50 protein-coding genes (1 of these 50 cut by a window edge) are annotated in these 57,421 nt (G+C 61.9%); 25 read left to right on the forward strand and 25 right to left on the reverse strand.

Going from position 1 to position 57,421, the window contains the following annotated elements; all coding sequences use genetic code 11:
• The 7 genes from BCY88_RS23415 to garD form a co-directional block, all read right to left on the reverse strand.
• Window positions 1-1,154, reverse strand: a 1,154-nt coding sequence (locus BCY88_RS23415) for a porin (protein WP_147408549.1), incomplete at its 3' end; no start/stop codon positions are given.
• Window positions 1,155-1,226: 72 nt separating this feature from the next.
• Window positions 1,227-2,579 carry a TRAP transporter large permease gene (locus BCY88_RS23420; protein WP_120346553.1) on the reverse strand — a complete coding sequence of 451 codons (1,353 nt, stop codon included), beginning with the start codon at window positions 2,577-2,579 and terminating at the stop codon, window positions 1,227-1,229.
• 7 nt (window positions 2,580-2,586) lie between these two features.
• On the reverse strand, window positions 2,587-3,057 hold the full coding sequence (locus BCY88_RS23425) for a TRAP transporter small permease (protein ID WP_404935730.1): 471 nt from the start codon (window positions 3,055-3,057) through the stop codon (window positions 2,587-2,589).
• A 148-nt stretch (window positions 3,058-3,205) separates the two neighbouring features.
• Window positions 3,206-4,198 carry a TRAP transporter substrate-binding protein gene (locus BCY88_RS23430; RefSeq protein ID WP_120346626.1) on the reverse strand — a complete coding sequence of 331 codons (993 nt, stop codon included), beginning with the start codon at window positions 4,196-4,198 and terminating at the stop codon, window positions 3,206-3,208.
• A gap of 617 nt (window positions 4,199-4,815) precedes the next feature.
• Window positions 4,816-5,745: an SMP-30/gluconolactonase/LRE family protein gene (locus tag BCY88_RS23435; protein ID WP_120346555.1), complete on the reverse strand. Its 930-nt coding sequence runs from the start codon at window positions 5,743-5,745 to the stop codon at window positions 4,816-4,818.
• Window positions 5,742-6,584: an NAD-dependent epimerase/dehydratase family protein gene (locus BCY88_RS23440; protein ID WP_120346556.1), complete on the reverse strand. Its 843-nt coding sequence runs from the start codon at window positions 6,582-6,584 to the stop codon at window positions 5,742-5,744. The genes BCY88_RS23435 and BCY88_RS23440 overlap by 4 nt, the downstream gene beginning before the upstream one ends.
• Before the next feature lie 61 nt (window positions 6,585-6,645).
• On the reverse strand, window positions 6,646-8,235 hold the full coding sequence (gene garD / locus BCY88_RS23445) for a galactarate dehydratase (RefSeq protein ID WP_120346557.1): 1,590 nt from the start codon (window positions 8,233-8,235) through the stop codon (window positions 6,646-6,648).
• A gap of 274 nt (window positions 8,236-8,509) precedes the next feature.
• On the opposite strand from garD, the gene kdgD reads away from it, so the two are divergent.
• From kdgD to BCY88_RS23460, 3 genes are all read left to right on the forward strand, one after another.
• Entirely contained in the window at window positions 8,510-9,427 is a 918-nt protein-coding gene (gene kdgD, locus BCY88_RS23450; protein WP_120346558.1) for a 5-dehydro-4-deoxyglucarate dehydratase, read from the forward strand.
• 172 nt (window positions 9,428-9,599) lie between these two features.
• The gene (locus BCY88_RS23455) at window positions 9,600-10,952 is read left to right on the forward strand and encodes an MFS transporter (protein WP_120346559.1); all 1,353 of its coding nucleotides are present in this window, start codon (window positions 9,600-9,602) and stop codon (window positions 10,950-10,952) included.
• Window positions 10,953-11,150: 198 nt separating this feature from the next.
• The gene (locus BCY88_RS23460) at window positions 11,151-11,894 is read left to right on the forward strand and encodes a FadR/GntR family transcriptional regulator (RefSeq protein WP_115777681.1); all 744 of its coding nucleotides are present in this window, start codon (window positions 11,151-11,153) and stop codon (window positions 11,892-11,894) included.
• A 129-nt stretch (window positions 11,895-12,023) separates the two neighbouring features.
• Here the strand turns inward: BCY88_RS23460 and BCY88_RS23465 are convergent, their stop codons facing one another.
• The 5 genes from BCY88_RS23465 to BCY88_RS23485 all read right to left on the reverse strand — a co-directional run bounded on the left by BCY88_RS23465 (window position 12,024) and on the right by BCY88_RS23485 (window position 16,734).
• Complete coding sequence (locus BCY88_RS23465; RefSeq protein ID WP_259461494.1) at window positions 12,024-12,506, reverse strand: hypothetical protein; 483 nt, start codon at window positions 12,504-12,506, stop codon at window positions 12,024-12,026.
• Window positions 12,503-13,177, reverse strand: coding sequence for a M35 family metalloendopeptidase (locus BCY88_RS23470; protein ID WP_120346560.1), 675 nt, complete (start codon window positions 13,175-13,177; stop codon window positions 12,503-12,505). The genes BCY88_RS23465 and BCY88_RS23470 overlap by 4 nt, the downstream gene beginning before the upstream one ends.
• Before the next feature lie 349 nt (window positions 13,178-13,526).
• The gene (locus BCY88_RS23475; protein ID WP_120346561.1) at window positions 13,527-14,063 is read right to left on the reverse strand and encodes a PAAR domain-containing protein; all 537 of its coding nucleotides are present in this window, start codon (window positions 14,061-14,063) and stop codon (window positions 13,527-13,529) included.
• The gene (locus BCY88_RS39920; protein WP_183081435.1) at window positions 14,060-14,749 is read right to left on the reverse strand and encodes a PAAR domain-containing protein; all 690 of its coding nucleotides are present in this window, start codon (window positions 14,747-14,749) and stop codon (window positions 14,060-14,062) included. Before BCY88_RS39920 ends, BCY88_RS23475 begins: the two co-directional genes overlap by 4 nt.
• Window positions 14,750-15,150: 401 nt before the next feature.
• Window positions 15,151-16,734, reverse strand: coding sequence for an aldehyde dehydrogenase (NADP(+)) (locus tag BCY88_RS23485; protein ID WP_120346562.1), 1,584 nt, complete (start codon window positions 16,732-16,734; stop codon window positions 15,151-15,153).
• Between the two features lie 223 nt (window positions 16,735-16,957).
• Here BCY88_RS23485 and garL point away from each other — a divergent pair, with 223 nt between their 5' ends.
• The 3 genes from garL (at window position 16,958) to BCY88_RS23500 (ending at window position 21,166) form a co-directional block, all read left to right on the forward strand.
• On the forward strand, window positions 16,958-17,758 hold the full coding sequence (garL, locus tag BCY88_RS23490; protein WP_120346563.1) for a 2-dehydro-3-deoxyglucarate aldolase: 801 nt from the start codon (window positions 16,958-16,960) through the stop codon (window positions 17,756-17,758).
• Between the two features lie 11 nt (window positions 17,759-17,769).
• Window positions 17,770-18,684, forward strand: a complete 915-nt coding sequence (locus tag BCY88_RS23495; protein WP_120346564.1) for a 2-hydroxy-3-oxopropionate reductase — start codon at window positions 17,770-17,772, stop codon at window positions 18,682-18,684.
• Between the two features lie 370 nt (window positions 18,685-19,054).
• Window positions 19,055-21,166 (forward strand): glycoside hydrolase family 28 protein, encoded by a 2,112-nt coding sequence (locus BCY88_RS23500; protein ID WP_120346565.1) that lies wholly within the window; start codon window positions 19,055-19,057, stop codon window positions 21,164-21,166.
• A 137-nt stretch (window positions 21,167-21,303) separates the two neighbouring features.
• Here the strand turns inward: BCY88_RS23500 and BCY88_RS23505 are convergent, their stop codons facing one another.
• The 3 genes from BCY88_RS23505 to BCY88_RS23515 all read right to left on the reverse strand — a co-directional run bounded on the left by BCY88_RS23505 (window position 21,304) and on the right by BCY88_RS23515 (window position 24,673).
• Window positions 21,304-22,608, reverse strand: coding sequence for an MFS transporter (locus tag BCY88_RS23505; RefSeq protein ID WP_120346566.1), 1,305 nt, complete (start codon window positions 22,606-22,608; stop codon window positions 21,304-21,306).
• A gap of 25 nt (window positions 22,609-22,633) precedes the next feature.
• The gene (locus tag BCY88_RS23510) at window positions 22,634-23,446 is read right to left on the reverse strand and encodes an NAD-dependent epimerase/dehydratase family protein (RefSeq protein WP_120346567.1); all 813 of its coding nucleotides are present in this window, start codon (window positions 23,444-23,446) and stop codon (window positions 22,634-22,636) included.
• Window positions 23,447-23,851: 405 nt separating this feature from the next.
• On the reverse strand, window positions 23,852-24,673 hold the full coding sequence (locus BCY88_RS23515; protein WP_120346568.1) for an alpha/beta fold hydrolase: 822 nt from the start codon (window positions 24,671-24,673) through the stop codon (window positions 23,852-23,854).
• Between the two features lie 753 nt (window positions 24,674-25,426).
• On the opposite strand from BCY88_RS23515, the gene BCY88_RS23520 reads away from it, so the two are divergent.
• Entirely contained in the window at window positions 25,427-25,759 is a 333-nt protein-coding gene (locus BCY88_RS23520; protein WP_120346569.1) for a type II toxin-antitoxin system RelE/ParE family toxin, read from the forward strand.
• A complete protein-coding gene (locus BCY88_RS23525; protein WP_063498788.1) occupies window positions 25,746-26,033 on the forward strand; it encodes a helix-turn-helix domain-containing protein in 288 nt (95 codons plus the stop codon). The genes BCY88_RS23520 and BCY88_RS23525 overlap by 14 nt, the downstream gene beginning before the upstream one ends.
• A gap of 9 nt (window positions 26,034-26,042) precedes the next feature.
• On the opposite strand, the gene BCY88_RS23530 is transcribed toward BCY88_RS23525, so the two are convergent.
• The 4 genes from BCY88_RS23530 to BCY88_RS23545 form a co-directional block, all read right to left on the reverse strand.
• Complete coding sequence (locus BCY88_RS23530) at window positions 26,043-26,795, reverse strand: IclR family transcriptional regulator (protein WP_120346570.1); 753 nt, start codon at window positions 26,793-26,795, stop codon at window positions 26,043-26,045.
• Between the two features lie 18 nt (window positions 26,796-26,813).
• Complete coding sequence (locus tag BCY88_RS23535; RefSeq protein ID WP_120346571.1) at window positions 26,814-27,980, reverse strand: acyl-CoA dehydrogenase family protein; 1,167 nt, start codon at window positions 27,978-27,980, stop codon at window positions 26,814-26,816.
• 98 nt (window positions 27,981-28,078) lie between these two features.
• Window positions 28,079-29,380: a CitMHS family transporter gene (locus BCY88_RS23540; RefSeq protein ID WP_120346572.1), complete on the reverse strand. Its 1,302-nt coding sequence runs from the start codon at window positions 29,378-29,380 to the stop codon at window positions 28,079-28,081.
• A gap of 168 nt (window positions 29,381-29,548) precedes the next feature.
• Entirely contained in the window at window positions 29,549-30,682 is a 1,134-nt protein-coding gene (locus BCY88_RS23545; RefSeq protein WP_120346628.1) for a CaiB/BaiF CoA transferase family protein, read from the reverse strand.
• 430 nt (window positions 30,683-31,112) lie between these two features.
• Here BCY88_RS23545 and BCY88_RS23550 point away from each other — a divergent pair, with 430 nt between their 5' ends.
• The 4 genes from BCY88_RS23550 (at window position 31,113) to BCY88_RS23565 (ending at window position 34,837) form a co-directional block, all read left to right on the forward strand.
• Entirely contained in the window at window positions 31,113-32,525 is a 1,413-nt protein-coding gene (locus BCY88_RS23550; protein WP_120346573.1) for a cytochrome ubiquinol oxidase subunit I, read from the forward strand.
• A 29-nt stretch (window positions 32,526-32,554) separates the two neighbouring features.
• Window positions 32,555-33,559, forward strand: a complete 1,005-nt coding sequence (gene cydB / locus BCY88_RS23555; RefSeq protein WP_120346574.1) for a cytochrome d ubiquinol oxidase subunit II — start codon at window positions 32,555-32,557, stop codon at window positions 33,557-33,559.
• Complete coding sequence (locus BCY88_RS23560) at window positions 33,534-33,725, forward strand: hypothetical protein (RefSeq protein ID WP_120346575.1); 192 nt, start codon at window positions 33,534-33,536, stop codon at window positions 33,723-33,725. Before cydB ends, BCY88_RS23560 begins: the two co-directional genes overlap by 26 nt.
• Window positions 33,726-34,078: 353 nt before the next feature.
• A complete protein-coding gene (locus BCY88_RS23565) occupies window positions 34,079-34,837 on the forward strand; it encodes a response regulator transcription factor (protein WP_120346576.1) in 759 nt (252 codons plus the stop codon).
• Window positions 34,838-34,952: 115 nt separating this feature from the next.
• Here BCY88_RS23565 and BCY88_RS23570 read toward each other — a convergent pair whose 3' ends face one another.
• A complete protein-coding gene (locus tag BCY88_RS23570) occupies window positions 34,953-36,734 on the reverse strand; it encodes an ATP-binding response regulator (RefSeq protein ID WP_120346629.1) in 1,782 nt (593 codons plus the stop codon).
• Window positions 36,735-37,154: 420 nt separating this feature from the next.
• Between BCY88_RS23570 and BCY88_RS23575 the strand changes: the two genes are divergently transcribed.
• The 4 genes from BCY88_RS23575 (at window position 37,155) to BCY88_RS23590 (ending at window position 43,341) form a co-directional block, all read left to right on the forward strand.
• A complete protein-coding gene (locus BCY88_RS23575) occupies window positions 37,155-37,946 on the forward strand; it encodes a hypothetical protein (RefSeq protein ID WP_120346577.1) in 792 nt (263 codons plus the stop codon).
• 208 nt (window positions 37,947-38,154) lie between these two features.
• Window positions 38,155-41,565 carry an alpha/beta fold hydrolase gene (locus tag BCY88_RS23580; protein ID WP_120346578.1) on the forward strand — a complete coding sequence of 1,137 codons (3,411 nt, stop codon included), beginning with the start codon at window positions 38,155-38,157 and terminating at the stop codon, window positions 41,563-41,565.
• Between the two features lie 196 nt (window positions 41,566-41,761).
• Complete coding sequence (locus tag BCY88_RS23585) at window positions 41,762-42,544, forward strand: substrate-binding domain-containing protein (protein ID WP_120346579.1); 783 nt, start codon at window positions 41,762-41,764, stop codon at window positions 42,542-42,544.
• A gap of 20 nt (window positions 42,545-42,564) precedes the next feature.
• The gene (locus BCY88_RS23590; RefSeq protein WP_120346580.1) at window positions 42,565-43,341 is read left to right on the forward strand and encodes a hypothetical protein; all 777 of its coding nucleotides are present in this window, start codon (window positions 42,565-42,567) and stop codon (window positions 43,339-43,341) included.
• A 20-nt stretch (window positions 43,342-43,361) separates the two neighbouring features.
• Here the strand turns inward: BCY88_RS23590 and BCY88_RS23595 are convergent, their stop codons facing one another.
• Together BCY88_RS23595 and BCY88_RS23600 are read right to left on the reverse strand one after the other, a co-directional pair.
• The gene (locus BCY88_RS23595) at window positions 43,362-44,810 is read right to left on the reverse strand and encodes an FAD-binding oxidoreductase (protein ID WP_120346581.1); all 1,449 of its coding nucleotides are present in this window, start codon (window positions 44,808-44,810) and stop codon (window positions 43,362-43,364) included.
• Window positions 44,807-45,796, reverse strand: coding sequence for an isopenicillin N synthase family dioxygenase (locus tag BCY88_RS23600; protein WP_120346582.1), 990 nt, complete (start codon window positions 45,794-45,796; stop codon window positions 44,807-44,809). The genes BCY88_RS23595 and BCY88_RS23600 overlap by 4 nt, the downstream gene beginning before the upstream one ends.
• A 283-nt stretch (window positions 45,797-46,079) precedes the next feature.
• Here BCY88_RS23600 and BCY88_RS23605 point away from each other — a divergent pair, with 283 nt between their 5' ends.
• From BCY88_RS23605 to hutC (BCY88_RS23625), 5 genes are read left to right on the forward strand one after another with little or no spacing between them, the layout of a single operon-like run.
• Window positions 46,080-46,907: a transporter substrate-binding domain-containing protein gene (locus BCY88_RS23605; protein ID WP_120346583.1), complete on the forward strand. Its 828-nt coding sequence runs from the start codon at window positions 46,080-46,082 to the stop codon at window positions 46,905-46,907.
• A 23-nt stretch (window positions 46,908-46,930) separates the two neighbouring features.
• On the forward strand, window positions 46,931-47,581 hold the full coding sequence (locus tag BCY88_RS23610; protein WP_120346584.1) for an amino acid ABC transporter permease: 651 nt from the start codon (window positions 46,931-46,933) through the stop codon (window positions 47,579-47,581).
• 29 nt (window positions 47,582-47,610) lie between these two features.
• The gene (locus BCY88_RS23615; RefSeq protein WP_120346585.1) at window positions 47,611-48,273 is read left to right on the forward strand and encodes an amino acid ABC transporter permease; all 663 of its coding nucleotides are present in this window, start codon (window positions 47,611-47,613) and stop codon (window positions 48,271-48,273) included.
• A gap of 19 nt (window positions 48,274-48,292) precedes the next feature.
• On the forward strand, window positions 48,293-49,162 hold the full coding sequence (locus BCY88_RS23620) for an amino acid ABC transporter ATP-binding protein (RefSeq protein WP_120346586.1): 870 nt from the start codon (window positions 48,293-48,295) through the stop codon (window positions 49,160-49,162).
• Entirely contained in the window at window positions 49,159-49,908 is a 750-nt protein-coding gene (hutC, locus tag BCY88_RS23625; RefSeq protein WP_120346587.1) for a histidine utilization repressor, read from the forward strand. The genes BCY88_RS23620 and hutC (BCY88_RS23625) overlap by 4 nt, the downstream gene beginning before the upstream one ends.
• A 57-nt stretch (window positions 49,909-49,965) precedes the next feature.
• On the opposite strand, the gene hutC (BCY88_RS23630) is transcribed toward hutC (BCY88_RS23625), so the two are convergent.
• The 3 genes from hutC (BCY88_RS23630) to BCY88_RS23640 all read right to left on the reverse strand — a co-directional run bounded on the left by hutC (BCY88_RS23630) (window position 49,966) and on the right by BCY88_RS23640 (window position 52,616).
• The gene (gene hutC, locus BCY88_RS23630) at window positions 49,966-50,649 is read right to left on the reverse strand and encodes a histidine utilization repressor (protein ID WP_183081438.1); all 684 of its coding nucleotides are present in this window, start codon (window positions 50,647-50,649) and stop codon (window positions 49,966-49,968) included.
• A 348-nt stretch (window positions 50,650-50,997) separates the two neighbouring features.
• Window positions 50,998-51,678 carry a methyltransferase family protein gene (locus tag BCY88_RS23635; RefSeq protein ID WP_120346589.1) on the reverse strand — a complete coding sequence of 227 codons (681 nt, stop codon included), beginning with the start codon at window positions 51,676-51,678 and terminating at the stop codon, window positions 50,998-51,000.
• A 107-nt stretch (window positions 51,679-51,785) separates the two neighbouring features.
• A complete protein-coding gene (locus tag BCY88_RS23640) occupies window positions 51,786-52,616 on the reverse strand; it encodes an arylamine N-acetyltransferase family protein (RefSeq protein ID WP_120346590.1) in 831 nt (276 codons plus the stop codon).
• A gap of 463 nt (window positions 52,617-53,079) precedes the next feature.
• Between BCY88_RS23640 and BCY88_RS23645 the strand changes: the two genes are divergently transcribed.
• From BCY88_RS23645 to BCY88_RS23660, 4 genes are all read left to right on the forward strand, one after another.
• Window positions 53,080-54,591, forward strand: a complete 1,512-nt coding sequence (locus BCY88_RS23645; protein WP_120346591.1) for a carbohydrate porin — start codon at window positions 53,080-53,082, stop codon at window positions 54,589-54,591.
• 112 nt (window positions 54,592-54,703) lie between these two features.
• Entirely contained in the window at window positions 54,704-55,855 is a 1,152-nt protein-coding gene (locus tag BCY88_RS23650; RefSeq protein WP_120346592.1) for an NHL repeat-containing protein, read from the forward strand.
• An 88-nt stretch (window positions 55,856-55,943) separates the two neighbouring features.
• A complete protein-coding gene (locus BCY88_RS23655) occupies window positions 55,944-57,332 on the forward strand; it encodes a Dyp-type peroxidase (RefSeq protein WP_120346593.1) in 1,389 nt (462 codons plus the stop codon).
• 82 nt (window positions 57,333-57,414) lie between these two features.
• Window positions 57,415-57,421: the beginning of an iron ABC transporter substrate-binding protein gene (locus BCY88_RS23660; RefSeq protein ID WP_120346594.1), read on the forward strand. The gene runs 1,025 nt beyond the window's last position; only the first 7 of its 1,032 coding nucleotides appear in the window; its start codon is at window positions 57,415-57,417; its stop codon lies beyond the right edge, outside the window.

Raw genomic sequence — 57,421 nt, forward strand, 5'->3', positions numbered from 1 at the left:
GCGCCGTTCTGACCGTCGCCGATATCGGCCGTTGCATTGATGATGCTCGTGGCCGTGCCGGCCTTGTTCGGCGCGAGAGTCTGGCCACCCGCACGCTGGTAAGCCTCCAGCGCATACAGGCCGGTCCGCTTGGACAGACTGTAGTACTGCGAGAGATTGAACTGCTGATAGCTCGCCGCGCTCGTAATGCCGTTCGCCTGCGTCGCACGCGTGTAGCTGTAGCCGGCAGCCAGATCCAGTGCCGTCAGCGGCTTGTAGTGCAGCACTGCGCCAGCCGTGTTGAAGATCGCCTCGTTGTGGAACGCCGAGTTCACGCCCGGGATGTATTGCACGTTCGAATACGAGAACGAGATGTCCCATTGCGAGCTGAACGCATAGCCGCCCGTCACGGCAACGCGCTGCTGCGCCTGCGCCGTCTGATAGCCGTTGTTGATGCCCGACACCGCCGTCTGCGCACCGCCATTCGAGGTCGTGGAGTTAGGATCCCACGCACCGCCGCCCACCGCCGCGTTATTGATGCGCTGGTAGCCTGCCGCGATCCCGAACGGGCCGTTCAGGTACTGAACCGCCGCGCTGTACGTCGAACCGGCATTGGTGCTGCCCGCCACGCCGCCCAGCGAGTACGAACCGCTCACCGTCAGGCCATGCATGCTCGGCGACGTGTACACCAGCGAGTTATTCGCGCGGTACAGCGTATCCAGCGAATCGATATCGCCCGGGTGTGCGCCGTAAGCGCCCGTCAGCCACGTAGTCGGGCTATAGGGCGACAGCAGCGTGTAGTACGACGTGTACTGGCGCCCTGCGGTCAGCGAACCGTAGGTGGCATTGGTCACGCCGACGTACGCCTGACGGTTGAACGCCAGACCGGAAACGGATTGCGCGCCGGTTGCGCTGTTGAAGCCCTCTTCCAACTGGAAGATCGCCTTCGTGCCGCCGCCCAGATCTTCACCGCCCTTCAGGCCGAAGCGGCTGCCCGCCCAGATGCCGTTCACCATCTTGATCACCGAACGGCCCCCCGACGTCGAACCCAGCGACGTCTGGCTGCTCTGATAGCCGATCCCCGTATCGACGACGCCGTACAACGTCACGCTGCTCTGAGCGTGCGCGCCGAGGGCGACCAACCCAAGGGCCGAGGTTGCTAATGCCTTTTTCATTTCTGCTCCTCTGTAAAAAACTTATTCTTTATGTCTGGCAGTGCCTTACCGGCGCCGACTCCCGATCAAGCGTTAAAACACCGGGTGGCCATTGATCAGGCTAGGCAACCACGTTGAAAACATCGGCACGTACGTCACAATGTTGATCGCGCTGAAAATAGCCAGGTAGTAAGGCCACGCCACCTTGGTCGTTTCACCAATCGACACGTTGCCGATCGCACAGCCGATGAACTGCACCGAGCCGATCGGCGGATGCACGAGACCCAATGCGCAGTTCAGCAGGATCATGATCCCGAACTGCACCGGGCCCACGCCGGCATGCATCGCCATCGGCAGGAACAGGGGCGTGGTGATCAGGATGTGCGCCGCCATGTCGACGAACGTACCGAGGAAGATCTGGATGATGTTGATATAAAGCAGCATCAACCAGGGCAGGCTCGTTGCACCGTCGAGCATGTGCTCGATGGCGTCGGGAATCTCCAGATAGGCCATCTGGTAGCGCAGCATGTTCGACACACCGATCAGCAGCAGCACCACACCGGTGGTTTTGGCCGCTTTGGCGAGCGCATGAGCAAGCTTCTTCATCGTCATCGTGCGATACACGACGATGGTCAGCACCAGTGAGTAAGCCACCGCAATCGCTGCCGCTTCTGTCGCGGTGGCAATACCTCTCGCCACGCAGAACAGAATGATCGCGATCACCATCAAACCGGGCAACGCGCCGAGGAACGTGCGGGCCACCGCGAACCAGCCGGGAAAGCGCTGCAATTCGGTCGAACCGTCGGGACGGCGCGGATAGCCGAACTTGACCGCCTGCCAGTACGCGGCGATCAGCACGAAGCCCATCACCCACAGCACCGGCAACAGACCGGAGAACAACAGGTCGCCGATCGACACACCGCTCATCTGGTGACCGTTCAACGTGCCGGTGATGCCTTGAGCCGCGAACGCATAGATGATCATGTTCGTCGACGTGGGCATCAGCGCGCCCGCCAGTGACGAATGGGTCGTCACGTTGACCGCATAGGCCGCGCTGTAGCCTTCGCGCTTCATCAGCGGAATCACCACGCCGCCCATCGCGGACGTGTCCGCCGTCGGCGAACCGGACACGCCGCCGAACAACGTGCACGCGACCACGTTGGCCATGCCGAGGCCGCCGCGGAAATGACCCACTGTGGCCTGCGCGAAACGCAGGATGCGGTCGGCGATACCGCCGTGCAGCATCAATTCGCCGGAGAAAATGAAGAACGGCACCGCGAGGAACGAAAACGCGTTCATTCCCGAAATCATCGACTGCATGGCGGTGGCCGCCGGCAAGCCTTCATACAGGTAAGTCAGGACGCACGAAAGTCCAAGCGCAAACGAAACAGGAACCCCGAATACGAGGAAAACGAGGAAACTAACTGAGAGGATGGCAAGTTCCATGATTCTTCTATTTGTGTTTCTGTGCGAAAAGCCCCAGCAGGTTCTCAAGCGAGAACAGAGCGATGCAGGCGCTGGCAATAACCGGGATCACATAACGAAGCGCTTCCGGAAGACCCAGAATCGGAATCCTGTCGTCCATCGTGGTCTCCGCCATCTGCCAGCAGCCGAAGAAAATCGCCACGGCCAACACGATCAGGCAAAGATGCTGGAACGCATGGGCGATCATCTGGCCTTTCGGCGGCAATTTCTTGACTAGCGAATCAAGCCCGATATGGCCGCCTTCGCGAACCTTGAGCGCGGCGCCGAACATGGCGATCACGATCACCAGCAGGAGGGCAATGGGCTCGACGAAATCCGGCGCATCGCTGAAGACATAGCGCATCACAACGCTATAGATCACCAGCGCGCACAGCGTGGCGAGACTCGCGGACGCCACGACCACCAGCGCGCGGAAGAGAACATCATTTGGGCGTTTCATGAAACTCATTGACCCCATCCTTGCCTGCATTGGACCTGGTTTTAATCTTCAGGAATCCTGTCAGGCGTCGTGACCCCAGGAAACCGCACGGCGCGAAAAACCCGCAGCAGGTGCTGCAAGGCTTTTCGCTACCGCGTTACTTCCGGACTTATTTGACTGCCTGAATTTCGTCGACGAGCTGCTTCATCTGCGGGGTCTTTTCATACTTCGCCCAGACCGGCTGCATTGCCTTCACGAAAGCCGGACGGTCGATCTGCGCCGCGCTGACGATCGTCGCGCCGCCCTTGGTGACCGTTTTGGCCGCGTCAGCTTCGCGCGCGGTCCACAGCTTCTCGTAGTAAGGCACCGAGTCAGCCGCCGCCTTCTTGATGATGGTCTGCTCTTGCGGCGTCAGCGTGTCCCACACCTTTTTGGAGAACACCAGCACTTCCGGCGTCATGGAATGCTGGGTTTCGGAATAGACCTGCGCGACTTCGAAGTGCTTGGTTTCTTCATACGACGGCAGGTTGTTCTCCGCGCCGTCCACCAGACCCGTCTTGAGGCCGGTATAGACTTCGGCGAACGGCATCGGCGTCGGCGTGCCACCCATTGCCTTGATTTCGTCGACCATCAGATCCGAAGGCTGCACGCGCACCTTGAGGCCTTTCATATCGGCGGGCGAATGGATGGCTTTCTTCGCGTACATCGAACGCGCGCCGCTCTCATAGAACGTCAGCGCGATCATGCCCTTCGCCGAGAAAGCGTCGAGAATCTTCTGGCCTTCCGGGCCGTACATGACTTTGCGGAAATGGTCGATGTCGCGAAACAGGAACGGTAGCGACGGGATCATCGATTCAGGCACGATCTCGTTGAATGCGGCGCCGTTCGCGCGCGCCATGTCCAGCGCGCCGATACGGACCTGATCGATCGTGTCGTTTTCGGAACCTAGCGCGCTGTTACCGAAGACCTTCACGGAATCCTTGCCACCGGTTGCCTTGTTGATTTCTTCGCCCATGTACTTCACGGCCATATTGGTCGGATAGGTGTCGCCATGCACGTCCGACACGCGGAATACGCGAGCGTGTGCCGACACGGTGCTGAACGCCAGCACCGAGGCCGCGACAATCATCGAAACACGGGAAGAGGCAAACTTCTTATTCATCGTGACATTCCTTGAAAAATAGATCATCCAATCGATGCGGAGGGCCGCTTGCGGATGTTGCGACATGGTTTTAATGCGTCTCCCGGCTTCAAAAAATGCCGCGCCTTTTTTCTCTGCCGTACGATCACCACCGTTCTCAGGCGGCGAGAGTCTTAATATGCGAGCCTGCGCAATGTCCCCGGCGCAGATCCTCAGCACTCCTCTCGGACAACTCGACTTCTTTGCTTCGACTGCATCGGCGTGAACCTCGTGCTGCTCACACCGCGCTCTTTGTCCAGCGGCCAAAGCTATCCCGAAATGATTTTGCTTGGCCTCATATGTTGTACGACGACATATGAAGTCTATAAAACGTAATCTGAGTTGTACAGCCGGTATTTACCCGCACGAAAGCGAGTTGAACGTAAGAGTTTCCGAATTGAGATCAAGCCAAAGGCCAATACAGGCAAGGATACGAGCCAAACCCATGTCTCATGGGTTGATATTTTTCGTAGAGGGGGAGATGGCTCGAAAGTGGCATTTATGCCACTATGTTGTACGACGAGCGATGAATAAAAGATAACGACTGTTAGGCACCGGCATGCTAATACCCGGCGCCCCGGCTCATGCAGGCCGTTTTTTCAGAGTTCGCCCGCGTAGTCAGGCTCGGGCAGCCCCGTCACGCCAGGGCGAACGGCAAAGAGATGGCCGTCGTGTTCGCTCGCGCCAGTGGCGGGACGAATCGAGGTCACAAACAGCGTATCCAGATTGCTGCCGCCGAATGCGCACATCGACGGCTTCACGGCCGGCACGGCAATCTGCCGATCGAGCTTGCCTTGCGGGGTGAAGCGAAGCAGCAAGCCCGCGTCGTTCGCGCAGATCCAGTAGCAGCCGTCTGCGTCCACCGCGGCGCCGTCGGGACGCCCGGCGTAATCGTGCAGGTCGGCGAATACCCGGCGATTGCGCGGCTCGCCCGCTTCGATGTCGTAGTCGAATGCCCAGATCTGACGGCGCAGCGGATGCGAGTCCGACAGATACATCGTGGTCCCATCGGGCGACCACGCCAGACCGTTTTGCGTAATCAGTGCGTCGACAACCGGCTCTGACAACACCCCGCGCTCGTCGAAGCGATACAGCGCACCCGCGGGATTTGCCGCTGCCATGTCCTGCACCATCGTGCCGGACCAGAAACGGCCTTGCCGGTCGCAACGGCCGTCGTTGAAACGCATATCGGCGAACGGGAAAACCGGCGCGGCAAGTTTCCTTGCGGTCACGGCCAGCGGTTCGGCGTTGGAGGCGCCCTCGGTCAGCGCAACCGCGAAGAGTCCTGTCTCGCACCCAGCCAGCACCGTGCCGTGCCGGTCGAAGGCCAGGCACGCCACTTTCTCCGGCAATTGCCACTCGGTACGCTGCGCGGAATCGGGTCGCAACCGGACGATTTTTTGCGCGGGAATATCCACCCAATAGAGTGCCTGTTCCGCGGCACGCCACACCGGACTCTCGCCGACCGACGCGGGCACCTGCCCTGCCGCCTCGACACGCTCCACCCGCGGGTTCGCCACGGCGCTCATCGTTTCGGCTCCATCGGACCGGCCAGCACAAATGGACCGCCCTGGAAACGCTGCGTCGGATCGTCGAGCTCGGCGGTGGGCGCCGTGACCGGGAACAGATGCTCGAATTCGATCGAACTGTCCTGCGGACGAAACCCGAGGAACGCCGCCTTGGTGTTATCGACCCACTTGGTCCGGTTATCCGAGACGCCATAGACGATTGCATGCCCGACCCGGTTGGTGAACAGCGAGCAGCGCACCAGTTCGATAAGGTCGCGAAAGCTCAGATAGGTGACGAGCATACGCGGATTTTTTGGCTGCTCGAACGACGAGCCGATCCGCAGGCACACCGTTTCGAGACCAAAGCGGTCGAAGTAATAGCGCGACAGCGATTCGCCGAAACACTTCGTCACGCCATACAGGCTATCGGGACGCAGCGGCGCGTCGATATCGAGCACCGACGTGGTGGGATGAAAACCCACGGCATGATTCGAGCTCGCGTACACGATGCGCTTCACACCCTGCTTCTGCGCGGCCGAATAGAGGTTGTACAAGCCGCGGATATTCGCTTCGAGCAGATCTTCGAACGGCGCTTCGACGGAAATGCCGCCAAGATGAACGACCGCATCCACGCCGTCGAGCAGCGCGTGAACGGCCGCTTCATCGGCGAGGTCGACGATCGAGGCTTCCTCATGCGCCGCCACGTCGCCCAACGGCGCGATATCGGTGACGCGCACGACATCGGCCCACGCGGCGAGCGCGCCGCGCACCTGCTGGCCAAGGTTGCCGGCAGCGCCGGTGAGCAGAAGACGGCGGAAAGGTTTTTGCGCCGCCTGGCGCTCAAGGGTCGAGTCAGTCATATCTCAGTCTTTGTCGTGGTTGCTGGCAGTACGATCCGGTCTATCGGAGCGAACGGAGCGATCAGGTCACCGGCGCCGGATTGAACAGCGTCAATGCATTGTGGAGCTTGAGTTTTTCCGCGCACGTCTCCTTGCGTCCGCTGGCGACGTCGAGCATCAGGCGGAACAACTCCCAACCCACGTCCTCGATCGTCGCCGCGCCCGTTGCGATGGTACCGGCATTGATATCCATCAGATCGTGCCAGCGGCGCGCGAGATCGGAGCGAGTCGCGACCTTGATGACGGGCACTTCCGCGAGGCTGTACGGCGTGCCGCGGCCGGTCGTGAATACATGCAGGTTGATACCCGCCGCGACCTGCAGCGTGCCGCAGATGAAATCGCTGGCCGGCGTGGCGGCGTAGATCAGGCCCTTCTGCCTGACCTTTTCACCCGGCGACAACACGCCGGAGATGGCCGAGTTGCCCGACTTGATGATCGAACCCATCGCCTTTTCGACGATGTTCGACAAGCCACCCTTCTTGTTGCCCGGCGTGGTGTTGGCACTGCGGTCCGCGCCGCCGCGCTTCAGATAATCGTCGTACCACTGCATCTCGCGGATGATCGCGGCAGCCACGTCCGCATTGGCCGCGCGCGCCGTCAGCTGATCGACGCCGTCGCGCACTTCGGTCACTTCGGAAAACATCACCGTCGCCCCGGCGCGCACCAGCAGATCGGTGGCGAAGCCCACGGCGGGATTCGCGGTCAGCCCGGAAAACGCATCGCTGCCGCCGCATTGCACGCCGACCACCAGATCGGAGGCCGGACAGGTCTCGCGGCGGCGATTGTTCAGCCGCTTCAGATGAGCGTCGGCCATTCTCATGATCGACTCGATCATCGACTGGAAGCCGACATGTGCTTCGTCCTGAAGCACCACCACGCCGCCGTTCAGATCGGCCTCGACGTCGCCGATGTCGGCCACTTCGGCGACGTTCGCAGCAGCGGCAATCGGAATCGTGCCCGGCGGCATCAGGCGTTCAGGCTGCAGCTTCTCGCAACCGAGACTGACCATCATCACTTCGCCGCCGAAATTCGGATTCAGGCTGATGTTGCGCACGGTGCGGATCGGCACCATCGCGTCCGGCGCGTCGATCGCTACGCCGCAGCCATAGGTGTGCCCGAGGCTCACGACATCGTCGACGTTCGGGTAGTGCGGCAGCAGTTCAGCCTTGATGCGGGTGACCGCGTGCTGAACCACGTCGGCCACGCATTGCACCGTGGTCGTGATCGCCAGAATGTTGCGCGAGCCGACCGAGCCGTCGGCATTGCGATAGCCCTCGAACGTAAAGCCTTCCAGCGGCGGCATGTCCGGCGCCTTGATGGTGGCGATGGGCAGATCGTCCAGTCCGGGCGGACTCGGCATGCGGATCACGTGTTCGTTGATCCAGCTGCCCTTCGGCAAAGCCTTGAGCGCGTAGCCGATCACCACGTTATAGCGGACGACCTCGTCGCCTTCCGCGAGATCGGTCAGCGCAACTTTGTGCCCTTGCGGAACACGCTCGCGCAGCGCGAGGCCATCGGGAAATACGGCGCCCTCGCCCAGACCGCCGTCGTTGACGACGATCGCGACATTGTCATTGGGGTGAACGCGAATGTAGAGCGGGGTTTGTTCCATTACATCGATCCTTGTGGCGATTTCACGCCTGCAGCGCCCATTGTGGCATTGACTGCGGCGCCAACTGTGGTGCCAATCGGGCACTCACAATTCATACGTCATCCTACAACATGGGAGATTACCCAGACGTTCCGTATTTACCCTATGCCGTGCATTATGCCGCGAAAACACCGTTGAGTTAGTCGATTTGTTGTTGTACGATGACGTATAAGAAATCTCCATTTCCAAGTACAACGCCTTACGGCCCCTATTCGACACGCCCTGGATATTCATCATGACGACACCGCAAGAACTCAAGCAGATCGTTTCCGAAGGCCTGCTGTCCTTCCCCGTTACCGACTTCGACGCACAAGGCGATTTCCGCGCCGATACCTATGCCGAGCGCCTCGAATGGCTCGCGCCGTACGGTGCTTCGGCGCTGTTCGTCGCCGGCGGCACGGGCGAATTCTTCTCGCTCACGCGTAACGATTACTCGAACGTCGTGCGCACGGCAACCGAAGTCTGCAAGGGCAAGGTGCCGATTCTCGCCGGCGCGGGCGGCCCGACGCGCGTGGCGATCGAATACGCGCAAGAAGCCGAACGCCACGGCGCAAACGGCATTCTGCTGATGCCCCACTACCTGACCGAAGCCTGCCAGGAAGGCATCGCGGCGCACGCGGAAGAAGTCTGCAAGTCGGTGCCGAACATGGGCGTGATCATCTACAACCGCGCGAACTCCAAGCTTAACGCCGACATGCTCGAAGGGCTGGCCGAGCGTTGCCCCAACCTGATCGGCTTCAAGGACGGCGTGGGCGAAATCGAGAACATGGTGTCGATCCGCCGCCGCCTCGGCGAGCGCTTCTCGTATCTCGGCGGCCTGCCGACCGCCGAAGTCTACGCGGCGGCCTACAAGGCGCTGGGCGTGCCGGTGTACTCGTCGGCCGTCTTCAACTTCATCCCGAAGACCGCGATGGATTTCTACCGCGCGATCGCGGCGGACGACCATGCAACCGTCGGCAAGCTGATCGACGAATTCTTCCTGCCGTATCTGGCGATCCGCAACCGCCGCCAGGGCTACGCGGTCAGCATCGTGAAGGCCGGCGCCAAGCTGGTCGGCCACAGCGCGGGGCCGGTGCGCGCACCGCTGACCGATCTGACCGAAGAAGAAATGGCGCAACTCGACGTACTGATCAAGAAGCTCGGCGCGCAGTAAATCGTGAAAATGCGCATGAAGATGCGCACGAGGTCGCGCACGCGGCAATGCACGCGATAGCGCGGTAAGGCGCCCAGCCGTGCGAGCCCGCAGCACGCACAGCACGCAAAGAGCGCCCGGGACGGCAACGTCGCCGGGCGCTTTTTCACTGATAAGAATTCAGGAGATGACGATGGAAATGAGCCGCACCGCGAGCCCCGCCGACGTCGCAAAGCGCACCAAAGTCCGCTACGCGATTCTGTTGCTGATCTTTCTGATCACGACATTCAATTACGCGGACCGCGCCACGCTCTCGGTTACCGGATCCGCGATGCGCGCCGAGTTCGGCCTCGATGCGATCAAGATGGGCTACATCTTCTCCGCGTTCAGCTGGGCCTATGTGCTGTCGCAATTGCCGGCGGGCTGGCTGCTCGACCGTTTCGGCGCGCGGCGCGTGTACGCGGCGAGCATTTTCCTGTGGTCGCTGTTTACGCTGCTGCAAAGCTCGATCGGTCTGCTGGGCAGCGCGGCGGCCGCCGTCACCGCGCTATTCGTGCTGCGCTTTGCGATGGGCGCGGCCGAATCGCCGGCGTTTCCCGCCAATGCCAAGGTTGTGGCCAGCTGGTTTCCCACCAACGAACGTGGCACCGCCTCCGCCATTTTCAATTCAGCGCAATATTTCGCAGCGGTCATTTTCACGCCGCTGATGGCATGGCTGACGCATGCGTTCGGCTGGCACGCGGTCTACCTCGTGATGGGCGTGGCCGGCCTGTTGCTCGCCTTCACCTGGTTGAAGGTGATGAAGAACCCCGCCGATCACCCACGCGTCTCGCGCGCCGAGCTCGACTACATCGAACAGGGCGGCGGCGTGGTGAACGGGCACAAGAAAGCGGCCCGGGTCGAGGATATCGCCGGCGCCGGCGGCTGGTCGCTGGTGCGTCAACTGCTGGGCAACCGCATGCTGCTCGGCGTCTATCTCGCCCAGTACTGCATCAACGTGCTGACCTACTTCTTCCTGACGTGGTTTCCGATCTATCTCGTGCAGGCGCGTGGCATGACGATTCTGCAAGCGGGTCTGGTGGCGTCGCTGCCCGCGATCTGCGGATTCTCGGGCGGCGTGCTCGGCGGTATCCTGTCCGACGGGTTGATCCGGCGCGGGCATTCGCTCACTGTCGCGCGCAAGGTGCCGATTGTCGGCGGCATGCTGCTGTCGGTGTGCATCATCGGCTGCAACTACGTGTCGACCGACTGGATCGTCGTCGCCCTCATGTCGCTCGCGTTTTTCGGCAAGGGCATCGGCGCGCTCGGCTGGGCTGTCGTGGCGGATACGTCGCCGAAGGAAGCGCTCGGTCTGTCGGGCGCCATCTTCAATATGTTCGGCAACGTTGCCGGCATCGTGACGCCCATCGTGATCGGCTACCTGGTTGCAAAGACCGGGTCGTTCAACGGCGCGCTGGTTTTCGTCGGCCTGAATGCCTTGCTGACGGTGTTCAGCTACCTCGTGATCGTCAAGGACATCAAACGGGTCGAACTGCGTCACGGTTAAGCGCCGGGCCGTTATCGTACTTCCGACGGTGCTGGCAAAATAGCGCCGCCAGGCCGCGCGACGCCTGAACCCGGGCATCGGCATTGGGTCTACCGCCAATGCCGAAAATGATCCGGCGTTTATATAATCAGTCGTCAGACGACGGTATAATGAATCGCAGGAAGTACCTGCAACTATCTGATTCGAGGGGCGTTTTCGATGGCTACACCACTGGCATCCGCGGCACCGCCACGACGCGCGCGCAATCTTGCCGAGTTTGTCGTCAGCTACGTCACCGAGCAAATCGCGTCCAACGCCTTGAAGCCCGGCGACAAACTGCCGACCGAGTCGCAGCTGATGGTCACGCTGAGCGTGAGCCGCACCGTTATCCGCGAAGCGATTTCACGCCTGCAGGCCGGCAAGATCATTGAGACGCGTCACGGCATCGGCAGCTTCGTGCTGGAGCCGCAGCGCGAAAAGCTGGGCATCGACATGGTGCCTGCCACCACCTTGCGCGACGTGCTGTCGATCCTGGAACTGCGCATCAGCCTTGAAACGGAATGCGCCGGTCTCGCCGCCCAGCGGGCCAAGCCGGACGACCTCGCGCGCATGCGCGCCGCGCTCGACGCGATCGAGGCCACCCGCCACAACGGGCTGGATAGCGTCGACGCCGACCTGCAGTTCCACATCTCCGTGGCGCGTGCAACGGGCAACCGGTATTTCGTCGACATCCTCACGCAAATGGGCAGCGCGCTGATCCCGCGCAACCGGCTTGATTCGGCGGGGATCGCGCGGGCCGAGCCTGATGCGTATCTGTCGCTCGTCAATCTGGAGCACGAAAGTATTCTTGAGGCCATCACGCGCCACGACGCCGAAGGCGCGCGTGCGGCAATGCGCATGCATTTGTCCAATAGCCGCGAGCGGTTGCGGCGCGCCAACGAAAGCGCGGAAGCAAATAGCTGAGAGTTTGCGCGGGGTAGGCGCTGATTTGTTACGCTGGACGCGGGAAAATCCGGAACCCACTACCCTGTAGACCGCAACGCCGCCCCGCTTAGGGGAACGGCGTTGCCGTCGAAGCGGGCCGGCATGGGTCTACTTGATTACCCTGCTTGTCGGCGTTACGCGTGGATCGTTGCAAAGGCGCTCGCAACCACCATTGCATAGTGGGACTAGTTCGATTGCTATCTGATGCACGTTTAAAGTACCGTCGTCGCTCTTTACCATCTCGTCAGTCAGCGTCTTGCGTTCAATCAGGACATTCTCCGGTTTGATACCTAACTGGATAAGATATGCCTTGACGACCGCGCCGCGCTCATTCTTCAGTTTTCCGCCACTCTTTTCCCCGACGTATGCGCCCGCAATAACTACAGCCTGGATATCAACATCTGGCCATTTGCGGGCTTCGAGCACAATATTTGCGATCGACAATCGATCTGCATTCGATAGACCTATCGTGTTAAATGGCAATCGCGTTTCCATTGATTCATTGATAGTACACGCGCGCGCCGCCCCGGAAAGCCAAGGCGCAGCAGCTGCCGTCGCGAGAAACAGCAATGCAAAGAGTTGTTTTTTCATTTGGCGACGGTTCTATCGAAAGTTGCAATATACCCCGTAATGCTATCGGCGTTTCGTATGGCCTTTTCCGGGTTGCCTATTGCAAATGCATGCATCCCGTTTTCGGTATTGCCGTACATAATATCATTTGAGTTAAAAGTGTCGGTGTAATGTGTACATTCATGAATCAAGGTTTTCACTTTCGCACCGCGCCATAATTCGCCGTTCGAGTCAGTACAAAATGAACTGTAAATAGCGATTACTCGCTTTTCTGAATCCGGTTTACACACGCCGGCGCGATTCTGGCCGCTGTCGGGAACGACAGCACATGTAAGATTTTTGTTCAAGGCATCATCCCATCGAACAATTTTCTCAGGCACAAGTTCCTGAAGTGCCGATAGCAACCTGGGCAGACCAGCTGCGAGCGTGCTTCTGATTTCCTCGTCGGCCCGACCAAAATAATAGGCTGCTCGCGCCCTTTCCCGGGTGTCCCATTTCGAGAGTTCCGCAATGCGCTCTTTCACCAGCACAACTGCGGAATCCCTTACTTTCATAATAATTTTCCTGAATTCCTGATTGGTCATGTTCTGGCAAATCGGCGTCATATTCAGGGCAACATTGATGCATGAATCAGGCGTTGTATTCGTGCAAGCCGAATCGTGTACGGTTATCCATTCCGTGGCGTCAGTCATTCTTCTTACCTCCCAACCTGAAGCGGTAGTTTTGATAATTCTTGCATTGCGTTTCCCCTGCCGCGTTTGTCGTGCCGGTGAAGAACTCGCGCGCTGTGAACGATGGTGCGATAGCGCTTGTTCGAGATCGGTCCGCCCGAACCATCCCGCAACGTGAATTGTTCGTTGTATGGCACGGCTAATAGGGCTTCACCTGCCGGGGCACTTGCGTGGCCCGTGTCGATATACATGTCGCTCCACGCGCAGAGTGATGTAGCCTGGGATGTCGTTCGCATTTGCAAACCACGAAGCGAATCATCTTCCACGACCGCATCGTAGATGTCGGTCGTTTAAGGGTCCTCATACGTAGTTATGCCGCAATGTCGAGGCAAAGCCGCTCTACGTCATCCGTACAGACGCGTTGCGTGCGTCCGCGCGAATCGGTTACGCCGGTAGCGACGACGCTCGAACCAACTCGCACGCGATAACGCACGCCCACCAATGGTTGACCCGCATGGTCGGCAAGCGTGTATTGCTCGTCGTACCGCTTCGTTGCAACCTGCTGCGCCGAAGCGCTAACACTGTTACCCATCAGCGCCGCTGCCTGCTCGGACGTGAAGGACATCGACATGCCGCGCTCGGCATAAAAGATCGGCGACGGGTTGCAGCCGCAGATGTTGATATCGCCGCTCAGTGCCCATTGCTTGCCATTGTGTGCAGTCCCCGGCCAGCGCGGACCTTTCGGCGCTATGAACCCTTTCTGTTTGCAGGCTGTGCAATAAGTTTCCATGTACAGCGTGGCAATATGCGCGCGCGGCGGCGGATTGGAACAGGTGACATACTCCAGGCCCTCCGTGATCATGGCGCTCCCGCCCCGATCACCCTTGGCGAGAAAGTAGCGGATCATACACGCTCACTTCCGCGCCTGATCTGCGCGTCGGTTACAGGCTGGTAGGTGCCCGGTTGCCCACTGCCTTCGCGCTCCGGGCTATCCGTAATCGCGTCGCCATTATCGAGTGTGCTTCCTACATACGCGAACTGTGCGAGGCCGCGATTCGCAACGAGGGCAACGCCACTCGTGATCCGTGCGGTGGTGCCGTCCGCGTAATAAACCAGATCGCCGATTACGCCGACCCTCGCGTCTTCGCCGTTGATGCGCCAGTTGCCACCCGGTTCGCGCAGGACGCCGCCGCGCGCCGTGGTAGAACCAAAGAGCGCGAGGCGATAGCCCGGTTCGACGGGCGGTGGCATGTAGGACGGATCGAACAGGCCTTCGGGTTTCTCGTCTTCGGGGACAAACAGGCCTGACTTCCCATCGTCCCACGGAGTAAAGACGATTTTGTCGCCGTTGCTAAGGCCGCTCCCTACAAGAGCAAAACATTTATCGCGGCAGAAACTGAGCTTGCCCGAGCCATCAGTAACAACTGCTTCGCTACCGTCGCGATAGGTGACGACATCACCCACCAGCGCCACGCGAAGCCCACAAATAACCAGCCCCGACGATGCGTAAGTGACATAGCCGCCGCGCTCGGTGCGCGCGCCGATGGTTGCGAGTGCGTACGTCGTGCCTTTGTGTTCCTGCTTGCCTGACATTTCCATAGCTCCACGAAGCAGATGAAAACAACCGGCCCAATAAAGAGACCGGCGCCAGCCCAAAGGATCAATGGCAGTCCGTGCGCGCGAACATCAGATAATTCCGAAAAAAAAGGGGACGATACATGCGTATTACATCGTGGCGTGCATTCGATTTTAGAATCGACAACTTCCCGCCGATATGGACAAGTATTCCCTCGCATCGCACCTTGGATGTATGCGATCGTCGGCGAGGCTAATGCCGTCCGCTTGGGGATTTGTTGATCTGACCGCAATTGCAAAAGCAGGGCAAACAGAAGCATCCGGGGCCCGTACAGGCTCCGGATGCTTTTATGTCTTTGCGCATGACTCGAGCGCAATTCTCGATGCAGGCGCCCAATCAGGCGCCGCTCATTCTCCGCCTAGCTGCGCGTGATCTCACCATCGCGACGGCGCCACAAGTCCAGCGGATTGCCGTCGGCCAGCGACGCCGGCAGCAGATCTGCCGGGAAATCCTGATAGCACACCGGGCGCAGGAAGCGCTCGATCGACGTCGTCCCCACTGACGTTGCCCGGCTATCGGAGGTGGCCGGGAACGGGCCGCCGTGCACCATCGCGTGCGAGACCTCGACACCGGTCGGGAAGCCATTGACCAGAATCCGCCCAGCCTTGCGCTCGAGAATCGGCGCCAGCTTCTTCGCCGCTGCCAGATCGGCGCTATCCATTTGCACCGTGGCAGTCAACTGGCCGGCAAAGTGCTCGGCCACCGCGAGCAGTTCCTGCTCGTCCTTGCAACGCACGATGGTCGACGCCGGCCCGAAAACCTCGTCCTCCAGCGCCGGCGTGGACAGGAACGTCAACGCATCGGTCACGAACAAAGCCGCGCGCGCTTGCGTGGGACCCGTCGCGTCGACGCCTTGCGCAACCGTTTCGACACCCCGGGTTGCCGCCAGTTTGCCCTCGCCTTCTTCATAGGCCGTGTGGATGCCGGCCGTGAGCATGGTCTGCGCCGGCTTGCCGCTCAACGCCGCGGAGGCCGTCGCAATGAAGCCCTTGAGCGCGTCGCTGTCGACGGCGATCGCAAGCCCCGGGTTGGTACAGAACTGCCCCGCACCGAGCACCAGCGAATCGACAAAGCCACGCGCGATGGTTTCGCCGCGCAGCGACAGCGCATTCGACAGGAGGAACACCGGGTTGATGCTGCTCATTTCCGCGTAGACCGGAATCGGCTCGGCCCGGGCGGCCGCGACACGCATCAGCGACGTGCCGCCAGCGCGCGAACCCGTAAAGCCCACCGCCTTGATCGCCGGATGCGCGACCAGCGCTTCGCCGACGGAATTGCCGGCGCCCACTATCATCGAGAACACGCCATCAGGCAAATCCATGTCCCGCGCGACCTGCTGAATGACTCGGCCGACCATCTCCGAAGTCCCCAGGTGAGCGCGATGCGCCTTCACCACTACCGGGCAGCCCGCCGCGAGCGCCGCAGCGGTATCGCCGCCCGCCACCGAGAACGCGAGCGGGAAGTTGCTGGCGCCGAACACCGCAACCGGGCCCAGCGGAATCTTTTGCATCCGCAGATCGGAGCGCGGCAAAGGCTTGCGCTCGGGCAACGGCGAATCGAGCGTGGCGGCCAGCCATTGGCCGGCGCGCACGACTTGCGCGAACAATTTGAGCTGGCCCGTCGTGCGGCCACGCTCGCCTTCGAGACGCGCTTTCGGCAGACCCGACTCCTCGTGCGCGCGCTGGATCAGCGCGTCGCCGAGCGCCGTGATGCCGTCCGCGATACGCTCGAGGAACTCGGCGCGCACCGTGAGCGGCAAATGCCGGTACGGGTCGAACGCCTGCTGCGCAAGTTCGCACGCGAGCTCGACATTCGCGACCGAGCCGCTGCCGAACACCGGCTCGGCGATCTCGGCGCCCGTGGCGGGATTGAACGCGCGCAAGGGTTTTTCCTCGCCGCGCACTGCTTTGCGGCCAATCAGCATTTCGCCGGTAATAGACATTTCGCTTTCCTTGGATGGACGTCTTAGATATATGTCATCCTATAACATAGAGCGCCTTACACGCAACTTGAAACCCTTGTCACATGAGGAATTCGGGTTTACGTGGCAGTTACAAGCTGACGACCCGGTGCTAATCTTCATTAAGACATACGACAACTTATGACATTCGGTTCAGCCACAGTCGGAGCTTGCCCGGTCAATTGCAGTTCAAGGAGACATGCCCATGACAGCCGTCACACCTTATCAGCCCCTGCCCAATAGCTTTCGCCGCGCCGTGCGCGGCGGCGAAACCTTGATCGGTTGCTGGGCCTCCCTCGCCAGCCCGATTGTGACGGAACTGCTCGGCATCATCGGCTTCGACTGGATGCTGCTTGATGCGGAACACGCACCGAACGACGTTCTGACGCTGATCCCGCAGTTGATGGCGCTCAAGGACAGCCCGAGCGCGCCGGTAGTGCGCCCGCCCGCCAACGACAGCGTGTTCATCAAGCGGCTCCTGGATAGCGGCTTTTCGAATTTTCTGGTGCCGTTCGTCGACAGCGCCGAAGATGCCGCACGCGCCGTCGCCGCGACCCGCTACCCGCCGCAGGGCATCCGCGGCGTCTCGGTGAGTCACCGCGGCAATCGCTATGCAACGGTCGCCAACTACTTCGACATCGCCAACGACAACGTCTGCGTGATCGTGCAGATCGAGAGCCGCAAGGCCATCGAAAATATCGACGAAATTCTCGCCGTGGACGGCGTCGATGCCGTTTTCGTCGGGCCGTCCGATCTCGCGGTCGCCTACGGCCACATCGGCAATCCGAACCACCCTGACGTGCAACAGGCGATCGCGCACGTCTTCGAACGCGCAGAGGCTGCCGGCAAGCCGAGCGGCATCCTCGCCCCCGTGCAGGCCGATGCGGAGCGCTATCTCTCGATGGGCTGCCGCGTCGTCGCAGTCTGCGCGGATATGGGCTTGCTGAAAACCGCCGCACAGACGGTTCAACAACACTTCATGCAGAAACCGGCGGACCGGAAGTAGCCACGGCCGCGATGACATCCACGGAGCATTCCATGCAAAAAGCAGGCTTTATCGGACTCGGCATCATGGGTAAGCCCATGGCTGCCAACCTTCTCAAGAACGGCGTCGCCCTCGCGGCGTTCACGCGCAGCGGCGTGCCCGCCGAACTCACCCAGGCCGGCGCTATCGCATGCGACAGCCCGGCCGCCGTGGCCGCGCATGCCGACGTGATTTTTGTCATGGTGCCGGACACGCCGGACGTCGAACGCGTGCTGTTTGGCGAGCAGGGACTCGCCGACGCCTTGCGCCCGGGACAGATCGTGGTCGACATGAGCTCGATTTCGCCGATGGCCACGCGCGACTTCGCGGCACGCGTGCGCGAGCGCGGCGCGGACTATCTCGATGCACCGGTTTCCGGCGGCGAGGTCGGCGCCAAGGCCGGCTCGCTCACCATCATGGTCGGCGGCGAAACAGCGAGCTTCGAGCACGTCAAGCCGCTCTTCGACATGATGGGCAAGAACGTCACGCTGATCGGCGGCGTCGGCGCGGGCCAGGTGTGCAAGGTGGCGAATCAGGTGATCGTTGCCGCGACGATCGAAGCCGTCGGCGAGGCGTTGCTGCTCGCCTCCAAAGCCGGCGTCGATCCGGCGCGCGTGCGCGAAGCGTTGATGGGCGGCTTCGCATCCTCGCGCATTCTCGAAGTGCACGGTGAACGGATGACGAAGCGCAGCTTCGATCCGGGATTTCGCATCGAGCTTCACCAGAAGGATCTGAATCTCGCGCTGTCGACCGCTCAGGCACTTGGCGTCTCCCTGCCGAATACAGCCACCTGCCAGGCGCTCTTCAACGCCTGCGTGGCGCATGGCGGCAAGGCATGGGACCACTCGGCCATGGTGCGCGCGCTCGAAGTACTCGCCAATCACGAAATCGGCCAGCAAACCGCTTAAGCACGCAGCCCCGACCCTCGGCGCCGCCCTACTGTCTCCATGCAAATAGACAGGTAGGCGCGGCGCTTCCTCGCATTCGCGAGCCTGGCAAGCGAGTCTCACCCGCAACGGTTTCATCTGGTCACGCAGTTTTATTACAAATATTAAGGATGACTTACAGATAGAGAGACGACACTTCAATCCCTGCTTATTCAAGCCGAGATTGAAGAAACGCATCCCACCGAGCATCGGAAAGTTCTGACGATCATTCACAACACCCACAAAGGGAAAGGAGACATCCGTGGCAACCCACGATAAAAACAACGGCAAGCAGGTGGCATCGAGAGCACCCGATCGAAACGAACCCAATTCACCTAAACGCAGAGCATTCATGCTGCTCGCAGGCACCTCCGCAGGGGCCACCCTGTTAGGAACTCTGCCTGGATGCGGCGGCAACAGCGGCTCGTTAGGCTCCGCGACAACGGGATCGACGACACCGCCGCCCGTCGCGGCAGCAGACCCGATCTGGGGGCCCACCGGCCAGGCAACGGCAATCATCAACAGGCTTGCCAGCATCACCACGTCGACGTTCCCATCTGTCGATTTTCAGGTGACGGGCTATGGCGCGCGGACGCTGCCGGCATCCGCCCTGATTCAGGCGAGCGCGTGGCCTGGCGGCACGATTTCATGGGTAACGGGATCGCAAGCCGCGACGTCGCCGCAAAGCCCCGGCTCGAACGTCATGGTGCCGTGGGATATGACGGACACGGCCTATGATTCGTACTCCGCATTCAATGCCGCGATTCAGGCCGCGCACGCGGCGGGCGGCGGCCGCGTGGTGGTGCCGGCCGGCAACTGGTATTGCGGCGGCCCGATCGTACTCCTGAGCAATGTGAATTTCCATTTGAGCTCCGGCTGCACGATCTATTTCAGCCCTAACCCGGTTGACTACGCGAAGAATGGCCCATACGCGACGGCGAACGGCAATCTGTACTGGACGCGCTGGCAAGCGAACGACTGCCTGAACTTCGGTTCGCCGATCTATGCGTACCAGCAGACCAACATCGCGCTGACCGCCGACGACAATACCTGCGTGTTGAACGGCCAGGCGATGACGCCGATGCAGTTGAGCACCAAACCGCCGACCTCGTGCTGGTGGACATGGAAAGGTTCGAGCAACGAGTATGGCTACGTGAAACCGGCTTCGGGCGGTGCGCCGGTTTCGCAAGCCGATGCGAACACGGGCACCACCGCCTACCCGGCCAACTCCGCCACTTACCCGGCCAGCGTTGCCTTGACGAGTCTGCCCGCGGCCCAGGTCACGAATCCGCAGGCCAACGTGTCGTTCACGAATCAGGATGGCACGACCACGACGCTGATGAATCTGCTTACGGTCTCGGGCTGGAATCAGGACCAGAACTATCTGCCGGCGCTGTCAGAGCTCGGCGTGCCGGTCGTGGATCGCACCTTCGGTCTCGGTCACTTTCTGCGCCCCTGCATGGTCGAATTCATCGGCTGCACCAACGTGCTGCTGCAGAATTACCACACGCAGAACACGCCGTTCTGGCAGCATCACCCGACCGATTGCACGAACGTGGTGATCGACGGCGTGTTCGCGGATAGCATCGGCCCGAACAACGACGGCTTCGATCCGGATGCGTGCAATTACGTGCTGGTGCAGAACGTTCAGTTCAATACCGGCGACGATTGCATCGCGATCAAGTCCGGCAAGTGCCTCGACACTGAATACGGCCCGATGCAGAACATCGTGGTTCAGAACTGCACGATGCAAAGCGGCCACGGCGGGCTCACGATCGGCAGCGAAATGAGCGCGGGCGTTGAGAACGTCTACGCGCGCAATCTGACGATGCAGAACGAAAACTGGGCGACCAATCCGCTGAACATCGCGCTGCGCTTCAAGACCAACATGAACCGCGGCGGGTTCATCAACAACGTGTGGATCAACGGCGTGACGCTGCCCAACGGTGTGAACCTGGCGGGCAAATACGGCGGCGGCGCGCTGGGTTCGAGCGTTCCGGGCTCGGTTCCCGGCACGGGCACAGTCGGTCTCACGGCCAACCCATCCACGGGCCAGGGCGGCCTGATCACGTTCGACTGCGATTACAGCCCATCGGGCGATGCGGTGCGCTGGAACCCGGCGACGATCAACAACGTCAACATCACGAACGTGAACGCGACCAACACGTCGGGTACGGTGAGCTACGCGATGCCTGCGGGTTTCTCCGCGACCTCGGCTTCATGCTTCCAGGCTATCGTCGCACAGGGCCCGGTGGCGGCGGACTACAACGGTCCACTGCCGGTCCCGACCGTGCAGCCGATTACGGGTGTGACGATCTCGAACTGCAACCTGGGAACGCCGATTTGCACAGGCCCGGCAACCACCAGCACGCCGGGGCCGGTCTTCGTGAACAACGTGAAAGCCATCACGCTCAGCAACGTGGTGATCGGTGGGGTCACGTATAACAGCTCGCTGGTTGGCTGACGAACAGGCGAGAGTCTCAAAACAAATGGCGGCGCCCTGGGGCGCCGCCATTTTTGCATCTTCGTTTAGTTTCGCTTACCCGGCGTGCGTCGCGAGCCGATCCTAACCGCCATTCGCGCTATCGCTCACTTTGTCGCTCACTTACCCGCCACATTCGCTGCCACACTCGCCGCCACCCAGCGCGGCTCGGGGGTCTTGTCGCCACTTCGGGCCAGCAGGCACACCACGGCAGCCGCGACGATATCGAACACTGCCAGCACGACAAACAACGGGCTATAGCCGATCTGCGTGACCAGCACGCCGAACAGCGCCGTGAACGCGGCCGCGCCCAGGTAGCCGGCCATGCCGCCCATACCCGTGGCAGTGGCGACTTCGTTCTTGCCGAACATGTCGGAGGTAATCGCGTACAGTGCCCCGGACAGCGTCTGGTGAGCAAAACCGCCGACACACAGCAGCGCAACCGCCACATACGGACTCGCCACCAGCCCGACACAGGCCGGCCCGATCATGCAGAGCGCGCCCACCACGAACACCAGCTTGCGCGAGGTGAACAGCGAGACCTTTGCGTATCGATGAAACAGCGGGCTGAGATAGCCGCCGAGCACGCAACCGATATCCGCCGCCAGAAAAGGCATCCATGCGTACAGCGCGACTTCCTTCAGATTCATGTGGCGCTCGGTCATCATGTAGAGCGGAATCCATGCATTGAAGGTCTGCCAGGCCGGCTCGGAAAGAATCCGGGGAATACCGATTGCCCAGAAATCGCGGCTGCCCAGCATAGCCTTCCAGCTGCGCTTGACCGCGCCGAATTCGCTGTGCTTCGCCTCCTGCCCGCTGAGGATGTACTCGCGCTCGGCGTCGCTCAACAGCTTCTGTTTCTGCGGGTGCTTGTAAAGCAGCATCCACAGCACGCTCCACACAATCCCCGCCACACCGACGATCAGAAACGCCCATTGCCATTGACCGTGCAACAACGCCCAAACGACCAGCGGCGGCGCCAGCAGCGCGCCCACGGACGAGCCGATATTGAACCAGCCGATCGCAACGGAACGCTCCTTGGCCGGGAACCACTCGCTCGTCGCCTTGACGCCGGCCGGGATGCCCGCCGCTTCAGCGATACCGAGCACACCGCGGAAGAATGCGAGGCTGCGCCAGCCCGTGGCCCATGCCGCCGCGGCACACGCCAGCGACCAGGCGAGCGCGAACGCTGCAAAGCCGAGCTTGGTGCCGACTGTGTCGAGCACATAGCCCGCGACCGGCTGCATGAACGCATAGCAAAGTTGCCACGCCACCACCACGTGCGAATACTGCGCGGTCGTGATGTTGAGGTCCTTCATCAGCGTCGGCGCGGCGACCGACAGCGTATTGCGCGCAAGGTAGTTGATGATGAGGCCGGCCGCGACCAGGCTGACCATCCACCAGCGAATGCCCTTGATTTTCATGACTGCGTCTCCTCGTATTCCTTGATCAATCAGGACGGCCTGCGTCGGCATCGCGCGAGTAATCGATGCCGACGAAGCTGCCGCCCTGGTAACGCTGGCCCAACGCATCGAGCGGGTTCGGCTGCGCGAGGATTTCCCCGGCGTAGACCTCGGCGTCCTGCGTCGGCCGGTAGCCCAGACGGCTCGCGCCGCTGTTGTCCCACCAGCTGCGCTTGTTGGCTGACACACCCCACACGGTGATGAATCCGACGTCGTCCGCCTCGACACAGCGGTCGAGAAAATGCAGCAGGTCGCGATGACCGAACCAGGTGCTCAGGTGCCGCCGCTCGGTCGGCCGCTCAAGGCAACTGCCAATGCGCACGCAAATGCTCTCGATACCGTGCTTGTCCCAATACATCCGCGCGAGTGCTTCGCCCCACACCTTGCTCAGACCGTAGAAGCCGTCCGGGCGCACTGCGCAGTCGAGACTGAGATGTTCGGTGACCGGATACATGCCGATCGCGTGATTCGAGCTGGCGAACACCACGCGCCCAACGCCTTGCCGGCGCGCGCCTTCGTACACCTCGACCAGCGCGCGCAGGTTGTTGTCGATGATTTCCGGCAGCGGACGCTCCACGCTCGTGCCGGCGAAGTGAATCAGCACGTCGACGCCGGCCAGCAAACGATCGACGACGGCGGGGTCGCGCAGGTCGCCGTGCATCACGTCCTCGCCTTCCACCAGCGGAACCAGCGCCTTGGAGCCGGCGGCCGAACGCAAGGCGACGCCACGTGCAATCAACGCCGCGCGGACGACCGAGCCAAGCTGGCCACCAGCGCCACTCAGGGCAATTTTCTTCATAGGGGTTCCTTTACAGCGCTGCGCGCGATTGAGCCGGCGGACGGCAAGCAGTGAAGCCGAAGCGGCAAGGACCAAGAACGGCCTTTAGTTGTACGATAACGTACTATCTACGATGGCGAGATCGATTTCAACCAGGCACTTACCCGTACCCGTGCAGCGAACAACAGAAATTACCCTTTAAAAACAATCCCATCTGTCAATTTTATTTATGTGACGTCGTATAACAAAACAGCCAATTCAGTCGTTGGCAATGCGCTATCCAGCCACTTCGCTACTCCGCTTTGAACGCCAATGCACAGATGGGCACCTCGCTACCACCCGCGTAGAACGGGGCCAGATACGAAGGCGGCCGGCGCAGGCAAATCGCCTCCCGCCGGCCACACCCACTATGTCAGCGCCCGCGCATCAGGAACCGATAAATTCCAGCAGATCGGCGTTTACCTTGTCGGCTTCGACCGTGCACATGCCGTGCTGCCCGCCCGGGTAGACCTTGAGCGTGGCGTCCCTGACAATTTCTGCCGTCTTGCGGCCGGCCGCGTCGATCGGCACGATCTGGTCGTCGTCGCCATGCAGCACCAGCGTCGGCACATCGATCTTCTTCAGATCTTCCGTGTAGTCGACTTCGGAGAACTGCTTGATGCAGTCGTACAGCCCCTTGATCGAACCGACCATGCCTTGCGCCCAGAACGAATCGATCACGCCCTGCGACACCTTCGCGTTCGGACGGTTGTAACCATAAAACGGCAGCGCCAGATCCTTGAAAAACTGCGAACGGTCGTCTACCACGCCCTTGCGGATGCCGTCGAACACGTCGATCGGCGTGCCTTCGGGATTGCCTTCCGTCTTGAGCATCAGCGGCGGCACAGCACCGATCAGCACGGCCTTCGCCACGCGTTTCGTGCCGTGCCGGCCGATGTAGTGCGCGACCTCCCCACCCCCGGTCGAATGCCCGACCATCGTAGCGTCCTGCAGGTCGAGGTGCTCGATCAGCGCGGCGAGATCGTCGGCGTAGGTATCCATATCGTTGCCCTCCCACGTCTGCGCCGAGCGGCCATGACTGCGCCGGTCGTGCGCGATCACGCGAAAGCCTTTGCTGCCGAGGAACAGCATCTGCGCGTCCCAGGCATCCGCGGACAACGGCCAGCCGTGCGAGAAGACAATCGGGCGGCCTTTGCCCCAGTCCTTGTAGAAAATTTCCGTACCGTCTTTCGTGGTGATCGTGCTCATCTGCTGACTCCTTCGGGATGACGTCTGCCGTCGCCGGCAGGTGGATGAAGCATGCCTCTCAGATCATTCGCACAGCATGGGCCGTGCCGTCCGACGAAAACAAAACCGTTGCCGCTGCACTAACCGCCGCATTAACCCGATCAACCGCGAATGCAGGACGAACTCGAAGCGTGTGCAGGCGACTGGGTGGAACGTGGAAGAAAAACGACCGGCGGTACACGGCGGGATGCTTACTCAAGCATGACACGGCCTGCAACACACTTTGATGACTGAATTGATGACTGACTCACGAAGAACAGCGCCGGTTCACGTGGCATTCGAAATGACTGGCAGGCATGAACAACGGATAACGGCGCGGCATGAGGCGCCTGCCGGCAAGTTGCATGGTAGAAATAAACTAGCCCGATGGCTAGCTGACAGGCCAATAGAAAGTCGGCGCGAACGGAGGTATTGTCGGTTGATGACGAGTGGACCTTAGTCCCGAACCTCAATCCGGCATCCACATTCAGCCGGCCCATGTTAAAGGAGATTTTCACCGTGCCGCGCCCGCTATCGCGCCCCGCACGCCTCGAACCAACCGAACTGCCAGTTGCGCCAATGCCGTCGTAACCGCTCATCGCGGTCCTGCCTTCGCCCTCTTCCCTTCGTTCGATTCTCAGCCGGGCAATGCCCCCGCCTTTTGCTGCATGACACCAACAATCGGCGACGTCGTGTGCTTGTGCATTAATAACATATTTGTTATCATCAATTTCAATGGCATTTACGATTGGCTTTTACAACGAAAAGGTCAAAGTGAACGTTGCCTCCTTGCCGAAAACGCTGCTCGCGCGCTTTATCGCGCTGGCCGATCGCATGGAGGAACACGGCCCGAATCTCGGTGAGCCGCACACCGCGTCAATGGGTGGCGGTTTGTTCGAGATGCGCCTCAAAGGTGCGGAAGGCATCGCCAGAGTGTTCTACTGCGCGATCGTCGAACGGCAAATCGTCATGCTTCACAGCTTCGTGAAGAAGTCGCAACAAACGCCACGCAACGAACTGGACGTGGCGCGCAAAAGACTGCTGGAGATCAGAAATGGCAACTTATAAGGCAATGCGCGAACGGGCGCTCGCCGATCCCGAAGTACGTGCCGAATACGAACGGCTGAACCGCGAAGAATTCGCACTGCTCGATCAGATGCTCGCCGCACGGCGTGAAGCCGGTTTGACTCAAGCGCAGGTCGCCGAGCGTATGGGCACGAAAGCGCCGGCCATCACCCGGCTGGAACGGGCGCTTGCTTCAGGACAGCACTCGCCTTCTATCGACACGCTGCGCCGCTACGCGGCCGCGTGCGGCAAACAACTCTTTATCTCGATCGCCTAGCCGGCGTCGTTATTCCTGCGGTTCCTGCTGCTCCTGCGCCTCGATCGCCTGCTTCACGCGCATCAGTTCACGCGCATGGGCCTTCTGATCTTTCTGTATGCGCTCGGTCGGGCCCACCACCGAAAGACCATACAGGTCCCCGCCAATCGTCATGGCCACCGCGATCGCCGAGAGCTCCGGCGCGCTCTCGCCGAGATTGGCGCACCAGCCCTGAACCTTTGCATTCGCTGCTTGCGCGACAAGCGCGGGCAGATCGGCAACCGTTGCAGCGGTGAAGCGTTCGAACGACAGTTGTGCGCCGAGTGATTGCTGCGCCGTGGTATCGAGTTCACCGAAAATCGCCTTGCCGATCGAGTTCGCGTGCAACGGACGCAACTCGCCGGGCGCACGCGTATAACGAATCGCCTTGGTCGACTCGACCACGTCGAGATACACCACAGCGGTACCGTGAATCTTGCCGAGCACCGCCGTCTCGCCACTCGCGTCGCGCAATTCCACAAGGCGCGGATGAACCATCTCGACGATTGGGTCGACCGCATTGATCGCGTTTGCGAGCAATTGCAAACGACGCGTCGGATAGTAGCCGCCGCGTTTTCTGACCTCGTACAGGTAGCCGCGGCTCACCAGCGTGCGAGCAAGCGCGAGACAGCTCGACACCGGCACGTTCAGCAAACGCGCGAGTTCGGTGAGCGGCAGCGGCCGTTGTTCGGCGGCGAACAGTTCGAACAGGTCTAACGTGCGGGCAACGAGTTTGACATCCATGGCGGCGAGGTGAAACGCTCAGTACGACTTCGGCAGGCCCAGTACTTTCTCCGCGATGAAACACATGATCATCTGCGGGCTCACGGGCGCGAGCCTCGGAATCATACACTCCCGCAGATAGCGTTCGACATGATATTCCTTCGCGTAACCCATCCCGCCGAGCGTGGCGATCGCCGTCTGGCATGACTGGAATGCGGCTTCCGCGGCGAGATACTTGGCCGCGTTGGCTTCGGCGCCGCAGGGTTGACCGGCGTCGTAGAGCGAGGCGGCTTTGAACACCATCAGGTTGGCCGCTTCGAGCTGCATCCAGGCCTGGGCGAGCGGGTGCTGAATGGCCTGGTTCTGGCCAATCGGCCGGCCAAATACCACGCGTTCCTTCGCGTACTGCGTCGCGCGCTTCAACGCCGCCTGACCGAGACCGATGGCTTCGGCGGCAATCAGGATGCGCTCGGGGTTCAGGCCATGCAGCAAATAGCGAAAACCAGCGCCCTCCTCGCCGATGCGGTCCTCGACAGGCACACGCAGGTTGTCGATGAACAGCATGTTCGAATCAACCGCCTTGCGGCCCATCTTTTCGATCTCGCGCACCTCCACGCGCTCGCGGTCGAGGTCGGTATAGAACAGCGTGAGGCCGTCGGTCGGTTTGGCGGCCTGGTCGAGCGGCGTGGTCCGCGCAATGATCAGCATCTTGTTCGCGACCTGAGCCGTCGAGATCCAGATCTTGCGGCCAGTCAGCACGTAGTGTTCTCCCTCACGCACCGCCTGGGTTTTCAGATGCGTGGTATCGAGCCCGGCGTCCGGTTCGGTTACCGCGAAGCAGGCCTTGTCGCGGCCCTCGATCAGCGGCGGTAAAAAACGGCGCTTCTGTTCGTCGTTGCCGAACACCTGCACCGGGTTAAGTCCGAAGATGTTCATATGCACCGCCGAGGCGCCCGATAAGCCCGCGCCCGTGCCGCTGATCGTACGCATCATCAACGCGGCTTCGGTCATGCCGAGACCGGAGCCGCCATATTCCGGCGACATCGCGATACCGAGCCAGCCGGCATCGGCCAGCGTGCGATGAAAGTCATGCGGAAAACCGCCGTCGCGGTCGCGAGCGAGCCAGTACTCGTCGTCGTATTTTTCGCAGATCTTTTCGATCGCGGCCTGGATCGATTGCTGGTCTTCAGTGAGGTCGAAATTCATGTCTACATCCTGGGTCGTTGCTGGGTCGTTACTGCCGGGTCACTACTGCCTGGTACCTGCGCCTCGTCAAACATAGGCGAAGCGCGCTCAAAGCGGATTTACAGTGGAAACACCCCGATCAACACCGCGGTGAACACCATGAGGATCGTGGCGGCGAACAGAAAGGGAATCGTGAATTTCTGGTGCTCGGCCAGTTCGACACCGGTCAGGCCGACGATCAGAAACGTCGCGGGCGTCAGCGGACTCACCGGAAAACCGGTTGTCATCTGGCCGAGCAAGGCGGCCTGCGCCATCTGCACCGGCGGCACGCCGAGCATCTTCGCGCTCTCGGCCAGCACCGGCAGAATGCCGAAGTAAAACGAATCGGGATCGAACAGCAGGCTCAAAGGCATCGAGACGAGCCCCAGCACGAACGGCATATGGCGCGCATGATCGACCGGCACGTGCTGCACCACGACCTGCGCCATCGCCGCGAGCATGCCGGTGCCGGACATGATGCCGGTGAACGCGCCGGCCGCGAGAAGGACGCTCGCCATCATCAGCGCGGCTTTGGCGTGCGCGTCGATACGCTCGCGCTGCTGCCTGACGTCGGGATAGTTGATGATCAATGCGGCAACCGTGCCGAGCATGAACATCACCATCGGATCGACAATGCCCGATACCAGCGTGACCAGCACAATCAGCGTCAATGCAAGATTGATCCAGAAGCGGCCCGGGCGGCGCAGCGCCCGTTCCTCGGGCGTGAGTTCGCGAGGTGTCACCGCGACCGCCGCCGCACTCGCGCGATCGAGACCGAGGCGCTTTTCTTCACGCTTGCCGAGCACATACGCGGTGCCGAACACGAACACCAGACCGACGATCTGCACCGGAATCATCGGATAAAAAATCACCGTGCCGGGAATATGCAAGGCGGCCGAGGCGCGCAGCATCGGCCCGACCCACGGCAGAAAATTGACACCGGCCGCCATCGACGCCACGCATGCGAGAATCCGCTTGTCGATGCCAAGGCGCGTGTACAGCGGCAGCATCGCGGGCAAGGTGACGAGGAACGTCACCGCGCCGGAGCCGTCGAGGTGAATCAGCAATGCGAGCAAGGCCGAGCCCATCACAATACGCGTCGGATGGCAGCCGACCACGCGCAATACCCCGTTGATGATCGGATCGAGCATGCCCGCATCCGTCAGGATGCCGAAGAAAAGAATAGCAAACACAAACATACCGGCTACCGGCCCGATGTTCTGCACGCCGTGCACGATGTACTTGCCCGTCGACAGCCCAAAACCGGCAACGAGCGCCGCCCCGATCGGCACGACGATCAGCGCGACCAGCGGCGAAAGGCGCTTCGTGATGATCAACCCGAATAGCGCAACAATGGCGACCGTACCGATCAGCGCGAGCATCGTGCGGCTCCTCGCGTGCAGTGCGCCCACTCGAGGGGCGCGATGAACCAGAACGTGAAACCCGACGGCGAGCGTCGTCCTGCGCGATCAATGCACATGCTGTCTCCTTGGCGGCACGCGGCCGCTCCTTGTTGTATCGACGGGGTTGCCTGAAGCGATGCGAAAACGTCAGTCGTCAGCGGGCGGCTTGCCGAAGACCTGTTCGGCGTGCTCATTGAGTGCCGGAGGCGTACTACGGTAACTGGCCGGCGTGCGGCTCAGCTTGATCGGCGACGCAATGCCCTGGTACGTGCCCATTTCCACCCGCATGCCGCGATGTGCCGTATGCGGATGCTCCAGCGCCGCACCCAGCCCAAGCACCGGCGCACACGGCACGCCGCGCCGGATCAGCGTGTCGGCGAGCAACTCGCCTTCCCACGACGCAAAGCGTTTCTCGAGTTCGGCGCGCAATTCGCGGCGATGCGCGCTGCGCTCCTTATTGCTGGCAAAACGCGGATCCTCGACGAGCACCTGCGCATCGATCACGGCGCACAGTCCCGCGAACTGCGCGTTGTTGCCCACTGCCAGAAAAATATCGACGCTGCCCGTATGGAACATGTCGTACGGCGTGATGTTGGGATGCGCGTTGCCGCTGCGTTGCGGCTCTTTACCCGAGTAAAACCAGTTCGGCGTATGCGGATGCAGGAGCGACAGCGCGCAATCGAACAAGGTCGATTCGACGAACTGCCCCCGCCCGCTCGTCTCGCGTTCGCGCAGCGCCATCAGGACGCCGAGCGCGGCGTTCAACCCGGTGACCAGATCGACGATCGGCACGCCGATGCGCAACGGCGCGCCGCCCGCCTCGCCGTTCACGCTCATCAAACCGGTGAGTGCCTGGACCGCCGCGTCGTAACCGGGCAAAGCGCCGAGCGGGCCATCCGCACCGAAGCCGGACACCCGGCAATGCACGAGCCGCGGAAAACGCGCCTGCAAGGTGTCGTAGCCGAGGCCCCAACGTTCCAGCGTGCCGATCTTGAAGTTTTCGACGAGTACGTCGGCCGTCTCGAGCAGCGCCAGCAGTTTCTGACGCTCCGACTCCTGCCGCAGATCGAGCGTGACGCCGAGTTTGTTGCGATTCACGCCAATGAAATACGAGGCCGTGTCGCCATCGAACGGCGGCCCCCAGGTGCGGGTTTCGTCGCCGTCAGGCGGTTCGACCTTGATGACCTCGGCGCCGTGGTCAGCGAGGATTTGCGTGCAATACGGACCACCCAGCACGCGTGACAGATCGACGATGCGGAGTCCCGCGAGCGAACCGGGCATGAGATTGAGCAAGGCTTGTCTCCTGATGGGCCGGGAACACATCGCGGCCATTAATTCCTGCACATGAATAAAACTTTATGCTCAAGAAATATTGAAGTCAAGCGGCTTGCGGGGGACCCCAGGCCCACGCAACAGACGTAAAGGCGTCAAGGATCGTTGCTGCAGCGCGGTCTATTGCCGCAGTTTCGCACCAGCTACGTGCAATGCATGCAAGCGCGCAATTAGGAAAACTTGATACCTATCAACGATTTGCCGTCTCAAAATCGAAAATTCGCGCGAAACAAGGTGGTTTTTTGACGCACGTCGCGTTGCAGCAAAAAACAACGCGTTCCCCTACTCTTGCGCCATCTGCCCAGCGCAGTGCGCACCGACAACGGTCGACGCGCGTAGTCCGCCTCCGGGCACGACGCACCTAAGCCACTTCACGCTCATGAACTCCGCAATTTCGGCATTCGATCTCGCCCGCATTCAATTTGCGTTCACCGTTTCGTTTCACATTGTTTTTCCGGCGCTCAGCATCGGCCTCGCCAGCTTCATCGCCGTGCTCGAATGGCGCTGGCTGAAAACCGGCAAGGCGTACTACAAAGATCTTTGCCTGTTCTGGTCGAAGATCTTCGCAGTCGCCTTCGGTATGGGCGTCGTGTCCGGCGTCGTGATGAGCTACCAGTTCGGCACCAACTGGTCAGGCTTCTCCAGTTTCGCCGGACCGATCACCGGGCCGCTCCTGATGTACGAGGTGATGACCGCGTTCTTCCTCGAGGCGGGCTTCCTCGGCATCATGCTGTTCGGCTGGCAGCGTGTGAGTCCGCGCGCCCACTTCGGCGCCACGCTGATGGTGGCGATCGGCACGCTGATCTCGACCTTCTGGATTCTCGCGTCCAATAGCTGGATGCAAACGCCGCAAGGCTTTGAAGTCGTGAACGGCCACGTCGTGCCGCTCGACTGGTTCAAGATCATTTTCAACCCCTCGTTCCCGTACCGGCTCGCGCATATGGCGCTGGCGGCATTCATCGTCGCGGGGCTGGTGGTGGCGGCGGTGGGCGCATGGCATCTGCTGCGCGGCCGGCGCGATCCGGCGGTCAAAAAGATGTTCTCGATGGCGCTCTGGCTGCTTCTGATCCTCACGCCGATTCAGGCATTCGTCGGCGATCAGCATGGTTTGAACACGCGCAAGTATCAGCCGGCCAAAATCGCCGCGATCGAGGGTCTGTGGGAAACCGAGAAAGGCGGCACGCCGCTGAATCTGTTCGGCATTCCCGACATGCAGGCGGAGACCACGCGTTACGCGGTGTCGATTCCGCACCTCGGCAGCCTGATCCTCACGCATAGCTGGGACGGCGAGATTCGCGGCCTGAAGGAATTCCCACCCGAAGACCGCCCGAACTCGACGGTGGTGTTCTGGAGCTTTCGCATCATGGCCGGGCTCGGCGTGCTGATGATCCTGATGTCGCTCGCCGCGTGGGTACTGCGCCGCCGGCAACGCCTGTTCGAAGCGAAGTGGTTTCAGCGTGTCGTGGTGGCAATGGGCCCGACCGGCTTCATCACCTTGCTGGCGGGTTGGGTCACCACGGAAGCAGGCCGTCAGCCGTGGGTGGTGTACGGCGTGATGCGCACCTCGCAGGCGGTGTCGCCGCTCACCGCGCAGCAGGTCGGCATCTCGCTGATGGCGTTCGTGGTGGTCTATTTCCTCGTGTTCGGCACCGGCATCTACTACATGCTCAAGCTGATGCGCGCGGGCCCCGCACTGCCGGGACACACCCCGCACGGCGTGCCGGAACACACGCCGAATCAGACCGCGCGCCGCCCCCTGTCCGCCGCCGATCAGATGATCGACGCGGCCTGACCTGAACCTGCCAGACAAAGAGAAAGAAAATGGACGTAACCGTAGCGTGGGCCGCGATCATCGCACTGGGCCTATTCATGTACGTGGTGCTCGACGGCTTCGATCTGGGCATCGGCATCGTCTTCCCGTTCTTCCCCGATGAAAAAGAACGCGACCTGATGATGAATACCGTCGCGCCCGTGTGGGACGGCAACGAAACCTGGCTGGTGCTGGGCGGCGCCGCGCTGTTCGCGGTGTTTCCGGTGGTCTACTCGACCGTGCTGTCCGCGCTGTACCTGCCGCTGATCTTCATGCTCGTGTGTCTGATTTTCCGCGGCGTGTCGTTCGAGATTCGCACCAAGGCCAAGCGCACGAAACATTTGTGGGACCTGGCGTTCATCGGCGGATCGGCGGGCGCCACCTTCTTTCAGGGCATCGTGCTGGGCGCGTTCCTGCAAGGCATCCCGGTGATCGACGGCGGCTATGCGGGCGACGCCTTCGGCTGGCTCACGCCGTTCAGTCTGCTGACCGGCCTCGGTCTGGTGATCACCTACGCACTGCTCGGCTGTTGCTGGCTGGTTGCGAAAACCGAAGGCGATCTGCAGCGCCGCCTGCATCGCGTTGTGTGGCCGTTGACGCTCGTGCTGCTCGGGTTCATCGCAATGGTCAGTCTGTGGACGCCGCTGCAAGATCCGAATATCGCGCAACGCTGGTTCCACGACAACCTGTTCTACCGGCTGCTGCCTGTGCCGTTCCTTGTGGCGGTCTGCGCATTCTTCATGCATCGCGCGGTACGCGCGCGGCATCACAACACGCCGTTCGTGCTGGCGCTGCTGCTGGTGCTGCTAGGCTATGCCGGGTTGCTGGTGAGCTTGTGGCCGTATGCGATTCCTTCGAGCATGACCCTCTGGGAAGCCGCCGCGCCGCGCTCGAGCCAGATGTTCACGTTAGTTGGCGCGGCGGTGATTCTGCCGGTCATCATCGCGTATACGACGATGGGTTATTGGGTATTTCGAGGCAAGGTGCGTCATGGCGACCAACATCACTATCACTAAGGACACGGACCTCAAGGCCGCCCGCAACGGCTCTCACCTGCCCACGCGCAGGCTGCCTGGCTGGCTGTGGTTCGTCGCGCTGTGGTGTTTCGGCGTGGGCTCGGCAATGTCGCTCGGATTCGCGTTCAAGCTTCTGATGAATGCCACGTTATTCGCCGTCAAATGAGTCACGTATTCGAATCACGCATTCGTGTGATTTCATCTGGTGCGCATAACCTGCGGATTCATGCGTAGACTGCTTCAAAATAGTGTCATGCGGCTCGTCTTCCTACCAAGCCGGAACCTATGCGCGGGAGACCTGCCTTACACAATATGCTGGTGCATCGAACCAGCCGGCGAGCATATAACCAGACTGTCAAATTATGCGGCGGGCCGCAAAGCTCGCCGCGCCATCGATCGGCATATGATCGCGGGGTAGCCGGCCATGACGCCAAACGAAAATAGAAGTAAAACGGGAAGAGCAGCCAGCAGCACGGCGGTGGTAGTCCACAACGCGCAGGTCCGACTCGCGGAGACATTATGAAGTTTCTTGTGGCCGACGACCATGAACTGATCCGGCAAGGCGTCAAAGGGTTGTTGCGCGGCCTCGACCCCGACGCGCAATTCGACGAAGCCGATAGCTGGGAAACACTCGCTGCCGCCGCGCGGCCCGACGCCGACCACGACCTCGCCATCGTCGATCTGCATATGCCGGGCATGGGCGGCGCTTCGTCGCTTGAGGTGCTGCTGAAGGCGAACCCCGCGTTGCCGGTCGTCGTTCTCTCCGCCGAAGAATCGCCCGACGAAATGCGCGCGGTGCTGGCCGCCGGCGCGCTGGGTTTCGTCCCCAAACGGCAGCCTGCCAGCGTCATGCTCAAGGCGATCGAACTGGTTCTGTCAGGCGGCGCCTATGTGCCGATGGAAGCACTCAGCCTGCTGGGCTCGCGCGAAACGCAAGCCGTGCCTGCACATGCCGACACGGCGGCCGAGCTGGCCGTTCAGGGCGCCGCGCGTGCCTCGACTCAAGGCGGCGCCGCGCTCACTGAACCGATCGTCCAGATCCAGGCGCTTCAGCCGCACCAGCAGCATCTGCTGGAAAACCTGTCGCCCAGACAGCAAGACATCATGCGGCTCGTGCATCGCGGCTGGACCAACAAGATGATCGCCCGTGAACTGGGTGTCGCGGAGGGCACCGTCAAGGTTCATCTGTCGGTGATCTTCCGGGCGCTCGGCGTGCACAACCGCTCCACGGCGATTGCCGTGATCAACGGCTGGCTCGAAGCCGGGAAAACCCTGTAACGACGGATACCCGCGGGCGGCGCTCATGCCGCCTTTTGCGCTGGCTGCTTTTTACGCTGGCCGCCTTTTGCGCTGGCTGCCTTTTACGCTAGCCGCCTTTTACTTAGCCCACCCGTTACGCCGCCCGCCCCTTATCCAGTTCAGCCTGTTGCCACAACATTTCCAGGGTACGCCGCAAGCGCGCCGGTGTGACCGGTTTGTGCAGCACCGGAATCCCCTGCAAGGCCAGCGCCGCCAGTTCCGCCGACGCCATGTCGCCCGTGATCAGCAAGGTCACCACGCTTTCGTGTCCGGCCCGCGCGAGCACATTGCGCACGGCCGACAACGCCTGGGCGCCTGTCCGGTGATTGGCCAGCTGGTAGTCGCATAACACCGCATCCGGCACGAAGCCGTCTTCCAGCGCGACAAGTGCATCGACCTCGTCGTGCGCGCCACGCACGATGCAACCCCAGCGTCCCAGCAGACTGGCGAGCCCCTCGAGAATCGACGGTTCGTCGTCGATGCAGAGTACGCGCCGTCCCTGGGCCGACGGGCCACCCGCCACCGTCTCGTTCAGGCTGGCAACAATTCCACTGGCGTCGCCCGGCCGCACGGGAAAGCGGAACGTCGAACCGCGGCCCGGCGCCGAGCGGAATTGCAGCTCGCCGCCGAGCATCTCGACGAGGCGCTTCACCGTCGGCAAGCCTAGACCGTGGCCCTGGCGTGCATCGCGCTGCGGATTGGCAACCTGATAGAACTCTTCGAAAATTCGCTCGTGCTCTTCGGCCGGAATGCCGACGCCGGAATCGCGCACCTCGATATAGCCACCTGAAGCTCGACCCGCGCGGCGATAGCCCACCCAGATCGCGCCCTCCTCGGTATAGCGCACCGCGTTCGAGAGCAGATTGCTCAGCACACGTTCGACCAGCACCGGATCGTCATGCACGACCGCCGATGCCGGCGCGATCCGCAACGCCAGGCCCTTGGCCGCAGCTTGCGGCCGGTACTGGCTGCCGACCCGCTCGAACAGTTCCGACAGCCGGAAATGCAGTCGGATTACCTGAGTCACGCCACTTTCGAGTCTGGCGAGATCGAGCACCTGGTTGAACAGCTGGTTCAACGCTTCGACGTTATAGACGATGTGCTGAGCCGTCTTCGCGTGCTGCACGGGCGTCGCCGCCGTGTCGTTGAGCGAAGCCGCCAGCAGGCCGATCGCGTGCAGCGGCTGGCGCAAATCGTGACTCGCGGCGGCGAAAAAGCGCGTTTTGGCAAGACTCGCCTCTTCGGCGACACGCTTTTGCGCCGCCAGCGACTCGGCCAGATATTGCTGGTCGACACGAGCCTGCACGACCTGGTGGAACAGCTTGCGATAGCTGAGCGCGTAGACGTTGATCGCGCAGAAGAAGAACGCGAGGACGATCGCGAGAATCGTGCGATCGAACGTGTGCGTGCCGAAATGCAGCACGATCGAGGGCAGCAGCAGAAACGGAATCGAGGTCGAGAAGTTGAGCAGATCGAAGCCGTTCGACATGAATACGCCGGCGGCCAGCGTCACGAGCATCACCGTGTGCAGCAGCGGCAGGTCGGTCTGCGGACTCTGGAACGCGAACCACACCGCCAATCCCGGCCCGCTATACAGCAGCATGCCGCGCACCGCATGCAGATTGATCCAGCCGCGCGGCGTGACCAGATGCGGATAGCGGCGATTGCAGATCCACAACGCGAGGCCGGCGCAATTGGCCGCCGCGTAGAAGCCGAAGCACGCCATGAACAGCCGCGGCGACGGAATGTTCGGCCAGTAGATCGCCACCAGCACCGCGATCGAGAACCAGTGCGAAAAGAAGGCGATTGGGTCTTGCGCGTATAGCACGCGCACCAGGTCTTCGTCGATTGCACGCTGGATTGGGGCGGCCCGCATCATGCGGTCTCCTTTGTCGGCCGGAGTGGGTGCTTTAGCGCCTATTGCGGTCCCATGCAAGATGTTGGCGGTCCGGCACGGCGGATTCGAAGGCATGGGACGAAACTTAAACGGCACAGGCATCGTACAGGCCCGGCGCGCGAGCGTTGCTGCATCAGCTATTGCGGTACTCGACCGCGCCGCTGCGGTCATTCGGTGCAACTCACGGCTTTCAGAAGGCAAACAGACAAAAACAGGCGGGCGTACGGATGGTTTACCCGACAGTTTACCCATCAGCTAACACTTAATCCATATAGGCGAAGCCGGCGCCGAAAACCATACTGACGTCACTTTCAAGCGCGGTTTAACAGTTTCAGCCCCCTTCCCTGCCTGCAGTCAAGGCTCCCCGCGCTCCTGGTCTTTCCCCTTATGGAGGTTTTCATGGGCGCAGTTCCGAGCCACGCGTTCGTCCGCAATCTCGACGATGCGATCCTGCCCGACCTGTGGCGCCGGCGCACCCAGTTGTCCGGCGACGAAATGGTGTCGATGGTCGATCTGGTCAAGCGGGCGCTGCGTACCTATCACCCGCTTGAATTGCAGGCGCTTGGTGAAGACAAGGAAGAACTGGTCGCGCAGTTCATCTACGCGAAGGTGCTGCGCCTCGCTCCGGGCCACACCGACACCAATGCCTGCGCCGACAGCGCGCCGTCCAACGGCTACGCACTGTGCGCGTATTTTCGCCGGTACCTGATCGACTGCCTGCGCAGCGCCGGCCATCAGCGCAATGTGTCGATGGAAAACGAAGGCATGGCGCAGGAAATCGATCTGCACGCGCAGGCGCTGGAAGATCCCGTCGAAAGCGTGCTGCTGCAATACGGTCTCAATGAACAAGGCGTGCGGCTTGCGGCGCGCGCGTTTATCGACAGCCTCGACGAGCCGGAGCGCATCGTACTGGCCGGCAGCCTCGGCTGGTGCTCGGAAGGCAAAGGCGGTCTGTCGGCGGTTGCGGCTCAGCATCGTGTGCCCTCATATCACTATCGCGCCGTCAAACTTGGCGTCACCATGAAAAAGACGGCCGGCGCCACCGAATTTTCCAATACCAAGATCGGCCGCTGGCTGACCGACGAACTCGGCATCGAGATCGACGCCGACAATCGCGCGGTGATTCTGCTCGCGTTGAACCTGCTCGCCGCCGAATCGAGCGACAGCGAAATGAATGAAGTAGCCGCCTAATAGCACCTTCAAAGACCGGCGCGGGGCGACGGCCTCCGCTTTCCGGCCGTTCCGGAAAGCGGGCCGGTTCCGCGCACGCGCCCCGTACGATGCGCCTTTTTTTGACATCGTGCATCGCGTGGGATAAAAAAGCGGCAGCCGCGCACCGTCTTCCTTCCGAAGTCCGGGTTCCCCCACCCGGCATCCCCTTCCTGACGAGGTGGTCCTGATGAACCGCTTATCGAGCGCCCTGACAGCAATGCAGCCGCATTACGATGTAGTGGTGGTGGGTTCGGGTTATGGCGGTGCGATCGCCGCGAGCCGGATGGCGCGCGCCGGCAGAAGCGTGTGCGTGCTGGAACGCGGTCGCGAATTCATGGCCGGCGACTACCCCCGCACGCCGATCGAAGGCGCCGCGCAGATTCAGTACAACACCGCTCTCGCGCAAATCGGCTCGCCGCTCGCGCTGCTCGAAGTCCACGTGAATGAAGACGTGAATGCGGTGGTGGGCTGCGGATTGGGCGGCACCTCGCTGATCAACGCGAATGTTGCGCTCAAAGCCGACCCGCGCTTATGGGACGACCCGCGCTGGCCCGAGGCGCTACGCGCCGATGCGGCAGGACGCGACAAAGGCTACGAACTCGCGCACGCCATGCTGCAGCCGTCGGCGGTGTCCGGCGATTTTTTGCAGCTGCCCAAACTGCAGGCGCTCAAACAATCCGCGCAGGCGCTCGGCATGGCGGATCGCTTTTATCCACCTGAAGTCACCGTCACCTTCGAGGACCGGGTAAACGCGGCGGGTGTCGGGCAGAAGGCCTGCGTCGGTTGCGGCGATTGCAACTCCGGCTGCAATTACGATGCGAAGAATTCGACGCACATGAACTATCTGCCCGATGCCGTCGCGCATGGCGCCCATATTTTCACGGGCGCAGCGGTGCATTCGGTGGGTCGCGACGCGGCCACGCAAAAGTGGCTCGTGCGCTTTCAGGAGGTCAAGCTGGGCCGCGAGATTTATGACGCGCCCGATCTGTTCGTTGCCGCCGATATCGTCATCATGTCGGCCGGCACGATCGGTTCGACCGCCCTGCTGCTGCGCTCGCGCGAGGCGGGGCTCACCGTTTCGGACATGCTTGGCCACCACTTCACCGGCAACGGCGACGTCCTCGCCTTTGCCTACAACACCGAAGATGTCATCAACGGCGTAGGCTGGGGTGCGCACAAGCCAGGCGAGATCCCGGCGGTCGGCCCGACCATTACCGGCATCATCGACCACCGCAATACCCCTGACGTGAAAGACGGCTTCGTGATCGAAGAAGGTTCGCTCGCCGGCGCGGTCGGCGCTGCGATGACCGCCCTGCTCGGCGGCGCCGCGCCGCTCGAAGGCGTCGACATTCCCGCGCCGCGCGCCGCCGGGGAACCGCTCGGCTACGACGCGCGCGTGATCGAGAGCCTCCTGCGCGGCCCTTACCACGGCGCCCTCAACCACACGCAAACCTACCTGGTGATGGCGCACGACGACGAAAGCGGCCAGATCAGCGTGGACGACCGGGGCAGGCCGCGCATCGACTGGCCGAACGCCGGCAAGCAGCCGATCTTCCAGACCGTCGAAGAAACGCTCAAGAAAGCGCAGACACCGCTCGGCGGCAAATACGTGCGCAACCCGATCTCGACCGACCTGCTCGATAACCGCATCGTCACCGTCCATCCGCTCGGCGGCTGCGGGATGGGCGAAGACGCAGAGCGCGGTGTGGTCGACCATCAGGGCCGGGTTTTCAGCAGCGCAGCCGGAAATACGGTGCACGACGGCCTGTATGTGATGGATGGCGCGGTCATGCCGATGTCGCTCGGTGTCAATCCGCTGCTGACGATTTCCGCGCTGGCGGAACGCAATTGCGCGCTGCTCGCCAACGCGCGAGGCTGGAACATCGACTACCAGGCCTTGGGCACCGACGCTGCACCCGCGCCTCAACAGATCGGGCTGCGTTTCACCGAAACGATGGTCGGCACCTATACGCCGGCCGTCGAGGGCGAAGCCGCCACCAGTCCGATCGAATTCACGTTGACAGTCGAATCGGACAACCTCGCCGATATGCTGAGCAATCCGCAACATCTGGCCCACACCACCGGCACGCTGACTTGTCCCGCGCTCAGTGCGCAACCCATGACAATCACCGACGGCACCTTCAATCTGTTCGTGGTCAATGAATCGGACGTGGACCAGCGCAACATGAATTACCGCATGACGCTCAACGCCACCGAAGGCAAGACGTACACCCTGAGCGGACAGAAGATCATCACGCGAACGTCGCCAATCAATCTGTGGGAGCAGACCAACACGCTGTACGCCGAAATTCGCGAGCCGGCGCACACGGACGCGCCGGTAGTCGGCAAAGCGACGCTGATCATCACGCCCGAGAATTTCCTCAAGCAGCAACGCACGCTGGAAGTCACCAACGCACCCGATCTGGAAACGCGCCTCGAATGGACCCTGAAGTTCGGCAAGTTTTTCGCGGGCGTGCTGTTCACCGAATACGGCGGCGTGGCCGCGCCCTTGCAGTTTTACAACCCAGACGCGCCGCCGCGCCTGAAGCGCGCGCTGCGCGCACCCGTGCCGCAATTGGTCTTCTTCGACACACCCGACGGGACTACCCTGCGACTCACGCGCTACGCCGCGCCGCCCAACGCGCCGCTGCGCCCCGTGCTGCTGATTCACGGCTCGGGCGTGTCGAGCCGGATCTTCTCCACCGATCTGACCGGGACCAATCTGGTGGAGTATCTCTGCGCGGCCGGCTATGACGTGTGGCTCGTCGACCTGCGCGTCAGCATCGAAATGCCGAGCGTGCTGGTGCCGACCACCGTCGACAAGGTCGCTCGCGAGGACATCCCGGCTGCGGTCGCCAAAGTACGGGCTTTGACCGGCCTGCAGGACATTCAGGTTCTGGGCCACTGCATGGGTGGGATGGCATTGACGATGTCGCTGCTGGCGGGCCTCGAAGGCGTGCGCTCGGCGGTTATCTCGCAGGTCTCGGCGCACCCGGTGCCGGGCACGCTGGAGAAGATCAAGTGCGGCCTGCACGTGCCGGACATCATGGCGCATCTCGGCGTGCACGACCTGACCGCCTTTACGGAACGCGGCTCGTGGCCGCAGAATCTGCTCGACGAAGCGTTGCGCCTCTACCCGCTGAATCACCAACAGGGCTGCGGAAGTCCGATCTGTCACCGCACGACCTTCCTTTACGGCCTGCTCTACGAACATCAACAATTGAACGAGACGCTTCACGCGAACCTGCAGGAATTGTTCGGCGTGCACGACATCGAAGTGTTCAGGCATCTGGCCGCCATGGTGCGCGCGGGCAAGGTTGTCGATGCGGCCGGTAAAGACGTGTATCTGACGGGGACGGACGGCATGAGAGGTCTGCAAGGCATGCGACTGCCGATCGGCTTCATCCACGGCGAAAAAAACGAAACCTATCTGCCGGTGAGCACCGAGTTCACGTACGACATGCTGGTCAAGCACTTCCCCGAGCAGCCTTATGAACGGCATCTGATTCCCGGCTACGGGCATATCGACTGCATCTTCGGCAAGAACGCGGCAGTGGATGTATTTCCGGTGATTGCGCGGTATCTGAATGCGCATTGACTAAGGGCAAGCGCCCTGTCGCCAGAAGATCGGAGAATCCGGCGGCTGCGTGTACGGGTTGCACGCAGCCCGCTATTCGGACCGCTGTTCAGGTATGGTATGTATAAGGGGGCGGGACGCTGCGGTTACAGTCAACGCGCGAAGCCCCGTGAGCGCATCACACTCTTATCCACATCACACTGCCACGCTTATCCGGATGAAAACCTTTTTTCAGACCCTGTTGGCCGCCGGGCTGTTGGCCAGCACCGTTGCAACAGCAAACGTACAGGCCGCCGAACTCCGCGTGATGAGTTCGGGCGGCTTCACCGCCGCCTATAAACTGCTCGGCCCCAAATTCACGGCGTCGACCGGCAACACGCTCGACACCATCCTCGGGCCGTCGATGGGTCAATCGCCGGAGGCGATTCCGAACCGGCTCGCGCGCGGCGAACATGCCGATGTGGTCATCATGGTCGGCTACGCGCTCGACGAGCTGATCAAGCAAGGCAAGGTGATTCCCGGATCGCGCGTCGAGCTGGCCGATTCCCGCATTGGCATGGCCGTGAAGAGCGGTGCGCCGAAGCCCGATATCAGTTCAGTCGAGGCACTGAAAGAGACCTTGCTCCATGCCCGATCGATCGCCTACTCGGACAGCGCGAGCGGGGTCTATATCGAGCGCGAGCTCTTCAGGAAGCTCGGCATCGAGGATCAGGTGAAAGCCAAGGCGAAGATGATCCCGAAGATTCCGGTCGCGTCGGTGGTCGCCAATGGCGACTACGAAGTGGGATTCCAGCAGGTCAGCGAGTTGCTGCCGGTGCCGGGCGCCACGTTCGTCGGAAAGATTCCGGAGTCGGTGCAATCGGTCACGCGCTATGCTGCGGGCATCCCGGTAGGCGCCGAACATCCGGAAGAGGCGAAGACACTGCTCGACTATCTCGCCTCACCCGCCGCACAACCCGTGGTCACATCGACCGGATTGGACCCTGTCGCAACACATTGAAAAAAATTTGGCTAAAAACTATGGAACAGTTGACCTTCGGGGCCTGCGTCAAAAAAGGCTGGATCAGTTCGTGGCAAGCCGTCACCCAGATGCCCTGGTTGTTCCTGGGTGTCTGCGCCGTATTGGCCTGCACCTCGCTGCTGATAGAACAACGTCCCGCCGCCGCTGACACTATGGATGCGATGACGCGTGTCGGCCACGGCCTGCTGTCGCTGGTCTGGTTCGTTCTGCAACTGGCGGTATCCGGCACGCTGACCATCAAGGTCCATCGTTTCGTGCTGCTTGGCGAAGGCGCGCATCCGCTCGTGCCGCTCAACGGCAAACCGCTCGCCCGCTATGCGCTGGTGTGGCTCGCCATCATGCTGGTCGTGCTGGCGATCATAGGGTTCACTTTTTTCGCCATGCGCTCGCTGAAGATGGGATTCCTGGTCTATGTGCCGCTGCTGCTCATATATCTGTTCGTGCTCATCCGCCTGAGCCTGCTCTATCCGTCCATCGCACTCGGCAGCCGGGTTGCCCTGCGCGCGGCGTGGCGGGACAGCCGTGGGCACGTATGGAGCATCATCGGCGTGGGCTTCGTGACTTATGTGCCGCTCTTTGTCGTCACCGCCCTCCTGTTCCTGATCGTTGGCCCGAAGATGCTGGCCACGCATCAGACCGAGGGTGTCGCCGTCCTCGCGATCTTTCAGGCGCTGCTCAATGCCGTGTTCGTCGTGTTCGCAGCGGCCTCGCTGTCATGGCTGTACCGGCGTTACGCCAACGAACTGCTCACGCATGCCGAAGACGCGCCGCGTTAATTCGCGCGGCGCGTCTTCGCTCAGAACAGCTTGCCTGGATTCAGAATGCCGTGCGGATCCAAAGCATGTTTGATCGCGGCCATGGCGGCCAATTCAGCCGGTGAGCGCGAGATCGGCAAGTACTCGCGCTTGAGCAAGCCAATCCCGTGTTCCGCCGACACCGAACCGCGCAACGGCCCCAGCATTTCGTAGACGAACCCATACACCGCACGGTGATCGACGCCGGGGATCGAATGGCCGTCGACGGTGACATGCAGATTCGAGTCGCCGATATGCCCAAAGAAATACGATGCGTTGCCCGGCCAGCGCTGGTCGAGCGCCGCGCGGCAACGATCGGCGAAAGCGCCGATCTCGCCGATCGGCAAGCTCACGTCGAAGTTGATCGCATCGAGCCGCACCGGAAACTCGGCGGTGCATTCGCGAATCGCCCATAACGCGCGCACGTCGGCCACCGATTGCGCGATCACCGCGTCACGGATCGCTTCTGTTTCGAGCGCTTCGGTCAGCGCGGCGGAGAAGCGCTCACCGTCGTCGCTTGCATCGAAGCTCGCGTGTTCGATCAATGCATAAAGCGCGTGCGAATCGGCGAACGGTGAACGCGTACCCGTTAGCTTCACGCCGAAATCGTAGAAATCCGGCCACATGATTTCGAACGCGCCAATGTCGTTGCCAAAGCGCGTCGACAGGCGGCGCAGCAGGTTCACGGCGGCGTCGTAACCGTCGAGTGCGACGAGCGCAGTGTGGCGCGCCGCACGCGGCGGATGGAGCCGCAGCACCGCGCGCGTGATCACGCCGAGCGTGCCTTCCGAACCGATGAACCAGTGTTTCAGGTCGTAGCCCGTATTGTTCTTGACCATCTTGCCGAGCGAAGTCAACACGTCGCCGTTGGCGAGCACGACTTCGAGGCCGAGTACCTGATCGCGCGCGGTGCCTGACTGGATCACGCGATTGCCGCCCGCGTTGGTCGCCAGATTGCCGCCAATCTGGCACGAGCCGCGTGCGCCGAGATCGAGCGCGAGTTCGAAGCCGGCTTCGGCAGCGGCTTCCTGCGCGGTTTGCAACGTGGTGCCGGCGCGCACGGTGAGCGTGGCCGAGGCGGTGTCGATTTCTTCCACACCGGCGAGCCGCTCGAGCGACAGCGCGATATCGGTCGCCCGCGCAATTGCGCCGCCGGCAAGGCCGGTCATGCCGCCCTGCGGCACCACGGGTTGATGCGCCGCGTGGCAAATCGCCAGCGCGCGCGAGACGTCTTCCGTGCTGCGCGGCAGGAGCAGCGCAGCCGGACGCGTCGGATCGTGGCGCGTCCAGTCGGTCATCGCATGTTCGCCGATCTGCTCGCCCACGCGCACCGCGTCGGCGCCGAGCGCGGCACGCAGTGCATCGAGCGTGGCTGAAAGCGGCGCGGCCTGATGGATTGCGTTGCCCCCTGACCTGCTCGCTACGCCGTTTGCCAAACTGTTATCTGTCATGCAGTGGTTCCTTGCGTCCCTGCCGCGGACGCTTTCTTCCGATAACCCATGGAATCGTTGATCCGCCCAAGAATGTAGTCGCCCGCGGCAACCGGCTGGTACTTGAGGTCGGCGTCGCTGGTACCGAGCTCACGCGGATCGACCATCGCTCCGTAAGTAGGATCATAAAACGTCGCGATCGAGTAGCGCTCGCGCCCCGACGCATTGATCACGCGATGCAAGGTGGAGCGGAAGCGGTCATTGGTCCAGCGCGCCAGCAGATCGCCGACGTTCACCACGAAGCTGCCCTCGATCGGCGGCGCATCGACCCACGTTTCGTTGGCGATCTCGCGTACCTGCAGGCCGCCCACCTGATCCTGCCACAGCAAGGTAATGCAGCCGTAGTCGGTGTGCGGCGCAACACCGAACTGATCGGCGTCCGATTGCGGCGGCTGCGGGGGATAGTAGACCATCTGCGTGCGCTGCATGCGCTTCGTATAGCGCGGCGCGAAGAAATGCTCGTCGACGTCGAGACTCACCGCCACCGCCCGCAGCAGATCGGCGCCGCATGCGGCCACCGCTTCGTAATAACCGTAAAGCGCGGGCTGCAACGCAGGCATGAAATCCGGCCAGTTGTTCGGCCCGCGCAGCGCCTGCCCCGCGCGCACATCGGGATCGTCCTCCGGCAATTCGAGGCCGATGCTGAAGAACTCCTTGTAGTCAGGGCGCTTTGCCTGATACATGGTGGCGTCACCGAGCGCGTTGAAACCTCGATGCCGTTGATTGACCGCCGCGCGCCGCTTGGTCTCGACAGGAAACGCAAAGAACGTGCGCGCCGCCTGTGCGGCTCTATCGATTGCCGCTTGCGGCACACCGTGATTGACGACGTAGAAGAAGCCGATCGTGGTGCACGCTTCGCGGATTTCATACGCCACGCGTGTCAAAGCCTGTGGGTCGCCCGCGCGAACGCCGGCAAGGTCGATGATCGGAATGCGGGTCACGGGCATTGCGCTGCTCCCTGGAAAACTTCGATTCAACTGATGAAAGAGGCTTGTGAACCGGCGTGCGAATCGCTCGCGCCTGTCATGGGTCCTCGTGCATCTTCGTTGTATATACCGCCAAAAGCGCACCCGCAAGTTGCTTTGCGGGGCCTCGCATAAGGGCTTTTCTCTACTCGCGTGTTTATTTATTTCGCGCGAAAAGTGCGGTATATACTGCCTCGAATGACTCGCGCAGAGCCGGCCGACAAACCGCTTTCGCGCGCTACCGCTTTGCCAACCGGAGAATCCCATGAGCATCCTTGCAGGCTGGAAGTGTCGTTTGGTCATGCTGGCGTTGTGCGCGGCAAGCGTCAGCGCCCACGCGGAAGACCAGCTCGCCAAAGTGAAGAAAGCCGGCGAACTCGTAGTCGGCACCGAGATGCAGTTCGCGCCTTTCGACTTCCTTGAAAACGGCCAGCAAGCGGGCTTCAATAAGGATCTGTTCGCCGAGGTCGGCAAGGAACTGGGCGTGAAGGTGCGCTTTATCGACCTGCCGTGGCCGAGCGTGCTGCCTGGTCTCGAAGCCGGCAAGTTCGACATGGTGGGCGGCCCGCTGACCGTGACCAAGGCGCGCATGGAACGCTACACGTACACCCTGCCGGTCGCGGACGCCACCGACGCGCTGCTCAAGCGCGCCAACGACACCGCCGTCAAGCAATCGTCGGATATTGCCGGCAAGACTGTCGGCGCGGGCAAAGGCTCGGCCCAACTCGACCAGCTGAAGGCCTATGTCGCCACCTTGCCGAAGCCGCCTGAAATCCGCGAATACGTCGACAACAATCAGGCCTACGCCGACCTCGCCGCCGGCCGCATCGCGGCGGTCGCGAACTCGATGACCAACATCGCGTATGTCGCCAAGCAACGGCCCGAAACCTTCGCCGTGGTGCAGCCGCCGTTCGGCGCGAAAGTGTACTTTGCTTACTGCCTGCGTAAAGATGCGGATAGCAAGCCGCTTGCGGATGCCTTCAACGCCGCGCTCGTGAAAATGCACAACGACGGGCGCCTCGCGACCCTGCAGAAAAAGTGGTTCGGTGTTGCGATGGATGCGCCGACCACGATGCCGACGCCGAACTATTGATGCATTGAGCGAGCGCGACGCTTATGTTCAGCACAACCGTGTTTCTCCAGGGTTTGCCGCTGCTGCTGCATGCCGCGCTCGCCACTATCGGCATTTCGCTGACCGGTCTCGTAATCGGTTTCTTTGTCGCGATCGGCGTATGTGCCGCGCGTCTTTCGCCGAAGCGCGCCGCCCGCATGTTCGGCGGCGCCTATGTATTCTTCTTTCGCGGCGTGCCGATGCTCGTGCAACTGTTGCTGGTGTACTACCTGCTGCCGTTCGCCGGGATCAATGTCTCGCCCATCGTTGCGGCTATCAGCGCCGTGTCGCTGTGTTCCGCTTCCTATATCGCCGAGATTCTGCGCGGCGGCTTCCTCAGCATTCCGCCGGGCCATCTCGAAGCCGCGCGTATGCTCGGGCTTTCACCGTTCGACATGCTGCGGCGCATTCTGGTGCCGCAGGCGTTCCGCTTGACGCTGCCCTCGCTCGTGAATGAAATGGTGCTGCTGATCAAGGCTTCGTCGCTGATCTCGGTGGTCGGCGTGGCCGAACTGACACGCACCGCCCAGAACATTGCGGCCAGCACGTATCGGCCGCTTGAAGCCTATCTTGCCGCCGGGCTGATTTACTTTGTGATCTGCGGATGCCTCACGCTCGTTGCGCACGCCGCGGAATACCGTTTGCAGCACGCCTAAGCAATTCTGAGCCCGAGACCGAACACGTCATGCAAACGCTCGACCCCACCGTCATCACGCACAATCTGCAGCCGATTGCCGCCGGTCTCGCGACCACGCTCGGCACCTGGGCCGCGGGCGTGACGATCGGCATCCTGATCGGCTTTCTGATCGCAGTCCTGCAACTCTTTTGCGGACGCTGGGTGCGCGGCGCATTGCGCTTCTATATCGAACTGTTTCGCGGCACGCCATTCCTCGTGCAGCTGTTTTTGCTCTACTACGGCGGCCCTTCCTTCGGCCTCACGCTCGAACCGATGACGGCCGGCGTACTCGGCCTGGGCCTCTACGGCAGCGCGTATTTTGCCGAAGCGTTTCGCTCCGGCTTTCAATCGGTGCCGCCGGGTCATCTCGAAGCGGCGTCCTGCCTCGGGCTCACCCGCTGGCAAGCCATCCTGCGCATTCAGGTACCGCAAATGCTGGTGCTGATCGTACCCGCGCTCACCAACCTGATCATTGTGCTGAGCAAGGAAACCGCCGTACTGTCGATCGTCACCGTCCCCGAACTCACGTTCGTGCTGACCGGCATCGGCTCGGCCACCTTCGCTTTCGTCGAAACGCTGCTGGTGCTGTGCGTGTGCTATCTCGCGCTGGTTGAACTGACCTCGCGGGTTGGCATGTGGGCCGAAACCCGCATCGCGCGCTTCATGGCATGAACGGAGTCCGGACCACCCTATGAACGCTATCGCCGACATGCCCTCCTCCGCGTCCACCGCTGCTTTCGATACGCCCCCCGGCGCACCGCTGATCGAAGTGCGCGGCCTGAAGAAACGCTTCGGCGAAGTCGAAGTGCTGCGCGGCGTCGATCTCGAGATCGCCCGCTCCGAAGTGGTCTGCATCATCGGGCCGTCGGGCTCGGGCAAAAGCACCCTGCTGCGCTGCCTCGCCGCGCTTGAAACCTACGATCAGGGCGACGTGCGCATCGAAGGCGAACTGCTCGGCTATAGCGAGCGCAACGGAAAACGCGTGCGAGCGTCGCAAAGCGAGATCAATCGCGTGCGGCGCAACGTCGGCATGGTGTTTCAGCAATTCAATCTGTGGCCGCACATGAGCGCGCTCGGCAATGTGATGGAAGCCTTGCTACGCGTGCGCCATCTCTCACATGACGAAGCGCGCCGCCGCGCCAATGCGATGCTGGAAACAGTCGGCCTTGCGCATAAGGGCGATGCCTACCCGTCGAAACTCTCGGGTGGTCAGCAGCAGCGCGTTGCCATTGCGCGCGCGCTGGCCATGGAGCCGCACATCATGCTGTTCGACGAGCCAACCTCGGCGCTCGATCCCGAACTGGTGGGCGAGGTGTTGCAAGTGATGAAGCAGCTGGCGCGCGACGGCATGACGATGGCCGTGGTCACGCATGAAATGGGCTTTGCCGCGCAGGTCGCCGACAAGGTCATGTTCATCGACCAGGGGCGCATCGCCGTAGAAGGCAAGCCGCGCGAAGTCTTTCACGATGCGGGGCAACCGCGTTTGCGGCAGTTCCTGCAAAACTATTTCGACCGCAACGCGTTCTGGGCGCGCGGTCCCGACGACGTAGAGCCGCAATGAAAACCACGCACGCGGCAACCGAGGCGCCGGCCGCACGCTACGAACAGGTCAAGAACCATATTCGCCAGATCATCGAATCGGGCGGACGGCAAGCGGGTGAGCGCCTGCCCTCCGAGCAGGAGCTGGTCACGACGCTCGGCGTGTCGCGCATGACAGCGAACCGCGCGCTGCGCGAACTCGCCGATGAAGGTCTCGTGACCCGCGTGTCCGGCGTCGGTACGTTCGTCGCGCAAACCAAGCCGCAATCCACACTGCTGATGATCGCCCATATCGGCGATGAAATCCGCTCGCGGGGGCATGAATACAGCTACGACACGGTCCTCGCGCAACGGGAAACCGCGCCGGTGACGGTGTCGAACGCGCTAGGGCTCGCGCCCGGCGCTTCCGTGTTTCATGTCATTTGCGTGCATCGCGAGAACGGCTTGCCGGTGCAGCTCGAAGACCGCTATGTCAATCCGGTAACCGCGCCTGACTTCCTGAAGCAGGACTTCTCCACGACGAGGCCATCCGAGTATCTGTTCGTGACCGTGCCGGCGCATGACGTCGAGCATGTGGTCGACGCGGGTTTGCCGACACGCGCCGAGGCCGAGTTGCTGGAAATTCGCGCCGACGAACCGTGCCTGACGCTGATGCGCCGCACGTGGACAAGCGGCGTGGCGGTCACGTTCGCACGTTTCGTGCACCCGGGTTCGCGGTACCGGCTGGGTTGCCGGTTCACGCCGGACCTGTCGCAGCGCCAGGGCTAGGGCTACGGACGCTGGGCGAGCAGCGCGCGCGGCGTGCTCTCGCGCGCGTCGTGTCGCTTATACGTTTCCCGCCAGATGAAAACGCGATGCCGGATGCCACAACTGCACCGACGTCGCCACATCGTCACCCACCCACGTGCGGCGCCATAGCTGCAGACAGGGCTCGCCGATATCCATCATCAGATGCCGCCGCACATACGCGTCGGGCTTCTGCGCATAGATGCGGAACTCCGCGCGCTGGATCGGCGCGAGCCGCACCATATAGTGATTCGGCGTCTCCACGGTGAAGTCCTGGTGCAGATAGTCGGGAAACACTTTCGGATTGACGTAGCGATCTTCGTACTGAATCGGCTCGCCCTCTTCGCTGTGCACGATGCACGAGTGAAACGCAGGGCCGCCGGCGAGGCCGAGCGCTTCGAGCGCGTGTGGATCGTCGCTGGGTTCGAGCATCAATACACGCGCCGAATGACGGTGGCCGCGCGCGGCGATTTCGTCGGCAATATTGCGGATTTCCAGTATCGTCGATTCGTAGCGCTGCGGCGCGACGAACGTGCCGGAACCTTGCACGCGCGTCAGCACGCGTTCGGTGGTGAGTTCGCGCAGTGCGCGCGACACCGTCATGCGCGCGACGCCGAATTCCTTGACCAGCTCCGTTTCGGATGGAATCAAGCCGCCGGGCTTCCAGTCTCCCTCGCTGATGCGCCTGAGTACATAGCGCTTGATCTGCTCATAGGCCGGCATTGCCTTGGCGGGTGTCTCCTGGGTGCGGCCAGCGGTGGCCTGCGTCTCTGCGGTTTGCGCGTTTGTGTTTGTAATAGTGTTCACGTCGACCTCGTGGGTGGTACGCGGGTGGTACACATTTTGGCCGGTTCACCGGCGGGTAAGCCCGCTCACCGGCTTTGTCTCCGTTATTGCAATCGATTACTTCGGGTCCGCCTGTCCAATATCCGGCCCGGGCCGAATATTACCCAGGTTTGGCAGCGATGGCGGCATTCCATCGGCGACCACGCAACACGCGATCGCCATATCGTTCGCTGCCAGCCGGTCAACGCGATAGATCGGCACGACGCGGCGCACGCATGGCGCGCCCTACCAGATGAACGGCACGAAGCGGTAACGCACGCGCGAGGTGTAGTCGGTATAACCGTCGAGTTGCTCTGCCAGGACGCGCTCCTCGCGTATCGCGCGCCAGCCGAGACCGATCACCAGCAGCGGTACGCAGGCAACGCCCCACCACGAGCCAAGCAGCAAGGGCGTGCCGATGAACAGCAGCAACGCGGCCGCATACATGGGGTGACGGACGTGGGCATACGGGCCGGTGTCGATGACCTTGTGCCCGCGGCCAGACTGGATCTTCACAACCGGCGCGGCATAGCTGTTGGCCCGGAAGACAATCAGGCACAGCAGAAGGCAAACGAAAATGCATAGCGAGCCGAAGCTCACCAGCCAGACCGGAAACGGCGCCGACCAGCGATAACGCATTGCGTCGAGTCCCATCAGGACGAGCCACGCGCTCCACGCCACCGTCACGGCCACCATGAAAATCCGGTCCCAGCGGCTTTGTTGCGCCTGAACGATCGGTGCGAGACGCTCGGCAAGCAGAGCGGGATCGTGACGCGCCAGCCACAACCCGATCCACACACTCAGCCCGCCCGTCTCGATCAGATACCACCACCCGGCGGGCCACGCGAGCGTGCCTGCCGCGCCGAACATCAGCGCGCCCATGCATGCGAGCCAGACCACCGTTTGCAGGATAAGGCGCTTGATCATGGTTGGGGCGTGGTGCTCGTGAGAGGTTGCTGGTAAGCCGCTGCGCAAGGCGCAGTGGCGGATGCGCGCGCCCGGATCGAAGCCTGAGTACCCGCTACGTTCTTGCCTCAGGCGGAAGCGGAACTCACGCGCCCGAATATCTCTGCAATGTCGATGTCGCCCGTGTTCAGACCGAATTGACCGCGCAGGCAGGCCGCGAGTTCGTCCGCACTCTTCAGCTGCCGCTCGCTGATGACCTGGCCGTCCGCCGCGCGTTCGTTCAGTTGGTCGTTGAGCAACGTCAGGCGCGATTCCGGCAGAACCCGGCAAACGATCAGGTTATTCAGGAACACCGACTCCGGTGCGCTCGAGGTGTACCAGTTCGAGGTCTCGTAGTCGATCCATTCGACCGGCTGCAGGTCGAAACGGTAGACGCGCGCCCAGGATTCGTCGCGAGACTGCACCTCGAGATAGAGCGCGCCGTGCGATGCATCGGCCAGACGAAACGTGCCGAGTTGCGTGGGCTGCGCGCTGCCGGCGATCAGGCGCAGCGGCGCGGTGAGCGTCACGCTGCCGAAGCCGACGTCGGCGATCCATGCTTCGTTCCGGATGTCGACACGCAGGACCATGTGCGTGCGCGGGGGAATCGCGCCGGACTCCCGGCCCCAAAGCACCCGGGCTAGCAGAGGCGTCACGCTGAAGCCCAATTGCATCAGGACATTCGCGAACAGCGCATTCTGTTCGAAGCAGTAGCCACCGCGCTTCTGCGTGATCAACTTCTGTTCGACTGATTCGAGATCGAGTTTTACCGCGCGGTGTGTAAGCGGGTTCAGATTCTCGAAAGGAATTGATCTGGGGTGGAGCTTGTGGAGTTCCTGGAGTACTTCCAACGTCGCCGCACGAGGCCCCTGGTAGCCTATGCGGGTGAAGTAGTTGTCCAGATTCACGGTGTGTGACATCGGTGTCGTCCCGGGATGGTTTGGAGACTGGGCACTTGAAGGCTTTGCGCCATAGCGCGGCATCGGAAGAAGATCATAGCGTCTTTTGTTGTCCGCTCGTCACACTGACCTTCCATGTTTCCGTAGTGGCCCAGTTCCCCCTGCCTGACCCCGGCTGCGAAGCCGGATACCGGCCTCCCCGGCACCGGTTCGGTATGACCGAATCCATACCAATACATTACATATTCATTCTATTTTATTTACACAAAAACAACCTTTAGTAGCAGTCCGTAAAGTTCGGAATTACACCCTAGTAATATTGATGCGAATCGTTCTCATTTGTGTTGACGCACTTATTCCGCATGCGTACGATCTCGCCATCTGCTGCATCTGGCGTCGCGAACCGATGCGGCGACTCGCAGGCACACGGTGACGTCACGCCGCGATGGTTAGATCAGTCGATACAACACAAACAAGGATTTCGATGAAGTTCGCCCAATCAACTGGACCCGCCGACCAGGCGCGTTCGCTTCGCGACGCCGGCGCCGTGCGCCGTTCGCGCTTGCCTTCGATGCGGCGCGCCGCACTGTGCACGGCTTTCGCCTGGGCTTCGTTGACCGCCGGCGTAGCCATGGCCGACGCCAATCCGGATGCCGCGCCGGAAGCGCCGGAAGCCGACCTGAACATCAAGGCGACTCAAACGAATCAATGGACCGGCGTCTGGAATCGCGCGACCTTGCTCGGCGACATCGGCGGCCTGCGCCCGTGGCTCGGCAAATACGGCGTGACGTTCGCGCTCACCGAAACCAGTGAAGTTCTCGACAATCTGCGCGGCGGCCTCGCGCGCGGCGCGGATTACGACGGCCTTACGACCGCGACCTTGCAGATGGATACGCAAAAGGCGTTCGGTTTGCCGGGCGGTCTGTTCAACGTCAGTGCGTTGCAGATCCACGGCGCCAACCTTAGCGCCAACAAGCTGGGCACGCTGAATACGGCGAGCGGTATCGAAGCCGATGACGCTACCCGCCTGTGGGAACTGTGGTATCAGCAGTCGTTCCTGAACAAGCGCGTCGACGTCAAGATCGGTCAGCAAAGTATCGATCAGGAGTTCATCACCAGCTCGAACGCGGCGCTGTTCGTCAACACGATGTTCGGCTGGCCTGCCCTGCCGTCCTACGACATGCCGTCCGGCGGTCCCGCCTATCCGCTGTCCGACCTGGGCGTGCGTGTGCGCGGACAGATCACGCCTTCGTTGACGGGCCTCGTCGGCGTCTTCGACGGCGATCCGCTCGGCAACAATCCGAACAACAAGAGCGGCACCAACTTCAACCTGCATAACGGCGCGTTGTACATCGGCGAGTTGCAGTACGCGATCAATCAGCCGGCCGACGGCGAAATGGTCGGTGCAGGCGGCGGCGGTTTGCCCGGCACCTACAAGCTCGGCGTCTGGTACAACAACGGCAGCTTCGCCGATCAGCGCTTCGACAACACCGGCCTTTCGCTTGCGAACCCGGCGAGCACCGGCGTGGCGCAGAATCATCACGGCGACTACAGCTTCTACGCGGTAGCCGACCAGATGATCTGGCGCCCGGACCCGGACGAGCCGCGCAGCCTCAGCGTGTTCGGGCGAGTCATGGGCGCACCGGGCGACCGCAACCTGGTCAGCCTCTCGGCGAACCTCGGCATCGTGCTGAAAGCGCCATTTGCCGGCCGCGACAACGACAGCGCAGGCATCGCGCTCACCTATATCAAGATCGGCAACCACGCGAATGGTCTCGATCAGGATAACCAGGCATTCAGCGGCGGCCCCTATGGCGTGCGCACCAGCGAAACCACGCTCGAAGCGACCTACCAGTATCAGGTCAACCCGTGGTGGCAATTGCAAGCCGATGCGCAGTACACGTTCAATGCCGGCGCCGGCCAGAATCCGAGCAACCCGGCTCAGCCGCTGCGCAACACGTTTGTCATCGGCCTGCGGACCAACATCACGTTCTGATGCCGTTCGCCATGACTACTTACGCACATCCGCACACCCACGCTAAATCGAATCCCATGTTTTCGATCATGATCGCAATGACCGCTTTGTGCTCAGGCACGGAGGCACACTCGTGAACCATCCCACGCGCAAATTTTCGCCGCGCGCCGCGCGGGCCCTGATCGCTGCAACCGTCAGCGCCGCCGCATTCGTGACGGCCGGCGTGGCGCACGCCGAGCCACAAGGTTTCCTCGAAACCATCAAGCATCACACGACGCTGATCAACACCGTGCCGGACAACGGCGACCAGAATCCGTACGCGGTAGTGGTCGCGCCGGTGACGGCGGGCACCGTCAAGCAGGGTGACGTGCTGGTCGGCAACTTCAATAACTCGACCAATCTGCAAGGCACCGGCAGCACGATCATCAACTATCATCCGGACACCAAACAGATGACGGTGTTCGCGACGGTGCCGCGCGATCTGAAGGAATGTCCGGGCGGCATCGGCCTGTCGACCGCGATGACGATGCTCAAGTCGGGCTATGTGATCGTCGGCAGCACGCCGAGCAATGACGGCACCACCGGCACCAAGGGCGCCGGCTGCCTGATCGTGATCGATCCGAACGGCAAGATTGCGTCGACCATCAACAGCCCGAACATCAACGATCCGTGGGGCAACATGGCGGTCGTCGACAACGGTACGAGCGCAACCTTGTTCGTCAGCAATGCCGGCTTCGGCGTGGGCGGTGCGGACGGCAATCCGCCGGTGTTCAAGCAGGCCACCGTACTGCGTCTGGACCTCGACGTGCCGGCCGGCAAGCCGCCGGTCGTGAAAAAGGAAACCGTGATCGGCAGCGGCTTCGGCGCACAGGCGGACAAGGGCGTGTTCCTCGTCGGTCCGACCGGCCTCGCGCTGTCGAACGATCAGAAACTGTTGTACGTGTCCGACGCGATCGGCAACCGTATCACCGAAATCGACGAACCGATGACGCGCGACACCAGCGCCGGTGTGGGCCGCCAACTGACCGCCGACGGTCTGCTGCATCGCCCGCTCGCCATGGTCACCGCACCGAACGGCCACCTGCTCGTCACCAACGCGCTGAACGGTCAGATCGTCGAGATCGACCCTGCCAGCGGCAAGCAGATTTACGCGCGCTGGATCGACACCGACAAGGCACAATCGCCCCCCGGCAACGGCGACCTGTTCGGTCTCGCCATGACGCCCGAAGGCGACGGCTTCTATTACGTGCAGGACGACGTGAACACGCTGGTTCTGGCGAAGTAAGCCAGCTGGCACATTAAGGACGCAAATCCGGCCGTCGAGCCGGACGCGTTTCCGGCAGCCCCCACGGCCAACTGAAGGTGATGTAACCATGGCAAACGATCAACCCCCGCGGCCCTCACGGCGCGGTTTTCTGAAGGCCGGCAGTGCGGCGGTCGCAGCGGGCGCGAGCCTCGGTGCGAGCGGCGTCGCTCAGGCCGCGCTCGGCAAGACGCCGGCGCATAACGCCGACCCGCAACTGGCGGTCGAACCGTTCTACGCCTTGCATCAAGGCGGCATCGTCACGCCGCAGCAGAGTCACACGTACGTTGCCGCGCTCGATCTCACGACCGAGAAACGCGACGACGTGATCGCGCTGCTGCGCGCATGGACCGACGCCGCCGCACGCCTGACGCAAGGCAACACGGCCGCACCGCTGCCGACCGGCGCCGCGGTTAAAACGGAACTGGTCGACACCAAGGCTGATACGCCGGCCGGCACGAAGGCCGATGCGAAGACCGACGGCACAGCCTACAGCCCGGTCAACAGCAAAGCCGCGCCCGATTCCGGCGACGTGCTCGGCCTCGGCCCATGCGGCCTGACGATCACGTTCGGTTTCGGTCCGGGTCTGTTCACGAAGGACGGCAAGGATCGCTACGGCCTCGCCGCGCGCCGCCCCGCCGCGCTCGTCGATCTGCCGCGCTTCAACGGCGATCAGCTGATCGAGCAGAAGACCGGCGGCGACCTGTTCATTCAGGCCTGCGCGAACGATCAGCAAGTCGCGTTTCATGCGGTCCGGCAATTGGCGCGTCTCGCTTACGGCACCGCGGCGATGCGTTGGGGCCAGGCCGGTTTCCTGTCCGGTCCGCGCGGTCAGACGCCGCGCAATCTGATGGGTTTCAAGGACGGCACCAACAATCCGTCGACCGCGAAGCCGCAGCTGATGAACGAATTCGTCTGGGCCGGCGCCAGCGCCGACGCACCGTGGATGGAAGGCGGCACCTACACCGTGGTGCGGCGCATCCGCATCACGCTCGAACACTGGGACAACACCGAAGTCGACTTCCAGGAGCAGGTGTTCGGCCGTCACAAATACAGCGGCGCGCCGATCGGCAAGAAGAACGAGTTCGATCCGGTGAACCTCAAGGAAGAGGACAAGGACGGCAATCCGGTAATTCCGGAGAACTCGCACGTGCGTTTGTCGAATCAGGCGAGCAACAACGGTGCGCAGATTCTGCGCCGCTCCTATTCGTACAACGACAGCACGAACTTCTACATCGAGCGCTGGCCGCCATGGCGTCAGGAAACCGAGTACGACGCGGGGCTGATTTTCGTGGCTCACCAGAGCGACCCGCGTAGCGGCTTCATTCCGATCAACGACAAGCTCGCGAAGTTCGACATGATGAACCAGTTCACCACGCACGTAGGCAGCGCGGTGTTCGCCGTGCCGCCGGGCGCGAAGCCGGGTTCGTATATCGGCGCGGGGCTGTTCGAGACGTAATGCAAGTCGCAGTAAGCCGCCGGCCGCAAGGCCGGTGGTGCAGCGAAGACCAACAACAACATCACTAACGGATTTTAGGATCATGGCTC

It is taken from the genome of Paraburkholderia fungorum, assembly GCF_003610895.1.
In the GTDB taxonomy this organism is placed as follows: domain Bacteria; phylum Pseudomonadota; class Gammaproteobacteria; order Burkholderiales; family Burkholderiaceae; genus Paraburkholderia; species Paraburkholderia fungorum_B.

Bases quoted from the DNA above. Each gene is read 5' to 3' on its own strand.
- BCY88_RS23605 (WP_120346583.1), top strand. From the start codon at position 46,080: ATGAGCATCCTTGCAGGCTGGAAGTGTCGTTTGGTCATGCTGGCGTTG.
- BCY88_RS23440 (WP_120346556.1), bottom strand. From the start codon at position 6,584: ATGACTGACTCGACCCTTGAGCGCCAGGCGGCGCAAAAACCTTTCCGC.
- BCY88_RS23580 (WP_120346578.1), top strand. From the start codon at position 38,155: ATGAACCGCTTATCGAGCGCCCTGACAGCAATGCAGCCGCATTACGAT.
- BCY88_RS23570 (WP_120346629.1), bottom strand. From the start codon at position 36,734: ATGCGGGCCGCCCCAATCCAGCGTGCAATCGACGAAGACCTGGTGCGC.
- BCY88_RS23575 (WP_120346577.1), top strand. From the start codon at position 37,155: ATGGGCGCAGTTCCGAGCCACGCGTTCGTCCGCAATCTCGACGATGCG.
- kdgD (WP_120346558.1), top strand. From the start codon at position 8,510: ATGACGACACCGCAAGAACTCAAGCAGATCGTTTCCGAAGGCCTGCTG.
- BCY88_RS23485 (WP_120346562.1), bottom strand. From the start codon at position 16,734: ATGTCTATTACCGGCGAAATGCTGATTGGCCGCAAAGCAGTGCGCGGC.
- garL (WP_120346563.1), top strand. From the start codon at position 16,958: ATGACAGCCGTCACACCTTATCAGCCCCTGCCCAATAGCTTTCGCCGC.
- BCY88_RS23585 (WP_120346579.1), top strand. From the start codon at position 41,762: ATGAAAACCTTTTTTCAGACCCTGTTGGCCGCCGGGCTGTTGGCCAGC.
- garD (WP_120346557.1), bottom strand. From the start codon at position 8,235: ATGGAACAAACCCCGCTCTACATTCGCGTTCACCCCAATGACAATGTC.
- BCY88_RS23455 (WP_120346559.1), top strand. From the start codon at position 9,600: ATGGAAATGAGCCGCACCGCGAGCCCCGCCGACGTCGCAAAGCGCACC.
- cydB (WP_120346574.1), top strand. From the start codon at position 32,555: ATGGACGTAACCGTAGCGTGGGCCGCGATCATCGCACTGGGCCTATTC.
- BCY88_RS23545 (WP_120346628.1), bottom strand. From the start codon at position 30,682: ATGCCCGGTTCGCTCGCGGGACTCCGCATCGTCGATCTGTCACGCGTG.
- BCY88_RS23635 (WP_120346589.1), bottom strand. From the start codon at position 51,678: ATGATCAAGCGCCTTATCCTGCAAACGGTGGTCTGGCTCGCATGCATG.
- BCY88_RS23515 (WP_120346568.1), bottom strand. From the start codon at position 24,673: ATGAGCACGATCACCACGAAAGACGGTACGGAAATTTTCTACAAGGAC.
- BCY88_RS23500 (WP_120346565.1), top strand. From the start codon at position 19,055: ATGCTGCTCGCAGGCACCTCCGCAGGGGCCACCCTGTTAGGAACTCTG.
- BCY88_RS23620 (WP_120346586.1), top strand. From the start codon at position 48,293: ATGAACGCTATCGCCGACATGCCCTCCTCCGCGTCCACCGCTGCTTTC.
- BCY88_RS23550 (WP_120346573.1), top strand. From the start codon at position 31,113: ATGAACTCCGCAATTTCGGCATTCGATCTCGCCCGCATTCAATTTGCG.
- BCY88_RS23595 (WP_120346581.1), bottom strand. From the start codon at position 44,810: ATGACAGATAACAGTTTGGCAAACGGCGTAGCGAGCAGGTCAGGGGGC.
- BCY88_RS23645 (WP_120346591.1), top strand. From the start codon at position 53,080: ATGAAGTTCGCCCAATCAACTGGACCCGCCGACCAGGCGCGTTCGCTT.
- BCY88_RS23655 (WP_120346593.1), top strand. From the start codon at position 55,944: ATGGCAAACGATCAACCCCCGCGGCCCTCACGGCGCGGTTTTCTGAAG.
- BCY88_RS23615 (WP_120346585.1), top strand. From the start codon at position 47,611: ATGCAAACGCTCGACCCCACCGTCATCACGCACAATCTGCAGCCGATT.
- BCY88_RS23560 (WP_120346575.1), top strand. From the start codon at position 33,534: ATGGCGACCAACATCACTATCACTAAGGACACGGACCTCAAGGCCGCC.
- BCY88_RS23510 (WP_120346567.1), bottom strand. From the start codon at position 23,446: ATGAAGAAAATTGCCCTGAGTGGCGCTGGTGGCCAGCTTGGCTCGGTC.
- BCY88_RS23610 (WP_120346584.1), top strand. From the start codon at position 46,931: ATGTTCAGCACAACCGTGTTTCTCCAGGGTTTGCCGCTGCTGCTGCAT.
- BCY88_RS23535 (WP_120346571.1), bottom strand. From the start codon at position 27,980: ATGAATTTCGACCTCACTGAAGACCAGCAATCGATCCAGGCCGCGATC.
- BCY88_RS23520 (WP_120346569.1), top strand. From the start codon at position 25,427: ATGGCATTTACGATTGGCTTTTACAACGAAAAGGTCAAAGTGAACGTT.
- hutC (WP_120346587.1), top strand. From the start codon at position 49,159: ATGAAAACCACGCACGCGGCAACCGAGGCGCCGGCCGCACGCTACGAA.
- BCY88_RS23495 (WP_120346564.1), top strand. From the start codon at position 17,770: ATGACATCCACGGAGCATTCCATGCAAAAAGCAGGCTTTATCGGACTC.
- BCY88_RS23460 (WP_115777681.1), top strand. From the start codon at position 11,151: ATGGCTACACCACTGGCATCCGCGGCACCGCCACGACGCGCGCGCAAT.
- BCY88_RS23540 (WP_120346572.1), bottom strand. From the start codon at position 29,380: ATGCTCGCGCTGATCGGTACGGTCGCCATTGTTGCGCTATTCGGGTTG.
- hutC (WP_183081438.1), bottom strand. From the start codon at position 50,649: ATGCCGGCCTATGAGCAGATCAAGCGCTATGTACTCAGGCGCATCAGC.
- BCY88_RS23470 (WP_120346560.1), bottom strand. From the start codon at position 13,177: ATGACTGACGCCACGGAATGGATAACCGTACACGATTCGGCTTGCACG.
- BCY88_RS23435 (WP_120346555.1), bottom strand. From the start codon at position 5,745: ATGAGCGCCGTGGCGAACCCGCGGGTGGAGCGTGTCGAGGCGGCAGGG.
- BCY88_RS23505 (WP_120346566.1), bottom strand. From the start codon at position 22,608: ATGAAAATCAAGGGCATTCGCTGGTGGATGGTCAGCCTGGTCGCGGCC.
- BCY88_RS23475 (WP_120346561.1), bottom strand. From the start codon at position 14,063: ATGATCCGCTACTTTCTCGCCAAGGGTGATCGGGGCGGGAGCGCCATG.
- BCY88_RS23640 (WP_120346590.1), bottom strand. From the start codon at position 52,616: ATGTCACACACCGTGAATCTGGACAACTACTTCACCCGCATAGGCTAC.
- BCY88_RS23420 (WP_120346553.1), bottom strand. From the start codon at position 2,579: ATGGAACTTGCCATCCTCTCAGTTAGTTTCCTCGTTTTCCTCGTATTC.
- BCY88_RS23425 (WP_404935730.1), bottom strand. From the start codon at position 3,057: ATGAAACGCCCAAATGATGTTCTCTTCCGCGCGCTGGTGGTCGTGGCG.
- BCY88_RS23430 (WP_120346626.1), bottom strand. From the start codon at position 4,198: ATGAATAAGAAGTTTGCCTCTTCCCGTGTTTCGATGATTGTCGCGGCC.
- BCY88_RS23600 (WP_120346582.1), bottom strand. From the start codon at position 45,796: ATGCCCGTGACCCGCATTCCGATCATCGACCTTGCCGGCGTTCGCGCG.
- BCY88_RS23530 (WP_120346570.1), bottom strand. From the start codon at position 26,795: ATGGATGTCAAACTCGTTGCCCGCACGTTAGACCTGTTCGAACTGTTC.
- BCY88_RS23590 (WP_120346580.1), top strand. From the start codon at position 42,565: ATGGAACAGTTGACCTTCGGGGCCTGCGTCAAAAAAGGCTGGATCAGT.
- BCY88_RS39920 (WP_183081435.1), bottom strand. From the start codon at position 14,749: ATGTCAGGCAAGCAGGAACACAAAGGCACGACGTACGCACTCGCAACC.
- BCY88_RS23465 (WP_259461494.1), bottom strand. From the start codon at position 12,506: ATGAAAAAACAACTCTTTGCATTGCTGTTTCTCGCGACGGCAGCTGCT.
- BCY88_RS23565 (WP_120346576.1), top strand. From the start codon at position 34,079: ATGAAGTTTCTTGTGGCCGACGACCATGAACTGATCCGGCAAGGCGTC.
- BCY88_RS23525 (WP_063498788.1), top strand. From the start codon at position 25,746: ATGGCAACTTATAAGGCAATGCGCGAACGGGCGCTCGCCGATCCCGAA.